Source organism: Burkholderia sp. E168m22 (genome assembly GCF_001319805.1).
Lineage (GTDB): Bacteria > Pseudomonadota > Gammaproteobacteria > Burkholderiales > Burkholderiaceae > Burkholderia > Burkholderia orbicola.
This window is the reverse complement of record NZ_BBSK01000091.1, coordinates 1-52,800: the sequence shown is the minus strand read 5'-3', so window position 1 is coordinate 52,800 and position 52,800 is coordinate 1. Positions and strand designations below refer to the sequence as shown.

The window sequence follows — 52,800 nt, the reverse complement described above, 5'->3', positions numbered from 1 at the left end:
GTGCGGGCGGCGGGGAATCGCATGTCTGCCGGCCGGCACCGCAACTCGTGATTGCGGCCGTGCGTTCCGTTGCGAGGGGGGGTCGCGGGGAGCGTGCCGGGCAGCAGGCATGGAGAAAATGTATCAAGCGGCCCGGTTAAAAGGCTTCCTGTTTTCCAGTGAAACGGCCCTGAAACCGGAATCCTGTTCAGATAGAATGCCGATTTTCAGTAGAAGATTCTTCTCGCCATGGCTACCCGTGAACGCACGCCCAAAACGCTCGACAATCAGGACCGCAAGATCCTGGGTGCATTGCAGAAAAATGCGCGTCTGTCGAACGCCGAACTGGCCGAACAGATCGGCATGTCGACCACCGCCTGCTGGAACCGCACGCGGCAACTCGAACTCGACGGCTACATCGACGGCTATGTCGCGCTGGTCAACCAGCGCAAGCTCGGCTACGCGGACATCGTGATCCTCGAAGTCACGCTCGATCGCCATGAAGACGACGCACTGGCGCGCTTCGGCGCCGAACTGGCGGCGCTGCCGGAGGTGCTCGAGGCGTATCTGGTGTCGGGCGAGTACGACTACTGGATCAAGGTCGCGGTGGACGGCACGGCCGGCTACGAACGCTTCCTGCGCGAAAAGCTGTACCGGATCTCGAGCATCCGCCACAGCCGTTCGATGTTCGCGCTGCGGTGCATGAAGGATGTGCCTTCGATTCAGGTGTGACGGGGAGAGACGAGGAGCGCGGCCGGCGTTGAAACGGCAGTGCGTGCGATGTGGCGCGGGTGCGGAGGCAACCGGTGAACGGCCGGCACGGAAGGCTCGCCAGGGAAACGGCCCGCGGGCACACAAAAACGGATGAATCTTCCGTCGGCGATGGCCGGGCGTAATCGCGCGCTGGCCGGAAATGGCTGCATGCCCAGACAACCTGACTGATAGCCATCCGCGCCAATACGCATGAATTGGCGCCAGTATCGGCCTGAAACACGGCGTCGAGACGATCTTGAAACGCTCGCCACGCAGCGAGGGTATTCGGCCGGGACGAGCCCGGCTTCTTGCTCTCTGACCGGCGCGACCGCCCGGTGCCCGGCGCAATAGCCGCTGTCGGCGCGCGTCAGGACAAGGGGATCAGGCGGCCGGCAGTCCGCTCAGCGCGGCAGGCGCGCGTGTGCTTCAGCGATGACTTCGCAGTTCTCGAGGTGCAGTGCCCAGGCTTCCGCCAGCAGCTCGCCAACACGTGCGAGCCAGCCAGTGGATTGGGTGGAACGATCGGAGAAATTAGACGTTTGCATGACGAAGCCCCATAGAGGTGGCGAGTTAGGGATAACCCTAATCATAGCGAAACGACCTCGCCTTGTGAAATGCGATTTCGTTATATGAGAATTACTGACAATTTATGTTGCTGCTGCGCAACATGAATATTGGTCGCCCGGGCGGGTCGGATAGACGTGACGAGGCCGTGCCGGCGCGGCCTCGCGGGCAGAAAGAAAGGGATTCGAACGTACGTTGGGGAAAAGGGCGCGATTAGCGGCCGATCCACCCGAAGCGCCACGACAGCCGCCGCGTCGCGGCCCGCAGCGTCTGCGCCAGCTCGCTGTCGGGCCCGCGCGGGAAGCCGCGCGACGAACCGATGATCGCGATCACGAGCCGGATGCTGCCGGTGTGATCGAACACGGGCGCGGCAATCGTCCCGATGCCGGGCACCGGCGCGTCGAACGCGAAATCGAGCTCGTCCGCGCGGATCGCCGCGAGCCGTGAGCGGAAGGCCGCGTCGTCCGGTGCGACGGGCGCGCCGGCGAGGCGCACCGGCTCGTTGGCGAGCAAGTCGGCCAGCACGTCGTCGGACATGCCGGACGCGAAAATCCGGCCGATCGCCGTATTGACGAGCGACATCACGGTGCCGACCTGCAGGCTCACGTGCTGCGGCCGCGCCGATTCCTCGAGCCGGATCACGGTCGGCCCGAGCGGGCCGAGCGTCGCGGCGGCCACGCTCATGTCGGTCGCGCCGGCGAGCGCGACGATCTCGGCTTCCGCGTCGCGCGTCGGCGACACGCGCTGCATCGCGATCAGGCCGAGCGCCTGCGCGAGCGGCCCGCCGTCGAAGCAGCCGGCGTCGTCGCGGCTCAGCAGGCCGATCTTCTGCAGGCTGACCAGATGCGGAAACGCCTTCGCGGCGGGCATGCCGGCCGCCGTCGCGAGATCGCGCAGCGGCAGCGCGCGGCCCGCCGACACCAGCGCGAGCAGCAGGTCGCCGGTGCTGTCGAGTGCATTGATGCCGCGCTGCGTTTTCGCGTCGTCGGCCAGCGCGGGTGGTACGCGCGCGACGCCCGGCGCCACCGCCGGCGCGGGCGCCGGTTCCGCATGCGCCGTGCCGAGCGACGCGGTGGCCTGCCGCGCCGCGCCGCGCAATGCCGCCGCGATCGGGCCGTCCCAGTCGACATCGATCGATCCCGTCGAACCGATCACCGTCAACGCGAGCTGCAGGCGCCCGTGCGGATCGAGCACGGGCACGCACATCCCGCTGACGCCCGGGCTCGGCCGGTCGATGCTGCGTTCGATGCCGCGTGCGCGGATCGCATCGAGTTCGACGGGTTGCGCATCGGCGTCCGGCGCGGCCGGCTCGCTTTCGGCGCCGGCAAGCGTCTCGCCCGCACCCGCCTGGCTGGCCGCCATCGCATCGAGTTGCGCGGCGTCGCCGAACGCCCGGAACACGCGGCCGGTCGCCGTGGTGTCGAGCGACATCACCGACCCGACGTGCAGGTTCACGTGCAACGGATAGCCGCCGTGTTCGATGCGCACGATCGTCGGGCCGAGCACGCCCGGCACCGACAGCGCGACGCTCAGCCCGACCGTTTCCGCGAGCCGCACCGCATGCGGCAGCGTCGCCCGGTAGGCCGGCTGGCGCTCGATCGACATCAGCCCGAGCCGCAGCGACAGCGGGCCCGGCTCGTAGTTGCCGGTGAGCGCGTCGCGCTTCACGAGCGCGAGCCGCGTCAGGCTCACGAGATAGGTGTGCGCCTGCGCGGTGGAGAGATCGGCCGCCGCGGCCAGCTCCGACAGCCCGAGCGGCTTGCGCCGGCGCGCGAGCGCGTCGAGCAGCCGGCCGCCGACCTCGACACTCTGGATGCCGCGCTGCGCCTTGGGCGGCGCATCGTCCGCGCTGACTTCGTGGTTCTGCACGCGATGATTCTTCCGTTGACGAAACCCCGCATGGTATCCGACGCCATTTTCAGCGCCAGCCCACAGGTTTACCCGTATTGGACAATAGCAAGCGCATTTGTCATTGACAAATATTCGACGCAGGCCGATGATCCGCTCACTCCCCCTCAACACATGGCTCGCAGCCACGGAACGCACAATGGCCAAAGCATTCGCCTCCCAAGCCGATCTGGAAGAGAAGAAAGTCACCTGGACGAAGCTGTCCGAGAACGCGTACGCGTACACAGCCGAAGGCGACCCGAACTCGGGCGTGATCATCGGCGACGACAGCGTGCTGATCGTCGACACGACCGCGACGCCCGCGATGGCGCAGGACCTGATCGCGAAGATCCGCAGCGTCACCGACAAGCCGATCAAGCACGTGGTGCTGTCGCACTATCACGCGGTGCGCGTGCTCGGCGCGTCCGCGTACTTCGACGAAGGCGCGCAGCACGTGATCGCGAGCCGCGGCACCTACGAGATGATCGTCGAGCGCGGTGAGGCCGACATGAAGTCGGAGATCGAGCGCTTCCCGCGCCTGTTCGCCGGCGTCGAGACGGTGCCTGGCCTGACCTGGCCGACGCTCGTGTTCGAGCGCGAGATCACGCTGTTCCTCGGCAAGCTCGAAGTGAAGATCATGCATGTCGGCTCGGGCCATACGAAGGGCGACACGATCGTGTGGCTGCCGTCGCAGAAGGTGCTGTTCTCGGGCGACCTCGTCGAATACGACGCCGCGTGCTATTGCGGCGACGCGCAGCTCGAACAGTGGCCGGCCACGCTCGAGGCGTTGCGCGCGCTCGGCGCCGAGAAGCTCGTGCCGGGCCGCGGCCCCGCGCTGCTGAATCCTGCCGAAGTGAACAAGGGCCTCGACTACACGAAGGATTTCGTCACGACGCTGCTCGCGCAGGGCCGCAAGGCCGTCGAGCGCAATCTCGACCTGAAGGCCGCGATGGCGCTCACGCGCGAAGCGATGGACCCGAAGTTCGGCCACGTGTTCATCTACGAGCACTGCTTGCCGTTCGACGTGTCGCGCGCGTTCGACGAAGCGAGCGGCATCGCGCATCCGCGCATCTGGACCGCGCAGCGCGACAAGGACATGTGGGCCGCGCTGCAGGACTGAGCGGCCCACGGCGGCGGGGCGGCGCTTACATGATCGCCTTGCCGTTTCCCTGAGGGTCGCGGCATTCGCGGCGGCATCGCGCCGCGGTGCCGGCGACCGTATCCGGTCTCACAAGAAAGCAGGGCGCATGCACGCCCTCGGAGACTGCCGCGCGCTCGACATCGCGCGGCCCGTTTGGAGAGAGACATGCCCCAATCGCTTCCCGCCGAAGCGACGCTTGCGCACGCGAGCGCGTCGGCGCCGACTTCCGCATCCGCATTCAGCGACGCGCTGCTGTTCCGCAAGATCGCGTGGCGGATCGTCCCGTTCCTGTTCCTCTGCTACGTCGTGTCGTTCCTCGACCGCATCAACATCGGCTTCGCGCAGTTGCAGATGAAGCACGATCTCGGCTTCAGCGATGCGATGTACGGCCTCGGCGCCGCGGTGTTCTACGTCGGCTACGTGTGCTGCGAAGTGCCGAGCAACATGCTGCTCGCGCGGTTCGGCGCACGCCGCACGTTCACGCGGATCATGCTGCTGTGGGGCCTCGCGTCGACCGGGATGACGTTCGTGTCGCAGCCGTCGCATTTCTACGTGCTGCGCTTCCTGCTCGGCGTGTTCGAGGCCGGCTTCTTCCCCGGCATCGTGCTGTACCTGACCTACTGGTTCCCCGCGAACCGGCGCGCGGCGGCGATCTCGGTGTTCTTCGCGGGCGTCGCGGTGGCCGGTGTGCTCGGCGGCTTGTTGTCCGGCTGGATCATGCGCGACATGAGCGGCGTGCTCGGGCTGCACGGCTGGCAGTGGATGTTCGCGATCGAAGGGGCGCCGGCGATTCTGCTCGCGTTCGCCGCGTTCTCGTTCCTCGTCGACCGGCCGCAGGACGCCGCGTGGCTCACGTCCGACGAAAAGGCGCGCGTCGCCGCGCTGTGCGCCGACGGCCGCGCACCCGGCAATGCGCATGACGGACGCAGCGTGATGGCCGCGCTCGCGAACCCGCGCGTGTACCTGTTCGCGTTCATCTATTTCTCGCTGACTTGCGCGTCGCTGACGCTGAACTTCTGGATGCCGCTGATGATCCGCGACTTCGGCGTGACCGACGTCGTCGCCGTGAGCCTCTACACGGTCGTGCCGAATGCGGTGGGCGCGGTGGGGCTGGTGCTGATCGCACGCCGCTCGGACCGCACCGGCGAGCGCCGCAAGCACTTCGCGTGCTGCACGATCGGCGGCGGGCTTGCGCTCGCGGCGCTGACGCTGCACCTGCACAGCTTCGCGGCGATGCTCGCGTGCCTGTCGATAGCGGCGACGCTGATCTTCGCGGCGCTGCCGATCTTCTGGGCCGTGCCGACCCGCTACCTGTCCGGCAACGCGGCCGCGGCCGGGATCGCGTTGATCAGCAGCATCGGGATCACGAGCGGCATCGTCAGCCCGTGGGTGATCGGGATGATCCGCACGCGCACGGGCAGCATGGATCTCGCCGTCTATCTGCTCGCCGCGCTGCTGGTGGCGAGCGGGGTGGCGCTGATGGTCGGCGTGAAGGGCGAAGGCGCGCGGCGCGGCGCGGCCTCCGCCGGCAACTAGCGCGCCGTGGTGTAGCGCGGTGCCGGCGTATTGGCCGACAAATGCGGCGCCATCGTGCGGCGCGCGGCCTCGTATGCCTCCCATTCGTCGCCCGCGTGCAGCGACGGGATCGTCACGAGCTCGCCGCGCTCGAACCCGACCAGCGCCGCATCGACCATGTCCGGCGCCGTCATCACGATTTCCTTCGGCAGGTGCTCGAGCGGCAGGCCGCCCGTCTGCCAGAACTCGGTGGCCGTCGCGCCGGGCAGCACGGCCTGCACCTGCACGCCCTTGTCGGCGAGCTCGTGATGCAGCGACTGGCTGAACGCGAGCACGAACGCCTTGCTGCCGCCGTACACGCCGTTCAGCGTTTCCGGCGAGATCGCGACGATCGACGCAATGTTGATCACCGCGCCGCGGCCGCGTGCGACGAAGCCGGGCACGGCCGCATAGGTCAGGCGCGTGAGCGCGGTCACGTTCAGCTCGATCATCCGCGTCATCGCGTCGACGTCGCTGTCGAGCAGCGGCGCATGCGTGCCGATGCCCGCGTTGTTCACGAGCAGCGTGATGCTCGCGTCCTGTTTCAGCTTGGCTTCGACGGCGGCGAGCGCCGCGCGGTCGTTGAGGTCCGCGTCGACGATCTCGACGCTGCGCTGCGTGTCGTTCGTGATGCGCTCGGCGAGGGCGCTCAGCCGGTCGCGATTGCGTGCGACCAGGATCAGGTCGTAGCCGCGGCGCGCGAGGCGGTCCGCGTAGACGGCGCCGATGCCCGACGATGCGCCGGTAATGAGGGCGGTACCGCGATGTGCTTGCGTCATGATGTGCTCCGTTTCGATGAGGATGGCCGGATGGCGTGAAGGCATTCTGGCCTCGAAGCGCGGCGACAGAAATGACGTAGATGGGTATGATTCCGGACATCGGGCCCATCGGCCCAATCGGCACGGAAGCGGAGAACGCACATGCACCGAATCGGCTTTCTGATCAGCGATGGCTTCCAGATCATGGCGCTCGCCGCGCAGTCGGTGTTCGAGTACGCGAACATGGGGATGGACGCGCCGTTCTACGCGATGGACAACTATTCGGTCGACGGCGGCGACGTGCGCTCGTCGCTCGGGCTGCCGGTCGCCACGCGCGCGCTGCGCGGCCGCCTCGGCGTCGACACGTGGATCGTCGCGGGCGTCAACGATCCGCTCGCCGCGCCGGCGCCGGCCGGCGTGGTCGCCTACCTGCGCCGCGCGAACGGGCGGGCGCGGCGGATCGCCGGCATCTGCACGGGCGCGTTCGTGCTGGCCGAGGCCGGGCTGCTCGCGCAGCGTCGCGCGACCACGCACTGGGCGTTCGGCCGCGACATGCAGCGGCACTACCCGGAGATTCGCGTCGAGGACGACCGGATCTTCATCGTCGACGGCCCGATCTGGACGTCGGCCGGCATGACGGCCGGCCTCGATCTCGCGCTCGCGATGGTGGAAAAGGATCTCGGCGCCGACGTCGCGCGGTCGGTCGCGCGCAAGCTGGTGATGCACCAGCGCCGCGCCGGCGGCCAGTCGCAGCATTCGGAAATGCTCGATCTCGCGCCGAAATCCGACCGGATTCAGAACGCGCTCAATTACGCGCGGCAGCATCTCGGCCGCGCGCTGACCGTCGAGGCGCTGGCCGAGGCCGTGCACCTGAGCCCGCGCCAGTTCAGCCGCGTGTTTACGCTCGAAACCGGGCAGTCGCCGGCGAAGGCGATCGAGCGGCTGCGGCTCGAAGCGGCGCGGCTGATGATCGAACAGAGCCGCCATCCGCTCGACGTGATCGCAAGGGAGAACGGTTTTCGCGATCGCCGGCACATGCGCGAGGCGTTCGTGCGCGGGTTCGGCGTGCCGCCGCAGGCGTTGCGGCGCGACGCACGGACGGAAGCTGACGCGCGCGAAACGGGCTGACGCGCGCGACCGCCTGCCGCCAGCGCGGGGCGGAAAAATCGCGCAGAATCTCGTCGACATGTTTCGCGAGGAGACACGATGCACGCCGAACCGTTCGACATTGCGATATCCGATCAAGCGCTCGACGATTTGCGGCGGCGCGTGCGCGACACCCGCCCGCCCAACCTGACACCCGCCGAGCCGTGGCAGCAGGGCGTCGACGGCGCGTGGCTGCGCGAACTGGCCGCGTACTGGGCCGGCGGCTTCGATTGGCGCGCGGCGGAACGTGCGCTGAACCGGCTGCCGCAGTTCATCGCGGACGTCGGCGGCCGGCGCGTGCATTTCGTGCATCGGCGCGGCACCGGCCCGAAACCCTATCCGCTCGTCGTCACGCACGGCTGGCCGGGTTCCGCATTCGAATTCCATGCACTGATCGATCGCCTGTGCGATCCGGCCGCGTTCGGCGGCGATCCGGACGACGCCTTCGACATCGTCGCGCCGTCGCTGCCCGGCTTCCTGTTTTCTCCCGCGCCGGCGGCGCCCGGCACGTCGGCGCTTCAGGTCGCCGACTGCTGGGCGGCATTGATGGCCGGCCTGGGCTACCCGCGGTTCGGCGCACAGGGCGGCGATCTGGGCGCGGGCGTGTCGGTCGCGCTCGGCGCTCGGCATGAGGGCGTGGTCGACGGCATCCATCTGAACTACCTGCCCGGTAGCTACGACCCGCCGATCGACGCGGCGCGGCCGCTGACCGACGACGAGCAGGCGTTCCTGAAGCAGCGCGGCGAGTGGGCGGCGCTCGAAGGCGGGTACGCGTACGTCCACATGACGAAGCCGCAGACGCTGGCCATCGCGCTCAACGATTCGCCGCTCGGGCTGGCCGCGTGGATCGGCGAGAAATTCCGTGCGTGGAGCGATTGCGACGGCGACGTCGCGCGCCGTTTTTCGCACGACACGCTGCTGACGGGCATCTCGCTCTACTGGTTTACCGGCTGCATCGGCTCGTCGATGCAGATGTACTGGGAGAACCGGCTGCAGCCGATGCGGTTTGCGCCCGGGCAACGCCTGGCGGTGCCCGTCGGCTTCGCGCGCTTTCCGAAGGAAATCAGCCGCCCGCCGTGCAGTTGGCTCGAACGCGTATTCGACGTGGTGCAGTGGACTGACATGCCGAGCGGCGGCCATTTCGCGGCGATGGAGGAGCCGGACTTGCTGGCCGACGATATTCGGCGGTTTTTCAGGCGTTTCCGATAACCGGCGGGCAAGCCTGGCGGCGGAAACGAATACTGGAGGACGCTCGCGCGTGACGGGATGGACGGGCGCGGCACGATGCGCGTCGCGTCGCCTGTCTTGCCGCGTAGTTACCGCGTAACGAACGCCGTGGCCGCATCCGGCGCCGTACGCGCATGCTTGCGCTGGCGCAGCAGCGCGACGCGGCAGTTCTCGCGCGCCGTTTCGCGGCCGTCGTCGTCGAGCAGCACGAGGTCGCCGCGCATCACGTTCAGCGTGATCACATCCTCGCCCGGCGCGCCGAGCGTTTCCGGCGTATGTACCGAGCCGGCCGGTTCGAGCACCGTCGAACCGGCGTGCGCGACCCAGTCGTATTCGCGGTAGCGCCACGCACCCTGCAGCGTATGGACGAATACCTCGCCATCGTGACGATGGCGCGGCAGCATGCCGCCGGCCGGCATCTTCAGCAGCGCGGTCAGCGTGTCCTCGGCCGCGTTGATGTGCAGGTACTTGATCGCGAGCCCCGGCAGGTCGGCGCTCATCGGCAGCCACGGCAGCGCGTCGCCGGGCAGGCACGAGATCGGCGGCAGGTCGATGGAGAGCGGGGCGGACGGCTGCGTCATGGCGGAAGGCGGTGCGGAAACGGGAAGCCCGCATTATCGCAGAGCCGGAATGCGCGGCCGAACGGGGCGCGGCGTCGTGCCGAAAGCACACGTGGCCGCCCGATCCTTACACGATGAAATATACAGTCAAACTGTACAGTTTGACTGTCGATGTGCTATCTTGGATTCATGAACTCGCCATCGTCTTCCCCCGACACCCTCCCGCTGGCCGGTCTCGCCGGCGAACTCCGCATCTCGGTCGGCAAGCTGATGCGGCGGATGCGGGAGCAGACCCATCCGAACGACCTCACGTCCTCGCAGAAATCGGTGCTGCTGCGGCTCGATCGCGACGGTCCGGCGACCGTGTCGGCGCTGGCGCGCGCCGAAAGCGTGCGCCCGCAGTCGATGCGGGTGACGGTCGCCACGCTCGAGGCGCTCGGCGCGGTCGCCGGCGCGCCCGATCCCACCGATGGCCGGCAGACGCTGATCGCGCTCACGCCCGGTTTCCGCAAGGTGCTGCAAGCCAATCGCGCGGCCAAGGACGACTGGCTCTTTCGCGCGCTGCACGCGCAACTGTCGGCGGCGGAGCAGGCCGAGCTCGCGGCGGCCGTGAAGCTGCTGCAGCGGCTCGCCGAATTCGAGGACCCGGCGCGTTCGTGAACCGCTCCGGCCCGCTAGCCAAAAGGACAACCCGCAAATGAACCTCCTGCACCTCGTGTCGTACTTCTTCGGCGGCGCGTTTCTCGCGAACGCCGTGCCGCATCTCGTCAGCGGGCTGCGTGGCGAGCCGTTCCAGACGCCGTTCGCGAATCCGCCCGGCCGCGGGTTGTCGTCGTCCACCGTGAACGTGCTGTGGGGCGTCGTGAATCTCGTGATTGCCTATGCGCTCATGCGCCGGGCCGGCGATTTCGACCTGAAGGTCACGGCCGACGCGGCGGCGTTCGGCCTCGGCATCCTCGCGCTCGGCCTGTTCCTCGCGCGGCATTTCGGCGCACTGCACGGCGGCAACGAGCCCGACCGGGAGCGGCCGTGAGCGTGCCGGCAGCGGGCGTGTTCCGCTCGCTTCGCAGCTTCAACTACCGCGTATGGGCGATCGGCTCGCTGGTGTCGAACATCGGTACGTGGATCCAGCGCACCGCGCAGGACTGGCTCGTCCTGACGCAGCTCACGCATCACGACGCATCGGCCGTCGGCACGGTGATGGCGCTGCAGTTCGGGCCGCAACTGCTGCTGTTGCCGTGGACCGGCTACGCGGCCGACCGCTTCGACCAGCGCAAGCTGCTGATGGCGACGCAGGCGCTGATGGGGGCGCTGGCGCTCGTGCTCGGCGTGCTGACGGTCACCGGTGCGGTGCGGCTCGAGCACGTGTATGTATTCGCGTTCCTGTTCGGCTGCGCGTCGGCGTTCGACGCGCCGGTGCGGCAGACTTTCGTCGCGGAACTGGTCGGCGACCGCGAACTCGCGAACGCAGTCGCGCTCAACTCGACGTCGTTCAATGCCGCGCGGATGGTCGGCCCGGCGGCGGCCGGCTTCCTGATCGCATCGGTCGGCACCGGCTGGGCGTTTCTCGCGAACGGTCTCAGCTTCTTCGCGGTGCTGGCGTCGCTGTCGCGGCTTCGGGAGGACGAACTGCGCACCAATGTGCGGGCAAGCCGCTCGCGCGGCAGCCTGCTCGACGGATTCCGTTACGTGTGGCGCCGGCCGGACCTCACAGCCATCCTCGTGATGCTGTTCCTGATCGGCACGTTCGGGCTGAATTTCCAGTTGTTCATTTCGACGATGGCCGCCAGCGTGTTTCACGTCGATGCGCGTGGGTTCGGTTTCCTGTCGTCGATGATGGCGGTCGGCACGATCTCGGGCGCGCTGCTCGCCGCGCGCCGCGAGCAGCCGCGTTTCCGTCATCTGTGGATCGGCGCGGCGCTGTTCGGGCTCGGCTGCACGTTCGCCGCGCTGGCGCCCGGCTACTGGTCGTTCGCCGCCGCGCTGGTGCTGACCGGCGTCGCCGCGATCACCTTCATGAACTCGACCAACAGCCTGATGCAGCTTTCCACCGAGCCGGCGATGCGCGGCCGCGTGATGGCGCTGCGTCTCGCGGTCGCATTGGGCGGCACGCCGATCGGCGCGCCGGTGGCCGGCTGGGTCGCGAACCATCTCGGCCCGCGCTGGGCGCTCGGCCTCGGCGCGGCGTCCGGCTTTGCCGCGGCGCTCGTCGCGACCCATTTCGTCACGCGCAAGCGAGCGCAGCCCCGCGCATCCGACGACGGGGCCTGAACGAACCCGAACCGGAAGCCGCCGCTATGCCGCCGGCAGCGCCCCCGCATGCGCGGCTTCGAGGCACGACTGGAACAGCAGCGCGGCCCGCGACGGGCGCGGCGAGCGCCGCAGCAGGCTCACGAACCGGCACCGGTAATTGAACCGGTGCGGTGCGATCGGCTGCATCAGCCCCTTGTTTTCGAAACTCTCCGCGTAGTGATCGGGCAGGAAGCCGAGATAGCGGCCCGACAGAATCAGCGTCGCGATCGATTCCTGGTCCGACGCGGTCGCGCTGCGCGTGAGCTTCGCGCGATGGCTCAGCTCCATGTTCGGCGAATGGAAGCCGAGCCCGGCGAACGCGTGGTTGCGGACCGTCGTCCACGTGAGCTTGCCGTGCGGCGCGTCGAACAGCGGATGCTGGCGGCCGCAGTAGAGCAGCATCCGTTCGTCGAACAGCGCCGAATACACGAGGCTGCCCGAGTTGCGGTGCGCGGGAATGATCCCGACCTGGTAGCTGCCGTCGATCACGCCGCGCTCGACCTCGTTGATCGACGCGACGTGCAGGTTCAGCGCGACGGCGGGCGCTTCGTCCGCGAATTGGCGGATCGCGTCGCCCAGGCGCGCATGCGGGTTGGTGGCCGTCTTGTCGAATACGGCGATGTGAAGTTCTCCGCCCATCGTGTCGTGAATGCCGTCGATCCTGCTGCGAAATGCTTCCATCGACGCGAGCAGTCGCAGCGTCTCCTCGTACACCGTCTGCCCCTCGGGCGTCAGCGTGAAGCCCGCGCGGCCGCGCCGGCACAGCACGAGGCCAAGTCGCGTTTCGAGATCCTTCACGTGCCGGCTGATCGTCGAGATGCCGATATTCAGTTCCAGTTCGGCCGCCGCCATCCCGCCGCACTGCACGACGCCCTTGAAGACCCGCAGCAGGCGCAGATCCATGTCGCTGAGCTGCCCGAGCAGCGCGCGGCTCTTCGGTTTCTTTGCTTGCATATTTGAGCAAGTGAACATTGATATTGCGATATTCAAAAGACTAATTGGCGTCCCGACAATGCGCAACATCAACCCGAGGAGGAGGGGCGCGCCGCGCCGACCGACATGACCGACATCACCACCGCCCAGCACGACGACACGAACCTCCGCACCGACGCCGCATGGCTCGATGCGCACTGGATGCCGTTCACCGCCAACCGCCAGTTCAAGGCCGATCCGCGGCTGATCGTGTCCGGCAAGGGCGCGTACTACACCGACGCCGAAGGCCGCAAGATCTTCGACGGCCTGTCGGGCCTCTGGTGCACGGGCCTCGGTCACGGCCGCACGGAAATCGTCGAAGCCGTGAGCCGCCAGGTCGCGCAGCTCGACTACGCGCCGGCGTTCCAGTTCGGCCATCCGAAATCGTTCGAGCTCGCCAACAAGATCAAGGAACTGACGCCGGCCGGCCTCGACTACGTGTTCTTCACGGGCTCGGGCTCGGAAGCGGCCGACACGTCGCTGAAGCTGGCCCGTGCGTACTGGCGCGCGAAAGGCAAGGGCACCAAGACGCGCCTGATCGGCCGCGAGAAGGGGTATCACGGCGTGAACTTCGGCGGCATCTCGGTCGGCGGGATCGGGCCGAACCGCAAGCTGTTCGGGCAGGGCCTCGACGCCGATTTCCTGCCGCATACGCAACTGGCCGAGAACAAGTTCTCGCGCGGCATGCCCGAGCACGGCGCCGAGCTGGCCGACCGCCTGCTGGAACTGATCGCGCTGCACGACGCGTCGAACATCGCAGCCGTGATCGTCGAGCCGTTCTCCGGCTCGGCGGGCGTCGTCGTGCCGCCGAAGGGCTACCTGAAGCGCCTGCGCGACATCTGTACCGCGCACGACATCCTGCTGATCTTCGACGAGGTCATCACGGGCTTCGGCCGGGCCGGCGCGATGACGGGCGCCGACGCATTCGGCGTGGTGCCGGACATCATGAACTTCGCGAAGCAGGTGACGAACGGCGTGCAGCCGCTCGGCGGCGTGATCGCGACGAAGGAGATCTACGACACGTTCATGGCCGCGGGCGGCCCCGAGTACATGCTCGAGTTCCCGCACGGCTACACGTATTCGGCGCATCCGGTCGCGTGCGCGGCCGGCGTCGCGGCGCTCGACCTGCTGGTGAAGGAAGACGCGGTGGCCCGCGTGCGCGATCTCGCGCCGCATTTCGAAGCGGCCGTGCACGGGCTGAAGGGGCAGCGCCACGTCGCGGACATCCGCAACTACGGGCTGGCGGCCGGCCTGACGATCGCCGCCTTGCCGGGCGAGCCGGCACGGCGCCCGTACGAGATCGCGATGCGCTGCTGGGCGAAGGGCTTCTACGTGCGCTACGGCGGCGATACGATCCAGCTCGCGCCGCCGTTCATCGCCGAGAAGCGCGAGATCGACAACCTGGTCAACGCGCTCTCCGACGCACTGAACGAAGTGGATTGAGCGATCGCTCGTCCTCACGCGACAACCGAATTCAGGAAAGAGCCCCAGACATGAAACACGACAGCAATGTGACCTCCACCGTCGGCCACCTGATCGACGGCAAGCGCGTCGACGGCGGCAGCCGCGTCCAGCCGGTGTTCGACCCGGCGACGGGCGAATCGCGCAAGAGCGTGGCGCTCGCCGACAAGCTGACCGTCGAAGCCGCGATCGCATTCGCGCAAGCCGCGTTTCCGGCATGGCGCAACACGCCGCCGCTGAAGCGCGCCCGCGTGATGAGCCGCTTCAAGACGCTGCTGGAAGAGCACGCCGACGAGCTGTGCGCGCTGATCACCGCCGAGCACGGCAAGGTGCTCGCCGATGCGATGGGCGAACTGCAGCGCGGGATCGAGAACGTCGAATACGCGACCTACGTGCCCGAGTTGCTGAAAGGCGAGCACAGCAAGAACGTCGGCCCTGCGATCGATTCGTGGAGCGAGTTCCAGGCGCTCGGCGTCGCGGCCGGCATCACGCCGTTCAACTTCCCGGTGATGGTGCCGCTGTGGATGTGGCCGATGGCCGTCGCGTGCGGCAACACGTTCGTGCTGAAGCCATCCGAGCGCACGCCGTCGTCGACGCTGCGCATGGCCGAACTCGCGCTCGAGGCCGGCCTGCCGCCGGGCGTGCTGAACGTCGTGAACGGCGACAAGGAAGCGGTCGACACGATCCTCACCGATCCGCGCGTGAAGGCCGTGAGCTTCGTCGGCTCGACGCCGATCGCCGAATACATCTACTCGACCGGCTGCGCGCACGGCAAGCGCGTGCAGGCGCTCGGCGGCGCGAAGAACTTCGCGGTCGTGATGCCGGATGCCGATATCCCCAACGCGGTGAACGCGCTGATGGGCGCCGCATACGGCTCCTGCGGCGAGCGCTGCATGGCGATTCCGCTGGTCGTCGCGATCGGTGACGAAACGGGCGACCAGGTCGTCGCGGGGCTGAAGGCCGAGATCGAGAAGATGAAGGTCGGCCCGGGCAACGGCGCGGGCGTCGACATGGGCCCGCTCGTCACGCAGCAGCATTTCGAGAAGGTGACGGGTTTCGTCGAAGCGGGCGTGGCAGCGGGCGCGACGCTCGTCGTCGACGGTCGCGGCGTGAAGGTCGACGGCCACGACGGCGGTTACTACCTCGGGCCGTGCCTGTTCGACAACGTGAAGCCCGGCATGCCGATCTACCAGCACGAGATCTTCGGGCCGGTGCTCGGCGTGATTCGCCTGAAATCGCTCGACGAGGCGATGGCGCTGATCGATGCGCACGAATACGGCAACGGCACCTGCCTGTTCACGCGCGACGGCGAGGCCGCGCGCTACTTCAGCGACAACATCCAGATCGGCATGGTCGGCATCAACGTGCCGCTGCCGGTGCCGGTCGCGTACCACTCGTTCGGCGGCTGGAAGCGTTCGCTGTTCGGCGACCTGCACGCATACGGCCCGGACGCCGTGCGGTTCTACACGAAGCGCAAGACGATCACGCAGCGCTGGCCGTCGGCCGGTGTGCGCGAAGGGACGGTGTTCAGCTTCCCGTCGAACCGCTGAGTGGAAGCGCGCACCGGCTGCATACGGCCGGTGCGACGTGCGGAACTGCCGAGGCCCGCCCCGATCAATGATCGGGGCGGGCTTTTTACGTGCTGGCGAAATGCACGGAACGCGGCGAAAGCAGGCTTACGGGGCGACCACGTGCCACACGTTCTTGAAGTTGTCGCCGTTGCGCTCGCCCTGTTTCATGTCCTTCGAGAAGAAGTACAGCGGCTTGCCCTTGTACGCCCATTGCGGGCTGCCGTCGTCGCGCTTGACGATCGTGTAGGGCCCGACCGGTACGTCGGTCGCGCTGGCCTTGTACGGTGGCCAGAGGGTTTCGCATGGGCCTGTGCAGGCGCTGGTGCCGGCGTTGGGCTTGTCCTTGTCGAATGCGTAGACGGTCATGCCGTTGGCGGCGACGAGCGCGCCGTTCTCGACTTTCGTGATCGAACCTTGGGCCGAGGCCGAGGCGGACGCCATGGCGAGCAGGACGGAGCTGACGAGCAGCGCAGCTTTCATGTGTGCCTCCTGGTAGTCGGTGGGCGGGCGCGATCGCGTGCACGGGCGAGCGTGCGCGACGACCGCGGTGAATGGCGCCGGAACGCAAGGCCGTTGCCGCGGCGGGCGACGCACGGTCGAACGGCGGCAAACGGGGGCGCTTCATTCACGATAGGCGGTTTTTGGCGGGGCTGCGAGAAGATCGGGGGCGTATCGGCCCGACGTATGCAGCACGCAACGGCATGGCGGGCGCCTGCATCCGTATTCGGCATCCGTCCCCGAACGCGGCGCACGCCGACGCATCAGCGGTTCGCGCGATTGGTCAGTGCGACGCCCGCGATCACGAGTGCGCCGCCGGCCAGCATCGACGGCGACAGCGGCTCGCCGAGCAGCACGACCGACAGCAGCACGCCGAACACCGGCACCAGGTTGGTGAACACGGCCGCGCGGGCCGGCCCGAGGAGGCGGATGCCCTGCGAATACCAGACGAACGCGATCACCGTGCCGACGGCGCCGAGATAGAGCATCGATGCGACGGCCTGCCACGTCAGCGGCGTGCCGCCAGTCGCCGTCGCGTCGAACAGGTGCGTGACGAGCAGCAGCGCGAGGCCCCAGAGCGCCGCGTACGTGGTGGCCGCGAGCGGCGACAGCCCGTCGAGCGCGCGCCGGCCGATCACGGTGTAGGCCGCCCAGCTCAGCACCGCGCACAGCATGAAGCGTTCGCCGGCGCCGAACGTATTGCCGAGATCGGTCAGCACGCGCAGCCAATCGCCGCGGCTGATCACGATCAGCGCGCCGCACAGCGCGACCGCGATGCCGGCCCAACGCGACAGCGACAGGCGTTCGCGCACGACGACCGACAGCAGCACGGCGGTGGCGACCGGATTCAGTGCGACGAACAGCGCGGTGCGCCCGGCCGGCATCCGCGCGAGCGCCGCGAAAAAACACACGTTGTACAGGAAGATGCCGGTCGCGCCGAGGCCGAACGTCGTCACGATCTGGCGTCCGCTGAGTGTCGGCAGCCCGCCTTCGACCTGCCAGGTCAGCACGACCAGCAGCAGCGCGGCGATCGCGAAGCGTCCGGTGGCCGCCGAGGTCGCGGACATCGTCGCGGCGAGGATCCGGCCTGCGATGAAGGTCCCGCCCCAGAACAGCGCGACGAGCGTGAGCTTCACGTAGATGGCCGCGTGCGGCCGGGGGGCGACGACGCTGGCGGGCGGGGCGGGAGCATTCATGTGGCGTGCAATCTCGAAAGGAAGCGTGTGCCGCGAGGCGTGCGTGGCCGCGCGCGGCTAAACGATGCCGAACCGCGCGATGGCCGGCCTGCGGGCCGATTCAGTGAAGGGGGCTGGGCGGGCGTCGTCAGCGGAACGCGGGCGCCGACGCGAGCGCGGTGAGCACGGCCGGCATCGCGAGCGCGGCGGCGATCGTCTGGAACGCGGTGATGCCGGCCATCAGCGGCGCGTCGCCGCCGAGCTGGCGCGCCATGATGTACGACGCCGACGAGGTCGGCAGCGCCTGGAACAGCAGCGCGACGGTCAGCGCCGCATCGCCGAGCCCGAACAGCCGGCCGGCCGCGAGCGTGATGAGCGGCATCGCCACGAACTTGAACGCCGATGCGACGCACACCGGCTGCCACCATGCGCGGGCCGCATCGAATGTCAGCGCCGCGCCCACGCACAGCAGGCCGAGCGGCATCGACGCGGCGCCGAGCGCCCGCACGGCCGGCTCGACGGCGGCCGGAAACGCCACGCCGCCGGCCTGCATCGCCATCCCGAGCGCGCAGGCGACGACGAGCGGATTCGACAGGATCTGCCGCACGAGCGCCGCCGCGCCGAGCCGCGTGTCGCCGTAGCGCGCGAAGACCAGCACGCACATCAGGTTGACGGTCGGCACGATCGCCGCGACGCAGACGGCCGCGAGTGCAATGCCCTTCGCACCGAACAGCCCGGCGGCGAGCGCGGTGCCGACATAGTTGTTGAAACGCACGGCGCCCTGGAACACCGACGTGAACCCGGCGCCGTCGACCCGCACGAACCGGCGGACCAGCAGAAGAAGCGCCGCGGCGAATGCGGTCGAACCGACCAGCGCCGCCGCGAGCGGTAAAACGGGCAACGATTGCAGCCGCGCATTCGCGAGGCCGTCCGCGAACAGCGCGGGCAGCAGCACGTAGTAGCAGAGCCGCTCGGCGTGCGGCCAGAACGCTGCGGCGATGAAGCCGGTGCGCCGCAGGCCATGACCGAACGCGACCAGCAGCGCGACCGGCGCGAGCGCGAGCAGGATCGGGCCGATCATCGGCGCGCCTTCATGCGGGTCGTGCCGGAGCGCCGGCGCGGCCGGCAGGCAACGCAGCGGAACGACGCGGGAATCCATCCGGCGGGCGACATGGCGACATGCAATCGAAAGAATGACGATGCCGCCAAGTTAACACGCGCAAGCAACGGGAATAATGGTGAATTATCGGGTGTTCAATGAGAAATTCTCATCGATGACGCGGTCACTTCGGCGGCCAGCGCGCGGGCGAAACGTTCGGCCGGACGCGACTGGTGTTCGAGCAGCACGACCGCGCGGCCCATCTGCGGCTGGCCGAACGGCAAGCGCGTGACCGGCGGCAGGCGCGCGAGCGTCGCGTCGGGGAGCGCGACGATCGCCGCACCGAGCCCGCGCGCCACCATGCGCGCGATCGTTTCCGCGCTGTCCAGCACCATCTCCTCGCGCACCCGCACGCCGATGCGGCGCAGCTCGGCGGCGATCATCCGGCCGGCCCACGCCTGCGCGTCGAAGCGGATGAACGGCAGCGCATCGAGCAGCGCGCCCGCGTCGCGTTCCGCATGACCGGGCGGCGCGAGCAGCCAGAAGCGATCCTCGTACAGCGTGGTCCACGTCAGTTCCGCCGGATGCGGGCGCACCGGGCGCGTCGTGATCGCCGCGTCGAGCTCGCCGGCCGCAACGCGGTTCGCGAGTTCCACCGACATGCCGGCCGACACGTGCACGCGCAACGACGGATGCGCGGCACGCAGCGCGAGCAGCGCGTCGGGCAGCGGGCCGGACAACGCGGTCTGGATCGCGCCGATCCGCAGCCGGCCGACCAGCTTCTTCTCGTCGCTGAGCGCATCGGGAATCTGGTCGACCATCGCGAGCACCTGCTTGGCCTGCGCGAGCAGGATGTTGCCGGCTTCGGTGAGCACCGGCTGCCGGCGCGAACGGTCGAACAACTGCACGTTGTATTCGCTTTCGAGCGTCTTGATCTGCAGGCTCACCGCCGATTGGGTGAGGCCGATGGCTTCGCCGGCGCGCGCGAAGGTCCGGTAGCGGGCGATGGCGACGAGCGTTCTGAAGGCGCGGAGTGACATGGGCTCGGTGAGATGGGCGAACGGGGCCGGCACGCGGATTGCTCGACGATGCCGGCGGCGCAGTGGCGGCATGCCGCTCGGGGTGTCGACGACCGCCGAAGCGGACGGCTGGCGCCGACACGCTGGCGGACATCATGCCCGTGCGTGCGGAAACGGGCAACCGACGCGCGCCCCGGTCTGCGCCGAAAGGCGCGGTGCGGGACGGCCGGATCGGCCGGTGCGTGCTTTCATGCATGGCGTCGTGCTGGACATGCACGTCTGTCCGCGCACGCGTGAGCGGCCGTGGCCGTGCGTGCCGCCCGCTTCCGTTTCATCGATGCGCCGGGGCGACGCGAGCCGTTGCGGTCACCCCGACCCTTCGCGGAGGTAACGACGATGCCAGACGATCCCGGTGAAGTCGCGCGTGCGAGCTATCGCGCGTATGTCGACAAGAACCGCGACGCGATCGAAGCGCTGATCGCGCCGGACTTCCATTTCACGAGCCCGCTCGACAACCGGCTCGACCGCGACGCGTATCTGGCGCGCTGCTGGCCGAACAGCGCGATGCTCGCAGGATTCGAGTTCGTCGACGTGGCGGTGCACGGCGAATACGTGTTCGTCGTGTACGAAGCCGTCACGACCGCCGGACGGCGGTTTCGCAACGCCGAGCGATTGCGCGTACGCGACGGCCGGATCGTCGAGGCCGAGGTGTATTTCGGCTGGTACGTGCCGCACCAGGCGCCCGATGGCGGGTTCATCGAGGCGGGCGGGTGAAGGCAGTCGCGTGCATCGGCGCACTCATCCCGCCGCGTCTTCCCCCAACGCCTGGATGAACCGCGAAAACAGCTCGGGCTGCGACGAAATCCCGAGCTTTGCGTACAAATGCCGCCGATGCACCTTCACCGTTTCCGGTGAAATCGCGAGCCGCTCGGCAATCGCCTTCGACGAATTGCCGCGCAGCACCATCCGCGCGATCGACATCTCGCGGTCGGTCAGCACGCCCGCGCCGAAGCGGGCGAGCGCCTGTTCGACGCGCGTACCGAGATCGGCGTCGGGCGCCGCACGTCCGGCGTCGCCCACCAGCCTCCAGTGCTGCCGAATCACCGCGAGCACCCACGGCATCGCGGCCGTCAGCTTGCCGAGCGGTTCGACGTCGAAGCGCGTCGACGCACCGAGCGACAGCGACAGCAGCGTGTCGGCATTCGGCCGCACGAGAATCTGGATCTCGTCGTCGCCGACCGCGTCGCGGAAATAGCTCAGGAAATACTCGCTCTGCCGGAACAGGTCGGGCGCGACTTCCTCGAGCCGGTAGCAGCCGTCGGCGAGCCCGTCGTGCGCGGCCTGCAGGAACGGATCGAGCAGATATAACCCATTCAGGTAAAGCGGCACGGGCGACGCGGCGTCGGTGCCGCCCGTGTCGTATTCGTCGAGCACGAGCGGTACGCCGTCGCTGCCGATCGCGGTCGCCAGCGCGTTGTCGAACGGCGCCATTTCATTGAGCAGCAGCACCAGGAATCGCCAGAAGCGCGGCTGGCCGAGATGATCGATTGCGCGGCCAAGCGCCTGGTGCATCGCGATTTCGGAAAAGAGACGATCCATACCACCACCGGAAGGGCGTAACACGAAGGGGGAATAGCGGTCCTGAAATTGGCTTCCTAGACTGCCACGCAATCAATCGGGCCCGAGTATGGGCGTTCAAAAACAGGTGGCATAGGAGCACAGGAGAACGAAATGGCGATGATGTCGGAATCGACGGGCAGCCTGCAAGCGGCGCCTGCAACGGAAGACGCGCCGCGCGCGCTGTCGCAGACGCTCAGCGTGCGCGATGCGGTGATGATCACCGTATCGGGCGTGACGCCGGCCAGCTCGATCTTCGTGATCGCGCCGTTCGCGATCCAGCAGGCCGGCAGCGGCGCCGTGCTGTCGTTCGTGCTCGGCGGCGTGCTCGCGCTGGCGTTCGCGCTCTGCTATGCGGAACTCAGCGCCGCGCATCGCAGCGCGGGCGGCGAATACGTGATGGCCAAGCGCGTGTTCGGCACGCTGCCCGGCTACCTGACCTTCATCACGGTGCTGTCGGTCAGCGTGTTCATCCCCGCCGTGCTCGCGAGCGGCGCCGCGCCGTACCTGAACAACGCGCTCGGCACGCACTTCAGCAACCAGTCGGTCGCGCTGACGATCGTGCTGCTCAGCTATCTGCTCGGCATGCTGAACATCAAGACGAACGCCTGGATCACCGGCGCGTTCCTGGTCGTCGAAATCGGCGTGTTGATGCTGATCGCGGGGCTCGGCTTCGGGTCGCCGCATCGCGGCGCCGAAGTGCTGATCGCCCCGGTCGTCGCAAGCGGCAATGCGCTCGTGCCGGCGACGCTCGCGGCCATCGTGCCCGCCATCGGCACCGCGATCTTCTGCTACAACGGCTTCGGCTCGGCCGCGTATCTCGCGGAAGACCTGTGCGGCGGCAACCGCAACGTCGCGAAGGCGGTGATCTATTCGCTGCTCGTGATCCTCGTCGTCGAACTGGTGCCGCTCACCGCGATCGTGCTGGGTGCGCCGTCGCTGACGGAGCTGACCAAAAGCGCCGATCCGATCGGCTATGTCGTGCGCTCGCTGAGCAATCCGGCCGTGTCGCGCGTGGTCAGCGGCGGGATCTTCCTGTCGGTGTTCAACGCGATCATCGCGATCGTGATCACGATGGGCCGCCTGCTGTACAGCAGCGGCCGGCATGCGCTCTGGTCGCGCACCTGCAACCGCGCGTTCTCGACGATCCACCCGCGCCTCGAATCGCCGTGGCTGGCGACGCTCGCGCTCGCGATACCGTCGGCCGGGCTCGTGTTCGTGTCGAGCCTCGACGAACTCACCGCGTTCACGGTCGACCTGCTGCTGCTGATTTATCTGGTCGTCGGGCTGGCCGCGCTCGCGAGCCGGTTCGTGCGCCGCGACGTCGAGCATCACTACCGGATGCCGCTGTGGCCCGTGACGCCGCTCGTCGCGGTGGCGGGCGCCGCGTACACGCTTTACACGACGCTGGCGACTGCGACGAAACCGACCGACCTGATCATCATCGCGGGGCTGCTGGTCGCGGCGCTCGTGATGTACGTGGCCTGGGCGCGCCACAGCGAAGCATTCCGCGCGCTCTGAGCGCCGGATCGATACAGTGCACCACCGACACACGAACCATCGAAAGACTGGAGGAATTGCATCATGCGCACGAGGGATCTCGGCATCCGCATCGGCCTCGGCACGCCGGGCCGCTTCAACGCGATCACGGACGTACCGGGCGTGCGGGTCGGGCACTGCACGCTGAACGTCGAGAACGGCGACGCATCGATCCGCACCGGCGTCACCGTGATCGAGCCGCGCGCGGGCGCCGCGCACGATTCGCCGTGCTTCGCGGGCGTGCACGTGCTGAACGGCAACGGCGACGCGACCGGGCTCGAATGGATTCGCGAAGCGGGCCTGCTGACGACGCCGATCGCCTATACGAACACCCACAGCGTCGGCGCGGTGCGCGACGCGCTCGTCGCGAACGAACGCGAAGCGGCGGCCGGCCGCGTGTACTGGTGCATGCCGGTCGTGATGGAAACCTACGACGGACTGCTGAACGACATCTGGGGGCAGCACGTGAGCGCCGCGCACGTGCAGCGCGCGCTGGCCGCCGCGCAGTCGGGGCCGGTTGCCGAAGGCGGCGTGGGCGGCGGCACCGGCATGATCTGCCACGAGTTCAAGGGCGGCATCGGCACCGCGTCGCGCGTGCTGGCGGACGATGCGGGCGGCTGGACCGTCGGCGCGCTCGTGCAGGCGAACTACGGTGTGCGCGAAATGCTGCGCGTGGCCGGCTACCCGGTCGGCGAAGTGCTGCGGCATGTGCATTCGCCGTTCCGCGAAGCCGACGCGAAAGGCGAAGCCGGCATGGGTTCGATCGTCGTCACGATCGCGACTGACGCACCGTTGCTGCCGCATCAATGCACGCGTCTCGCGCAGCGCGCGAGCGTCGGGCTGGCCCGCGTCGGCGGCGGCACCGAGGATTCGAGCGGCGACATCTTTCTCGCGTTCGCCACCGGCAACGCCGGCTTGCCGGCGGTGAACTACGGCAGCAAGGGCGCGCCGACCACCGGCGTGCAAATGGTCAACAACGACCATATTTCCGCGCTGTTCGTCGCGGCGGCGGAAGCGGTGGAGGAGGCGATCGTGAATGCGCTGGTCGCGGGCGGCGACGTCGCATCGCGCGGGGCGCGGGTCGAAGGGCTCGGGCAGGCGCGCTTGCTGGATGCGTTGCGCGAAGTGGGTTGGCGGCCGGGGCGCGGCGCCTGAAACGGCAAGCGCCGCTTCAATCGAAGCGGCGTGGGGCGGGGCGGCGATGCGGCGATCGGCCGGACCGCCGTCCGCCCGCGCCTGTCACGCGTGCGGTGCGGGCCGTGGGGGCCGTGGGGGCGATATGGGCCGGGCCGTGACGACGCGGCGTCATGCTCAGCTGCCGAAGTAGATGTTGCAGAAGCTGACGGGGCCGACGCAGGCGTTCGGGTCTTCCTGCTTCGATTGCGCACGATCGACGCGGCCGGCGGCCTGGATCGCTTCGGTGCGGTTCGCCTGTTGCGGTGCGGCGTCTGCCGGCGCCGGCTGCGCGTGAGCGACGGCAGCGGTGAGCGACAGGGCAACGAGGGCGAGGTGCAGCGGCTTCATTTTGTTTCTCCTGGGTGAGTGCCAGTCTCGCTGGCAGTGAGGAAACTATAGGCTCGCACTGCTTAAAGATTAATCACCGCGGCTGTAGAGCTTATTTCCATCCGGAACAACGATCCCGTAGCGCGCGCACACATTCTTCAATGGCGGTGCCGGTTGAACGGCGCGTCCTTGTCCAGCAGCGCGCTGCGCATGAAGTGCAGGCAGCCGACGATCCTTTGCATGCTGCGGCGCGCGTCGGGCACCGCGTACCACGCCTGCAGCGTGTGCTGTGCCGCGCGAATCGCGAGATTCACCGATTTCAGCGTACGCGCATGGCGACTGGGCGTCGGATCGTCGAAGAAGCGCGGCAGTTCGTTCAGCACCGCATCGATCGAACCGATCCAGCGCAGCGTCTGCGGCGGTTTCGACGCGCAGAACGCGTGCAGCTCGTCGCGCAGGTCGATGACCGCGTGGCCGACCTCGAGCGTCGACAGCATCCAGCGCAGTGCATCGCGATGCTGCCGCGTACGGCGCACCAGCAGCGTGCGCAGTTGCGCCATCAGGTCGTGCGTGCTCGACTGGAAGCGCTGCGCGAGGCCGTCCGGCGCGCCTTCGCATGCAAGCGTCACCTGGCGGCGCAAGTCGTGCGCGATCCGGCCGGTGAGCCAGGGCATGTGGGTCGGGAATACGACTGCGAACACGAGCGAGCACGCGAGCATCGCGACCACGACCGCCAGCCCGTTGTTGATCAGCACTTCAGGCGTATACGCGATCGTGTTGTCGGGGCCCGCAAGCAAGCAGAAGAACACCGCGAAGCCGATCCCGTAGCCGGACAGGCCCGGCCGCATCGCGAGGAACGCGCCGAGGCCGAGCACCGGCGCGAGCGCCGCGCACAGCAGCGGAAAACCGTCGATGTTCGGATAGACGTAGCACAGGAACAGGTAGCCGACGGCGGTCGCGAACGCCGCCCCGACGCCCATCTGCGCGACGAACTTCGGCGCGCGCGGCGACGTCGAGCTGAGTGCGCACGCGATCGCGGTGGCGATCACCGCGAGCGAGCCGCTCGGCCATTCCGACGCGATCCAGAATGCACTCATCGCGCCGACGGCGACCACCGTGCGCAGGAAGGCGAAACCGACGAAGAACGCATTGGTTTTCACCGCGTAATGCGTGACCGAGCGCTCGAACGCGTGATCGTCCTGGTCGAGCGACGCGTACGTGTCGACGTAGCCGAGATATTCGCCGATGAACCGGTACAGCAGCTCGATCGCGGTATCGAAGTCGAGCAGGCCGCCGGCCGCATGGTCCTCGAGGGTTCGCCGCGACGCGCGCGCGGTCTTCGGCAACGCACCGTGGAAGCGGCGCAGTTCGAGCAGCGCGCCGGTGGCCGGTGCGATGCCGCGCTGGCGTTCGTCGCGCAACGCGGCGAAGCGCTGGGCGAGCGCGTCGACGTGCGGCGCCAGCGCGTCGAGCACAGCGTCCGACTGGTTCGCACGCAGCCGTTTGACGAGTTGATGCAGCGCATGCAGCCGCGTGCACGCGTTCATGAACTCGCTGTTCAGCCGCGCGAGCCGACGGCTGCGCGCGCGAATGTGCGGGTCCTCGAACGATGCGAATGCACGATTGGCTTCGAAGCCGACGATGTCGTCGACGAAATCGGCGAAGCGCCGCTCGAAATCGCCGCGCGCGACGTCGCCCGCCAGCGCGCCGGCCGTGAACGCCGCGAACGTCGCGTGGCGCGCGCTCAATGAACGCATCAGCGCCTTCGCGGAACTCAACGGCAGGATCAACGCACTGACCGCGCCCGAGCACGCGATGCCGAGTGCGACTTCCGCGGCGCGCGTGAGCGCGGACTGGAACAGCGTCTGCGGTGTCATCACGGCCGGCAGGCCGATCAGCGCGGCCGTGTAGCCGGCGAGCACGAAGCCGTACCAGCGGAAGTGGCGGTTGCGCACCGCGAGCGCGATGCAGCCGCCGATCCACAGCGTGATGCCGGCCATGTACAGCTCCGGCTGCTGCGCGAACAACCCACCGAGCGCGAGCGCGCCGACGAGGCCGGCCGCCGTGCCGAGCACGCGGTAGAAGCTTTTCGCGAACACCATGCCCGACAGCGGCTGCATCAGCACGAACACGGTCGTCATCGCGGTGCGCGGCTGCGACATTTCCAGACGCATCGCGATGCCCATCGCCAGCAGCGCCGCGAGCACGGTTTTCGCGAGATGCAGCCAGATCAGCCCGTCGGTCGCGGCCCAGTCGCGCGCCGCGTTGCCGAGCGGATCGAGCCATGGCCTCCATCGTGCCGGTTCGATGGAAGGTCGCTCGATCGCAGGTTGTGGCTTCATGAAAAGAGGGCCCAGGGCCGACCGGGCGAAGCGCCGCGGTGCGTCCGAACGGGTCCGTTCGACTGGTGAGGCGCCGATTGTAGGAGTGCGGCGCCCGTGCATTAACGCAGTTGCGGGGAAACGATAGTTGCAGCCGACGTAACAATCTATCGCGCGCAGTGGAGGAAAATGGCGGCTCCGCTACAGGTTGCTCACAGGAATGGATACGCTACAAAACATGCGGGTGTTTTCGCGCGTCGTCGAGACGGGCAGTTTCACCGCCGCCGCGCAATCGCTGAATTCGACGACGGGCGCGATGTCGCGCGCGGTGTCGGAGCTCGAGGCGCGCCTGCGCACCCGTCTGATGAATCGCTCGACGCGCCGTCTCGCGCTCACGTCGGCCGGCGAAAGCTATCTGCGGCGCTGCCGCCAGATCCTCGCCGACGTCGACCGCGCGGAAGAAGAGGCGAGCTGCGCGCACGAGCGCCCGGCCGGCGTGCTGCGCATGCACAGCTTCGCGAGCGTCGGGCACCACTACGTATTACCCGCGCTGACGCGCTATCACGCGCAATTCCCGGACGTGTCGATCGAGCTGTCGCTGTCGCAGCGGATGCCTGACCTGTTCGACGGCACGAGCGACATGGCCGTCGTCACCGCATCGTCGCTGCCTGATTCGGAGCTCGTGTCGCACCTGCTCGGCTCGACGTTCAGCATTCTGTGCGCATCGCCCGACTACGTGAAACGGCATGGCGTGCCGGCCCGCCCGCAGGATCTCGCCGCGCACGCGTGCCTGACGCTATGTACGCCGGCGTTCCCGACGCACGAATGGGTGCTCGAAGGGCCCGACGGCGTCGAGCAGATCCATGTCGCCGGGCCGGTGCAGACCAATACGGCCGAATCGCTCGCCCTCGCGATCCGCGACGGCATCGGGATCGGCATGCTGCCGCTGTATTCGGCAATCGACGCGCTGCGCGACGGCACGCTCGTCCGTGTGCTGCCCGCGCATATCCTGCAGAAGATGAACGTGTATGCGCTGTACCCGTCGCGCCGCTTCGTCGATGCGAAGGTGCGGACCTGGGTCGAGATGCTGCGTGCGCAGGTGCCGACGATGATCGCGCGCGACGTCGAGATGCTGAACGCGATCGACCGCGAACCGCAGGCCGCCTGAACGCAGGCCGTCTGAAACCCGCTCGCGCATCGGCGCGCGGCGGGTTGCTTCATGCAAACACCCGATACGCATCGCTCGCCACGCATGCGTGATGCGAGCGACGCGCATCGTCACAGCGCGGGCCTGGCCGCCGCGCCCGATTCGGTGGCCGGCTCGCCGGCCGGGCCGTAGGCGGCCCGCGCCGCTTTTCGCTCGGCGAGACGTTTCGCCTGCAGCCGTTCCTGCGCCGCGAGGATGTCGTCCGGATAGTTGCCGATTTCACCGCGCGCCGGGTTGTAGCCGACCGATTCGAGATCGATCAGCTCCTGCAGCACCTGCGCGCGCGTGACGGGCGACTTCGCCTGCTGGGCGAACGACAGGACCGGTGCGGCGAGCAGGACGGCAGCGGCGGCGGTAACGACGAGCGATTTCACGTGGTTCTCCTGAATACGGGGTGGGTGGCCGGATCGACACGCCGCACGCGATGCGCGGCTCCGACCTTCGACGTCAGTCTACGCAGCAGGCCGATGCGCAAACACCCCGAATCCAGGAGGGCTGCCTTCCAGAAGCAACAACATTGGCGCGGTCGCCCGCACCGGGCGAAACCGTGAGCGCACACGGGCGCCGTGCATACGGGCGACGTCGCGCGCTGCCGGTCAGAACCGCGTGCGCATGCCGATCGTGCCGACGACCTGGTTCGCCGTGCTCGATGCGCCGCCCGACGTGTTGATGAACGCCTGGTAACCGCGGCCCGACGCGTGCTGAAACATCGCTTCCGCGTACAGGTCGGTGCGGCGCGACAGCTTGTACACGGCCTGCAGGTTCGCCTGATGCCATTTCGGGTCGGTGCCGTGCTTGCTGTCGGGATTCGACACGCTGGCGTCCGTGTACACATAGGCCGCGCCGACGCTGACGGCCGGCGTGACCGCATAGCGCACGTTCACGTCGTAGTTGTTGAACGCGATCTGGCCGCTCGAGCCGAACGCGCCCGTGTTGTCGTACTGCGAGCGCGTGTAGACGAAGCCGACGGTCGCCGGGCCGAACACGTAGCTGACGCCGCCGCCGTACGTGCGCATGCGGTCCGAGCCGATCGACCAGCCGCCCTGGTTCAGGCTCTTCGCTTCGGCCGAATCGGTCGCGCCGGGGCTCGCGCTCGTCGAACCCTTGGTACCGTTCATCTGCAGGTACGCACCGGCCAGCTTCAGCGGGCCGTTCGTGTAGCTCGCGGCCACGCTGTATGCGCGGTTCGCGCTGAAATTCGCCGAGTTGGAAAACGCGTACAGCGCGCCGACCTTGAAGCCCGCGATCGTGTCGCTCGTGTACTTGACCGCGTTGTTGATGCGCAGCGAGTGGTTCAGGTTGTCGTTGTCGAACGGATGCGCGAAGCCCGTATCGCCGAAATCGCCGGACGTCGCCGACAACGGCGCGACGAAGTCGACCATCGTGTCGTACTGGCGACCGAGCGTCAGCGTGCCGTAGCCGGCCCGGCTGAGGCCGACGTACGCGTGCCGGCCGAACAGCTTGCCGTCCTGGCCGAGCCCGCCGTTGTTCGCGTTGAAGCCGTTTTCGAGCACGAACAGCGCCTTCAGCCCGCCGCCGAGATCCTCGGTGCCGCGCAGGCCGAAGCGGCTGCCGTTGATCGTGCCGGTCGTCATGCGCCACTGCGACGCGCCGTTCACGTTGTTGGTATAGGCGATGCCGGCGTCGATCAGGCCGTACAGCGTGACCGAACTTTGCGCGTGGGCGAGCGGCGTGAGGAGTGCGGCGGCGCCTGCGCCGGCGATCAGGGTTTTTTTCATCGGAAAGCTCCTGCGGGTGGGACTGGAAACCAAAGTTCGGCGCAAGTATAGGAATGCGCGGCACGCGCACGGCCGTCCGGGCCGCGAGCGCACTGTTCCAGATCCGACAAGCATCCTTCACAAAACTGACACGACGCGGCGCGCACACCCTGGGCAGGCGATTCCTGCGTGGCGGGCGGCCCTCGGCTTCCGCCCGGTACAGCCTGGTTGTCGTGTCGATGCAACATGCGTGACACGTGCGCGCATCGCTGCTTTTCCTCCATACTGGCCGTTCGGACCACACGGCCGCCGACGCAGATCGCGCGATCGTGTCAATGCAGCACGACAAGAGGCCTCCCCATGAACCTGTTCAACGTACGTCTGCGCGGCCGCGACGGCCTGTTCACGATCGGCGTCGATGCCGGCAAGATCGCGCGGATCGATGCGCAAACCGCGCCGATCGCGTCGACGAACCCCGACCATATCGACGGCGGCGGCCGTCTCGCGATTGCGCCGCTCGTCGAGCCGCATATCCACCTCGATGCCGTGCTGACGGCCGGCGAACCCGCGTGGAACATGAGCGGCACGCTGTTCGAAGGCATCGAGCGCTGGGCCGAGCGCAAGGCGACGATCACGCACGAGGACACCAAAGCGCGCGCGCATGCGGCGATCGGCATGCTGCGCGACCACGGGATCCAGCACGTGCGCACGCACGTCGACGTGACCGATCCGACGTTGGCCGCGCTGAAGGCGATGCTGGAAGTGAAGGACGAGGCGCGCGGGCTGATCGATCTGCAGATCGTCGCGTTCCCGCAGGAGGGCATCGAATCGTTCGACGGCGGCCGCGCGCTGATGGAGCAGGCGATCGAGCTCGGCGCGGACGTCGTCGGCGGAATTCCGCATTTCGAGAACACGCGGGAGCAGGGCGTCAGCTCGATCCGCTTTCTGATGGATCTCGCGGAACGCACGGGCTGCCTCGTCGACGTGCACTGCGACGAAACCGACGATCCGCATTCGCGCTTTCTCGAAGTGCTCGCGGAAGAAGCGCGCGTGCGCGGCATGGGCGCGCGGGTCACCGCGAGCCACACGACCGCGATGGGTTCGTACGACAACGCGTACTGCTCGAAGCTGTTCCGGCTGCTGAAGCGGGCGGGACTGAACTTCATCTCGTGCCCGACCGAGAGCATTCACCTGCAAGGGCGCTTCGACACGTTTCCGAAGCGGCGCGGCGTCACGCGCGTCGCGGAACTCGACCGGGCCGGCATCAACGTGTGCTTCGGGCAGGATTCGATCAAGGACCCGTGGTATCCGCTCGGCAACGGCAACATCCTGCGCGTGCTCGATGCGGGCCTTCATATCTGTCACATGATGGGTTACCAGGACCTGCAGCGCTGCCTCGACTTCGTGACCGACCACAGCGCGACGACGATGCATCTCGGCGAGGGCTACGGCATCGAGATCGGGCGTCCGGCGAATCTCGTCGTGCTCGACGCGGACAGCGATTACGAAGCCGTACGCCGGCAGGCGAAGGCCACGCTGTCGATGCGCCACGGGAAGGTCATCATGCGGCGTGAGCCGGAGCGCATCACGTATCCGGATTGACGCGGAAGGCGGGTCATCGCGGCCCGCCGGCCCTCATGTATTCAACAAATGCATGAGTCGATTCGAAAAATACGTTTGTCTCATGAGAGGCGGGGGCCTACGATGCGGTCCTGATGACGGCATGCAGCGTGCGCGCCGCCTTTTCGATCCTCGTTCGCCGACCCCATGCGCCTCGATCTTCCATCCGCTCCCGCCGCTTCCTCGCCACCCGTCAGCCCGTTCGCGCGCATGGCTGTCGTCACGGTCCTGACCGGTATCGGCGCGGGTCTCGGCGGCATGCTCCTCGCGTTGCTGCTGCATGCGATCCAGCACCTCGCGTACGGCTACAGCATCGCGCACGTGATCGGGTCCGAGAGCTTCCTCAGTGGCGTGACCGGCGCCGAACCGCTGCGTCGGCTGGCGGTGCTGACCGTCTGCGGGATCGTCGCCGGCGGCGGCTGGTGGGCGCTTTACCGGTATGGCCGGCCGCTCGTCAGCATCCGTCGCGCGGTGCGCGCGGCCGATCCGCGGATGCCGTTCGTCAGTACGACGGTTCATGCGCTGCTGCAGATCGTCACCGTCGCGCTCGGCTCGCCACTCGGCCGCGAAGTCGCGCCGCGCGAGATCGGCTCGCTGCTCGCCGGGCGGTTCGCGCATGCGGCGCGACTCACGCCCGACGATTGCCGGCTGATGGTCGCGTGCGGCGCCGGCGCGGGGCTCGCGGCCGTCTACAACGTGCCGCTCGGCGGCGCGATCTTCGTGCTCGAGGTGCTGCTCGGCACGTTCGACATGCGTGCGCTGATCGTGGCGGTCGTGACGTCCGCGATCGCGGCGATCGTCGCGTGGCTCGGCCTCGGCAATGAGCACCAGTACACGGTGCCGGCGTTCGTGCTGAGCACACCGCTGGTCGCATGGTCGATCGTCTGCGGGCCGCTGTTCGGCTTCGCCGCGTACGGTTTCGTGCGGCTCACGACCCGCGCGCGGGCGAACGCGCCGAAGGACTGGCGGCTGCCGGTGTTCGCGCTGCTCAACTTCGCGGTGATCGGCGTGCTCTCGATGGGGTTTCCGCAATTGCTCGGCAACGGCAAGGGGCCGGCATCGCTGGGCTTCGACGGCACGCTGACGATCGGCCTCGCGGCGGTGCTGCTCGTGCTGAAGGTGCTGATCGAGGCCGGCAGCCTGCGGGCTGGCGCGGAAGGCGGGCTGCTGACGCCGGGCCTCGCGAACGGCGCGCTGCTCGGGGTCGTGCTCGGTGGACTGTGGAGCATCGTGTGGCCGGGTGCATCGCTCGGCGGATGCGCGCTGATCGGCGCGACCGCGTTTCTGGCCGCGTCGATGCAGATGCCGATCACGGCCGTCGTGCTGCTGCTCGAATTCACGCGCGCGAATCACGACTGCCTCGTGCCGATGCTGCTTGCCGTGGCAGGTTCGCTTGTGGCGTACCGGCTTGCGCAGAAGCTGGTGGAGCGGCGAGCGACAGCGATCGCAGCCGTCAGCACGCCGGAGGCGGTTGCTCGCTAGCGGGCTCACGCCAGGGCCCGTATACGCATCGATGCGCGCGGCGATCCATCCACGACATGGCGTATCTGGAAGGCGTCCAGTGGGCAGGGGAAGAGCGTGCATCGCTGACGCATCAATTCCGTTTTGAAGTGGATTATCCGCGAAAATATCAAAATAAGACACAATGTATGGGAATTAAAGTTCCTGCATGCATCTCTCCTGTAACTCTATAATATTGTGAGTTATGAGAGATATGGCGCGGGAAGACCCACTATGCTGGAATTAAATTTTCGCAAGCCCGATGAAATCGTCACACTGCTTTGCGCGAGGCTTCGCACGGAGCGGCTGGCGTTGCAATTGACGCAGAGCGACGTAGCCGCGCGTGCCGGCGTCGGTTCCAATACCGTGTCCAATCTGGAAGCCGGACGCAATGTGAGCCTCGAGACGGTAGTTCGTGTAGCCATGGTCCTGGGACGTAGCAAGGAACTCGAAGGATTGTTCCTGCCGAAGCTCGATAGCCTGGAAGACGTTCATCGGTATGAAAAAAGTGCCAAACGTCAGCGCGTCAAGAGGGGCAACCAGAAATGATCGAGCGGATCGATGTCTACTACGACGGCTGGGGGGAGCACTGGCTGTGGGGATCGATGGTTTCTACGACGGCGATCACGGGGCGCCCGTTGATCGTATTCGAATATAGCGATGACGCGCGCAAAAGGGGGCTGGAACTGTCGTCTTATGCGCTCCCATTGCATGGGGCGAGGCTGCGCAAGGACTTTCCGTCCCACCAGCTGGGATTGCCCGGCCCAGTCTATGACGCGCTGCCCGACGGATGGGGCATGTTGCTCATGGACCGCTTGTTCAAACGCCGCGGTCTCAACGCGGCACGCATCGGGCCGCTGGAGCGGTTGGCTTACATTGGCAACCACGCAATGGGCGCCATGTCGTTCGAGCCGGTCGCGGTCGAGATCCAGGCACCGCAGCCGGATATTCCTCTCGACCGGCTCGCGGCCGAGGTACAGGAAGTCCTCAACGGTGAGGGCGGCGAATTCCTTCATCAACTGCTGCAGGTGGGCGGCTCTCCGCAAGGTGCCAGGCCGAAGGCCCTGGTCTATCGTGATCCGCAGTCCGGCGTTTTTACCACGGCCGCGGTGGCGGGTTTTGACGCGTGGTTGGTCAAGTTCCCGGCTCGGCAAGAGCATCCCGAGGTGTGCGCGATCGAAATGGTCTACGCCGAGTGCTTGCGCATGTGCGGCATCGAGACCCCGGACACGCTGCATTTCAATTTGCCTGACGGGATGGCGGCATTTGCGTCCCGGCGTTTCGATCGACGGGACGGTCTGCGCGTGCCCATGCAAAGCGTTGCCGCGTTTACCGGTGCCGATTACAAAACGCCGGGGGCGCTGGACTACGTGAACTTCTTGCGTGCGACTCACATGTGCACCAACGACGTACGCGAGAAGGCGCGGGCGTTTGAACGGGCTGTCTTCAATGTCGCGTTCAACAATCGCGACGATCATCCGAAAAACTTCGCTTACGTCATGTCGCGATCCGGCCAGTGGAAACTCGCGCCGGCCTACGACGTGACATTCTGCGAGGGGCCGGGCGGTTACCACCAAATGGACGTCATGGGCGAGGCGCTGCGGATCGACCGGGCGGCATTGCTCGGACTGGCAAAGGAAGCAGAGCTTTCCGCAGCCGTTGCCAGCGACATGATCGACGGAATGTGCGGAGTAGCCAGCCAGTTCTCGGCCATTGCGAAGCGCCGCTACGAGGGGATCATCACAGAAGACACGCTGACGGACATTCAGCGTCGAATCGACGAGAACGTTGCGCTGCTGCGCTAGGGCTCGGCGTGCGCGACATCATGGGGTATTGCGTGACGACGCTGCTGTTCTCGGGCGTGGTGTTTGTCGCGGAGATGCATCTGTTCTGACAGAGCGAGGCGAGATGCGGCCGGGGCGAAACCCGCATCTCGCCAGCCTGAATCTCGTTGTCTTCAGCCGCGCGACCGCACGTCGGCGTGCTCGTGCCCGTGCCGCAACGCGAGGCTCGCGAACGCCGCGACGACGAGCGCGGCCGCCAGCAGCGTCAGCCCGTTCTTCGCATTGCCGGTCGCCTGTTCGATCGCGCCGACGACGGTCGGCCCGACGAAGCCGCCGAGCAACCCGCACGTATTCACGAGCCCGAGCCCGCCGGCCAGCGCGCTGCCGGCGAGCCGCGACGCCGGAAACGTGAACACGATCGACTGCACGACGAAGAACATCGATGCAGCGACGCACACGCAGAGCAGCCCCGCCAGCGGCGACGCATGCGCAGCGCCGACCATGCCGGCGGCCATGACCATCAGCCCCGCGCACAGCATCCGGCGCGAATGACGCGACTCGCGGGCGAAGCGGGGCAGCGTCCCGGCGCCCAGCGCGGCGGCGAGCCAGGGCAGCGACGTCAGCAACCCGACCGCGACCGGCGAGAGCCGCCCCGACGCGCCGATGATGCCCGGCAGGAAGAAGATCACCGTGTAGATGGTCAACTGGTGGCAGAAGTACACGAAGATCGCGAGCCAGATCTGCGGATCGCGCAGTGCGGCGCCGAACGCATGGCCGCCGTGCGCGGCGACGCCCGCGTCCTGTTCGGCGGCCAGCTTGCGCTCGAGCGCGCGGCCGGTTTCCGGGGCGAGCCACGGCGCGGCGCTCGGACGGTCCGGCAATCGCGTCCACACGACGAACGCGAGCAGGATCGCCGGGATGCCTTCGACGACGAACAGCCATTGCCAGCCGTGGAAGCCGAGCGTGCCGTCGAGCTCGATCAGCGCGCCGGCGAGCGGCCCGCCGACGATGTTGGCGATGCACACGCCGAGCAGGAAATAGCCGGTGGCGCGCGCACGTTCCTCGCGGCCGAACCAGTACGTCAGATACAGCATCACGCCGGGAAACAGGCCGGCTTCGGCCACGCCGAGCAGCAGGCGCATCACGTAGAACGACGTCTCGCCGCGGACGAACGCCATCGCGACCGACAGCGCGCCCCACGTGATCATGATCCGCGTGATCCAGAAGCGCGCGCCGACGCGATGCATGATCAGGTTGCTCGGGATCTCGAACAACGCGTAGGTGAGAAAGAACAGCCCCGCGCCGAGCCCGTACGCGGCCGATGAGATGCCGAGATCGATGCCCATCGAATGTTTGGCGAACGCGATGTTGGTGCGGTCGAGAAAGCTGATCACATAGGCGGCGATCAGCAGCGGCATGAGTTTGCGGAACAGCAGCCGGTTCAGCGACGCGTTCGCGTCGCCGGCGGCGGAAGACAATGCCTGAGCGTGATGAGTGGACATGCGGACGACTCCGGTAAGAGCGAACCGGCGCGCACAGCAAGCACGGCGCGCCGCGTTCGGCAAATGCCGCTGCGATGCAGGCAGCGGATGGGCAGTCGACGGAGCCGCGCCGGCGGCGCTCGAACGGAGCGGGGCGATCAAGGGCGTCCTGGCGCCGGCCGGCTCGGGCCGGCGCCTTGTCACTGCGCTTGCGGGTTCTGGTGTTGGGGTGCTACCCGGCGGTCAGAAATTCACCGCGTCGCCGCCCTTGAGTGCGAGCATCGCGCGCGCCTCGGCCGGCGTCGCGATCTCGAGCGACAGGCCTTCGAGCACCTGGCGCATTTTCAGGACTTGCGCGGCGCTCGATTCCGCGAGCTTGCCGGGCGCGATCCACAGCGAATCCTCGAGCCCGACGCGCACGTTCGCGCCTTGCGCGGCGCCGATCGTCGCGAGCGGAATCTGGTTGCGCCCGGCGCCGAGGATCGACCACACGTAATCGCTGCCGAACAGGCGGTCGGCCGTCCGGCGCATGTGCATCAGGTCCTCCGGGTGCGCGCCGATCCCGCCGAGCAGGCCGAACACGCTTTGCACGAAGAACGGCGGCTTCGCGAGCCCGCGATCGACGAAGTGCGCGAGGTTGTACAGGTGCGAGATGTCGTAGCACTCGAATTCGAACCGCGTGCCGTTCGCGCCGCAGCGCGTGAGGATCGTCTCGATGTCCGCGAACGTGTTCTTGAACACGAGATCGCGGCTTTTCTCGAGATGTTCGCGCTCCCACGGATGCTTCAGCTCGCGGAAGCGCTCGAGCATCGGGTACAGCCCGAAGTTCATCGAACCCATGTTCAAGGACGCGACTTCGGGCTGGAAATGCAGCGCCGGCTGCAGCCGTTCGTCGACCGTCATGTGCGGGCTGCCGCCCGACGTGAGGTTGATCACCGCGTCGGTCCGCGCCTTGATGCGCGGCAGGAACTCGGCGAACACGGCCGGGTCCTGCGTCGGCTTGCCGTCGGACGGGTTGCGTGCGTGCAGGTGCAGGATCGCCGCGCCGGCCTGCGCGGCCGCGACCGCGGCCGTTTCGATTTCGTGCGGCGTCACGGGCAGGTACGGCGACATCGACGGCGTATGGATCGCGCCGGTCGGCGCACAGGTGATGATGATTTTGCGAGCGTTTGCCACGGATGGATTCCTTTCGATGAACGATGCAGGAGGCGTCAGAGCACTTCGACGTTGCCGCAGACGGAGATCGCCTGCCCGGTGATTCCGTGCCCGCCCGGCGAGCACAGGAACAGCGCGGTCGCGGCGATCTCGGCCGGATCGGTCATGCGCCGCAGCGAGATCTTCTCGAGATAGCGCTGCTCCATTTCGTCGTAGCCGATGCCGAGCTGCTGCGCGCGCGCCTCGATCACGCGGCGCATCCGCGGGCCGCGCACGATGCCGGGCTGGATCGCGTTCACGCGGATGCCGAGCGGCCCGAGTTCGATCGCGAGACTTTTCACGAGGCCGACCACCGCCCATTTGGTGGCCGCATACGGCGTGCGGAACGCGTAGCCGAGCCGGCCGGCGACCGACGACAGCGCGATGATCGCGCCGCCGGGTTTCGACTCGCGCAGCAGCGGCACCGCGCGGCGCGCGAACTGGAATTGCGCGTTCAGGTTGATCGCGACGGTCTGCTCCCACTGCACGGGGTCGATTTCGTCGATGCCGCCGGTCGGGCCGGCGATGCCCGCGTTGTTGACCAGCACGTCGAGGCCGCCGAGCCGGGTCGACACGTCGGCGAACACGCGCTCGACGGCGGCCGGGTCGGACACGTCGGCCAGCGTCGCGCTGATCGCGCCGGTCGCGGCACGCGGCGGCCGGTCGGCGAGCGCCGCGATCGAGGCTTGCGACGCATCGCAAACGTGCACGCGCGCGCCGCATTCGGCGAACGCGTCGGCGATTTCGAGGCCGATGCCCGACGCGCCGCCGGTCACGAGGACGCGCAGGCCGTCATAGGGTTTCAGCAGGTCGGAAGCTGTCATGCCGGGTTGTCTCCATCTTTGGTGTTGTGGAATGACGGCCGCTCGCGTGTCGGGCGGCCGTGGCAGGCGGTCGCTACGGTTTCGCGTTCACGCTCCGCGGCGTCTGTTCGGCCCGCAGCGTCTCGGCGAGATCATGCGCGGCGCCGCCGATGTCGAGCGCGATGCCGGCCCGCACGCCCGCGCCGTCGCGCCGTTCGAGCGCATCGACGATCGCGCGGTGCGCATCCATCGAGCGCCGCATGTGCGGGATGTCGAGCGCGACCATGTTGAGGAACGGGCCGACGCGCATCCACAGGTTCTCCACGATCGCGAGCGTGTTTTCGCTGGCGCCGTGCGCGTAGATCGCACTGTGGAACGCGAAATTGCTTTGCAGGTAGGCGCGCGAGCGGCCGGCCTCGGCGTGTGCCTGCATCGTCTCGTAGGTCTTGCGCACGGCCGCGATCTGCGCGTCGGTCATCCGGGCGCACGCGCGTTCGGCGATGCAGCCTTCGAGCGCGATGCGCACGTCGCGGAGTTCGTCGAGCATGTCGAGCGTCATCGGCGGGACGACGAGCGCGCGATTCGGGCCGTCGACCAGCGCGCGTTCGGCGCGCAGCCGCGTAAGTGCGGCCCGCACGGGCATCGTCGACGAGCCGACCGCCTCGGCGACGCTGCGCAGGCTCAGCGCCTGGCCGGGCGCGAAACGGCCGCTCATCAGCGCTTCGCGCAGTTGCTGATAGACCTTGTCGGCCATCGTTTCCTGTTCGATGACTTTCAGTGCGGGCGGGACGATACGGGGCGGCAAGGCGGGGCTCCTGAGTTTGATCTGCGATCTGTGATCACACTGGCGATGTGCGAAGTTTTGTCGATCGGGGCGGCGGAGTCAAGGCGAACGGGATCGGGGAAAACGAGGGGTGAAGCAGAAGACGGATCGGAGTCCGACAAGCCGATGTCCTTACAAAAAACTTTCAAGCCGTGCATCATGACGCCCTGATTCGGTGGATTCGAAGGTTCTCGGTGCACATGAGCCGTCGCGAGTCTTCGATGCGCTTACCCTCGAGTCGAATTCATTTCAACAACAAGGAGCCAAAGTGAAACGACCATCATTTGCCGTTGCATGGGCGGCATCTCAGCGAATCTACGACCCGGCAAATTCCGGTGAGCGCGTTGCGAAAGTGATAGGTGGATACGTCGAGAAGAACGTCAACAATCCGAATCCGACAGAGCGATGGAGCAATACTTGCGCGGTGAGGATGAGTTATATCCTGGGTGAAGCTGGCATGGTGATACCGCGAATCCCCGAGCAAACGGTATCGGGCAGAGACAATCGGCAATACTTTTTCCGTGTCAGGGATTTGATTCGTTTTCTCGAGCAACGCTGGGGGAAGGCTGAGGGCGTCAAATACCCGCCGTCGAACGGAGGGCCACTTGCGGGTCGGCAGGGCGTCCTCCTGTTCGAGGTGTCGGGGTGGAGCGATGCACAGGGCCACGCCACGCTGTTTAACGGGCGGACGTGCTACGACCATTGTTACTTCAACGAACCGGGCGCGCGGTATCGTACCGATCGCGCAAATTTTTGGAGCCTGTCATGAGGGGAGTCCGGATCGCTGCCGCGTTGGCGTGCATCGCGTTTCAACCGACGATGGTCGTGGCGAAGGACGTCGCACAAACATCGCCCGAGGCCGGCTCACGAACTTACCTCCAGAACTTCAAGGACATGGCGTTCGCGGAGTGCCTGGCTGCCGCATACAAGCAGGCGCCCGGCGCGAGCAAGGACATCGGCAGCAGCATCAGCGCGTTGCGCGACTGGACCTACTACGACATGGAACGTGCGCCGGACGTCATTCATGCGCTGGTCGCGAAGTATCTGGCTCGCGACTATCGGAATCCGGTTGTCGAATCGGAAGTCGCGGATGTGAAGTTCGACTTCCTGAAGTGCATCGACCTGTATCACGGCAAGGAACTGGACGCTGCAGCGAAGCAGCTCGTATCGCGTCCGAACCGTACCTATCGAACCGAGCATCCGCCCAAGCCGCAGTAGCGATCGAACGCCGTTGCGCGATGCAACGGCGCGCCGTATGCCGTTTCGTCGACGCTATTCAAGCGTCCGGATCGAATTGCTGATCCCGCGCGCGCAGTCGATCACCGCCGGCGCGAGCTTGCGGCGCGCGTCGTCGAACGTCCAGCGGCTCGTCGGCGCGACCACGTGCACGGCCGCGACCGGCTGCCCCTGACTGCCGAGCACGGGCGCGGCAATCGACATGTCGCCGATGAACAGTTCTTCCTGGTTGGTCGCGTAGCCTTCGCGCCGCGCGCCATCGAGCAACGCGACGAGATCGTCCAGCGCCGTGACCGTGCGCGGCGTGTGCGGCGTACGCACCATGCCGTCGAGCCGTGCGCGTGCGTGATCCGGCGGCAACGCGCTCAGGAATGCGCGGCCGCTGCCGGTGCAGTACATCGGGATACGGCTGCCGATCGGCATGTGGATCGGCACGAACTTCGTCGACACGAAACGCGCGACGTACACCATTTCGTCCTCGTCCGGCTCGGTGAGGTTGGTGGTTTCGCCGGTCAGGTTCGTCAGCTCGGACAGGAACGGATTCGCGACGTCGATCAACGTATCGGCCGCGAGATAGTTGAAGCCGATCCGCATCACGTGCGGCGTGAGCTGATAACGCCGCGTGACCGGATGCTTGCGGATGTAGCCGAGCTTCTCGAGCGTATAGACCATCCGCTGCGCGGAGCTTTTCGTCATGCCCGCCGCGTCGGCCACTTCCGCCAGCGTCATCGTGCGCCGCTTCGCGCTGAACGCGCGCAGCACGTTGAGCCCTTTTTCCAGCGACTGGTTGAACAGCAGATCGTTTGCTTGGTCGGGCGACGTTTCCATGGCGAGGGGCGAGATCGATTCGATACCGCATCATATCGTATCGAATATCGATACGCAAAAATCTATTTGCGATGTTTTTGATTCGTTTTAAGATCAAGCCATCGTCGCAGTGTCGATCAGCGACCGGCCGGCGCACCGGATTATTCGAGAGGGAGTCACCATGGTTCCGTTCATCAAGCGGTTCGGCGCGCTGGCCGCCGGTTTCGTCACCTGTATCGCACTCTCCACGGCTTCGGCGAGCGCCGTTGCCGCCGAGCCCACGCTGAAGGTCGGCGCGACGGCCACCGGCGTGCCGTTCACGTTTCTCGACGTCAAGAGCAATTCGATCCAGGGGATGATGGTCGATGCGATCACCGCGGCCGGGAAGTCGGCCGGGTTTCGCGTCGACGTGCAGCAGACCGTGTTCTCCGCGCTGATCCCGTCGCTCACCACGCAGAAGATCGACATCATCTCGGCCGCGATGCTGAAGACGCCGGCGCGCCAGCAGGTCGTCGATTTCTCGGACACCGTCTACTCGTTCGGCGAAGGCCTGATCGTGAAGGCCGACGATCCGGGCCGCTATACGTCGATGGACGATTTCAAGGACCAGGTGGTCGGCGCGCAGGTCGGCACCGCATTCGTCGATGCGCTCAACAAGAAGGGCATCTTCAAGGAAGTCCGGACCTACGATTCGATCGCCGACATCATGCGCGACGTCGCGCTCGGCCGTATCAAGGCCGGCTTCGCCGACCAGCCGATCGTCGCGTACCAGATCGAGCACGGCGTCAATCGCCAGGTGCGGCTGGTGCCCGAATACCAGAGCGTCGTGAAGGGGCAGGTGTGCTTCATCGTGCGCAAGGGCGACAACGCGACGCTCGAGCAGCTCAACGGCGCGATCCGCAAGATGAAGAGCGACGGCACGCTGCAGCAGATCCTGCAGAAGTGGCACATGAGCTGAGCGTCGGCGCTCGCTTCCCGACCGGCAACGCCCGCGCGTCGCGGGCATCCCCAGCGGCGTGCCGTTCGGACGTCGCATAGGAGACCTCATGTTTTTCCAGAACGCGATCGATTTCCTGCCGATCCTGCTGAAGGGCGCGGTGGTCACGATCGAGATCACCGCATGCGCGTTCGTGCTCAGCTCGGTGCTCGGGCTGATCCTCGCGCTGCTGAAGGTGTCGCGCAATCGTGCCGTCGCGACGGCCGGCAGCACGATCATCAACGTGATCCGCGGGCTGCCGATCATCGTGCAGCTGTTCTACATGTATTTCGTGCTGCCCGATCTCGGCGTGCAACTGTCGGCGTTCCAGGCCGGCGTGCTCGGTCTCGGCATCGCGTATTCGGCGTATCAGGCCGAGAACTTCCGCGCCGGCATCGAGGCGATCGACCGCGGCCAGATCGAAGCCGCGCACGCGATCGGCATGCGCGGCCCGATGATCATGCGGCGCGTGGTGCTGCCGCAGGCGTTCCGCATCGCGCTGCCGCCGTACGGCAACACGCTGGTGATGCTGCTGAAGGATTCGTCGGTCGCGTCGACCATCACGGTCGCGGAAATCACGCGCGCCGGCCAGCTGATCGCATCGTCGACGTTCCAGAACATGAGTGTCTACACGCTCGTCGCGCTGCTGTATCTCGCGCTCGGCCTGCCGCTGATGTTCGCGGTGAACCGGCTCGGCAAGCGGCTCGCAGTGAGGAGGGGCGCATGATCCGGATCGATTCCATCCATAAACGGTTTCAGCAGCACGCGGTGCTGAAGGGCGTGAGCCTCGACGTACAGCAAGGTGAAGTCGTGTGCCTGATCGGGCCGTCCGGTTCCGGCAAGTCGACCGTGCTGCGCTGTATCAACGGCTTCGAGACCTACGACGAAGGGTCGATCACGATCGACGGCGTGAAGGTCGACGCGCATTCGAAGCGGATTCACGAATTGCGGATGCGGGTCGGCATGGTGTTCCAGCGCTTCAACCTGTTTGCCCACCGCACGGCGCTCGAGAACGTGATGGAAGGGCCGGTGCACGTGCGGCGCGTGCCGGCCGCGCAGGCGCGCGAACAGGCCCGCGCGCTGCTCGACAAGGTCGGCCTCGCGCACCGGATGAATGCGTATCCGTCCGAGCTGTCGGGCGGGCAGCAGCAGCGCGTCGCGATCGCACGTGCGCTTGCGATGGAGCCGCAGGCGATCCTGTTCGACGAGCCGACGTCGGCGCTCGACCCCGAACTCGTCGGCGAAGTGCTGGGCGTGATGCGCGGGCTGGCCCGCGACGGGATGACCATGGTGGTCGTCACGCACGAAATGGCATTCGCCCGCGAGGTGGCCGATCGCGTGTGCTTCCTGCACGACGGCACGATCTGCGAAAGCGGGCCGGCACGCGCGGTGCTGACGCAGCCGAGCCATCCCCGCACGCAGGAATTCCTGCGTCGCCTGCTGGCGTCGGACGGCGCCGACCACCCGGATCGAACATGAGCGCAACGACTGCGGCACCCGGACGGCCCGACGCACAGTGGCCGGATTCGCTGTGGGCGGCGACCGCCGCGCCGGCACCCGATACGCCCGCGCTCGACGCATCGGTGTCGTGCGACGTGGCGATCGTCGGCGCCGGCTTCACGGGCCTGTCGACCGCACTGCATCTGGCCGAACGTGGCGTGAACGTTCGCGTGATCGATGGCGCGCAGCCGGGCTGGGGCGCATCGGGCCGCAACGGCGGGCAAGTGATTCCCGGGCTGAAATACGACCCCGACGAACTGGTCCGCCGGTTCGGCGACGAGGCCGGCGAGCAGCTTGCCGGTATCGTCGGCGGTGCGGCCGATACCGTGTTCGACCTGATCGCGCGGCACGCGATCGACTGCGATGCGCGTCGCGAGGGGTGGATTCAACCCGCGCCGACCACAGCGATGCTCGACACGGTTGCACGCCGTGCGCAGCAATGGGCGGCGCGCGGCGCGCCGGTCGACGTGCTCGGCCGCGACGACGTCGCGCGACGGCTCGGTACGCCAGCGTATGCGGGCGGCTGGATCGATCGCCGTGCCGGCAGCGTGCAGCCGCTCAGCTATACGCGCGGTCTCGTGCGGGCAGCTCAGGCGAGCGGGGCGGTCGTGCACGGGTCGACCCGCGCCGTCGGGCTGACACGTGCCGACGGCCGCTGGCGGGTCGCGACGTCCGGCGGCGCGACGCTGTCGGCCGAGCGCGTCGTGATCGCGACCAACGGCTACACGGACGGGCTGTGGCCCGGCTTGCGCCAGTCGGTGATCGCCGCGAACAGTTTCATCGTCGCGACGGAGCCGCTCGCGCCGGCGCTCGGCCGCGACATCCTCGCCGGCGGCGAGGTCGCATCGGACGCGCGCCGTCTGCTGCTGTACTTTCGCCGTGACGCGGCCGGCCGCCTGCTGATGGGCGGCCGCGGCCCGTTCGCCGAACCGCGCGCGCCGAGCGACTGGCGCCATCTCGAACGCGCGACGACGCTGCTGTATCCGCAACTGAAGGGCGTCCGGTTCGAATACCGCTGGGCGGGGCGCGTCGCGATCACCGCGGATTTCCTGCCGCACGTGCACGAGCCCGCGCCGGGCGTGACGATCGCGCTCGGCTACAACGGCCGCGGCATCGCGATGGCGACGACGCTCGGCAAGCATCTGGCCGCGCATCTGTCGGGCGATGCGCAATTGCCGCTGCCGTTCCGCGTCACGCCGATCCGGCCCATTCCGTTGCACGGGCTGCAGCGCTTCTATATCGCGGCCGGGGTCGCCTGGTATCGGTTGCTCGACAGCCTGTCCTGACCTACCTGTGACGGCAGTCGCCATCCGTCGTCCGATCGGGCAGAATCGGCCTGCCCAGTTTCGACCGACGGATACCGCATGACCGACCCGAACGACCCGAACGAATCGCCCGGCCGCCGCGCTTACGCGAGCTTCGCGCAACGCTATGCGGACCTCGCGCCGACGAAGGCGCACAACGGGCTCTACGAGCGGCCGGCATCCATGGCGCTGCTCGGCGACGTAGCAGGCCTGACGGTGCTCGACGCCGGCTGCGGGCCCGGCATCTGCAGCGCGCATCTCGCCGGTCACGGCGCGACCGTGCATGCGTTCGACGTGACGCCGGAGATGGTTGCGCTCGCAAGGACGCGTTGCGCGGGCCTGCCGGTCGACGTCAGGGAAGGCGACCTGGAGGCGCCGCTCGCGTGGCTGCCCGACGCGTCGGTCGACAAGGTGCTGTGCTCGCTCGCGCTCGACTACGTGCGCGATCTCGCGCCGACGCTGCGCGAATTCCGGCGCGTCGCGCGGCCGGGCGGAACGCTCGTGTTCTCGATGGCGCATCCGGTGCGCGACTGGATGGACGAACGCACGCGCGGCGACGGTACGTATTTCGACACGTCCCGCTTCGGTTTCCACTGGTCGGGGTTCGGCGAGCCGAAGCCGTACGTCGAAGCGTGGCGGCGGCCGCTCGCCGACATCCTGAACGCGGTCGCCGACGGCGGCTGGCGGCTCGAGCGCTTCGTCGAACCGACGCCGCTGCCGGAAATGAAAGCCGTATCCGAACGGCTCCATGCGGAGCTGTCGCTGGCACCGGCCTTCCTGTGCATCCGCGCGCGCTGCTGACCCGGCGCGGCGCCCGGCCGGCGCTCAGTGCTGCGCCGGGGCGTCCGTCAGCGTGCCGAGGAACGCTTCGATATCCTTGATGTCCTGCGCCGTCATCGCGGGTTTGTCGCCCGGCTTGCGATCGAACGGCGCATCGGTCACGTCGACGTTCGCGCGATATTTCGGCGGAATGTCGTCGTATTCGTCGACCTTGCCGTCCGCGCCGCGCGAATAGAACTTCTGCGGCGAGATGCTGCGCTCGTTGTAGAACGCCATCACCTGGTCGAGCGTGTGGAATACGCCGTTGTGGAAGAACACGTGGCGTGTCGCCGAATTACGCAGCGTCGGCGTCAGGAACATCCCGCAATACTGTGTCTGGTCCTTCAGGTCGTCGCGGAACGGCCCGCACACGCCGAGATCGTAGAACGCCGGGTTGCGGTTCTGCGCGAGCGCCCGGTTGCGCGGCGCGCCGAGCGCCTCGTACTGGTAATCGGTAAACATCGGCGGCAAGCCGTCCTTGCCGGGTTTCGACAAGTGGCAGCCCGCGCAATTCGCCTTGTCCGGATCGTTGAACAGGCGCAGCCCGCGCAGTTCGGCCTGCGTGAGGCGCGCGCGGCCTTCGAGCCAGCGGTCGTACTTGCTGTCGTACGGATGGAACGACGGATCCTCGACCTGATAGCGCGCGATCGCGAACATCGCTTCCGACACCGCGAGCTGCGGCGTGGAGAACACGCGCGCGCCGAACAACTGCTCGAATTGCGCGCGATGCGACGACTGCGCGAGCTTGCGTGCGACGTCGTCGACGCTCGCATTCGCCATCTCGACCGGATTCAGCAGCGGGCCGAACGCCTGTTGCTGCAGCGTATCGGCGCGGCCGTCCCAGAACATCCCGCCTTGCGGCACGAGCTGCGGCGCGGCCGACGTACCGGCCACCTTCTGCGCCTTGACGACGCCGGCCGCCGCCGTGGCCTGCTGCGCGACGCTCGGCGCGGCGTCGTTTTCACCGGCGTCGGGGCCGATGCTGAAATTCGGCTGGCGGTACAGGTACATCAGCGACGGCGGCGGACGATAGCCCTGCTGCGTCATCGCGAGGCCGCCCGGTTGCACGTCGAGCGCATTCGGTGGGCCATACGCATGATCGGGACTATGGCACGACGCGCACGACTGCTTGCCCGATGCGGACAGCGACGGATCGTGGAACAGCGCGCGCCCGAGCTGCGCGACCGCCGACAGCGGCTGCGCGGCGGGCCGCTGCAGCACGACCGGATGCGGATTCGCGCCGGTCCAGTCGGCGACCACGGTGCCGATCGCCGCCGGCACCTGGGCGGGAAACGCGATCGCGAACGCGCCATAGCCGATCACGGCCGCGCCTAGCACGAACGCCACGCGGCGCAGCAGGCGGGAAGGGGCGCGCGGCGCGGGCGTGCCGGCGGCGTCGGGGGACGGAAAGGCGGGGCGAGCTGTCATGCTGTCGATCGAAAATCGGGCGTCGCACGAAGCGACGCGTTAAATGGAAACGGCCGGCGCGTGATGCGCCGGCCATGCGGTCATGCCGTGACGGTCAGATCGCCGGGGCCGCGCTCAACGCGGTGCCGAGCGTCGGGTCGAGATACAACGGCGTCGTGTTCGGCTTCGACGTGAAGTCGAACAGGTTGCGCAGGTCGCCCGCCGTCGCATCGAACGAGCCGCCGCCGATCCGCTGGCCGCCGAGCCAGTTGTCCTCGATGAAGCGCACGACGGACGACTGGTCGAGCATCGTGTGATCGACGTAGTTCTGCTTCGCATACGGCGAGATCACGACGAGCGGAATACGCACGCCCGGGCCGCAGCGGCCGTTCACGGTCGCGCCGCTCACGCCGGTGGTGCCGCCCGTGCCGCACTTGCCGGCGCCGTTGAGCTGGTCGACCGGGTCCGACGATGCGTGCGTCGGCGCCGTGTACACGTGGTCGTACCAGCCGTCCGAGTCGTCATAGGTGACGATCACGGCCGTGTTCTGCCAGTCCGGCTGCTGCTGCAGGAAGTTGACGACCTTCGTCACGAACGCCTGCTCGTCGAGCGGATCCGAATAGCCCGCATGCCCGTCCTGCGCGGCCGGCGCCTTCAGGTAGCTGACCGACGGGAAGTTGCCGGCCTTCACGGCGGCGAAGAAGTCGTCGGTGTCGTACTGGTGGTTCGCCGGTTCGGCCGTCTTGCCGTCGGTCTGGACGCTCGATCCGATCGCCGCGATCGAGCTCGGGCGCGTGTGTTGCGGGTTCGCGGTCGACGCGTAGTACTGGAACCAGTTGTGGTGCGGGATGTAGTCGGCCGTCGCGGCGTTCACGGCGGTAGCGACCGTGCTGCGCGCGCAGCCCGTCGTGCCGTTGCCGTTCGTCGTCGACAGGTTGAAGCCGCCCATGAAGCCACCCCACGTGATCTTCGCGGCATTCAGCAGGTCGCCGATGTTCTTGCCGGTCATCATCGCCTGGTCGGTCGTGCTCGAACACACGTCGAAGCCCGGATCGACGTCGTTGATCATCGTGAGGCCGCCCTGGCCGTCATTGATGTAGTACGAGCTGGCGGCGAGCGTCGACGGTTGCTTCGACGTCTTGACGATCTGCATCCCGTTGGTCTGCCCCGCGACGACGTTCAGCGCACCCGGCGTCGACGGCCCGTAGCCCGTCGTGAACGTGTTGTCGCTCATCGCGAAGCGCTGCGCGTAGTTCCACAGCGCGGTCACCGTGTTGCCGTCGAAGTAGCCCATCACCTGGCCCTTCGTGCCGAACGCGCCGGCGCCGCCGGACGAGCCCTTGCCCGTGTACTTCGGGAACAGGTCGGCGAGACCGTTGTCCTCGGCCTGCTGTTCGGCCGTGTACGCGTGGTTCTGGTCGGCGGTCGCGGCCTGCGTGCGGTCGAGTCGGAACGGGTTCGCCGCGTCGGTGCCGTTGGCCGTGTTTGTGAAGTTCGGGTTCGCGGTGAGCAGCGTGCCCGTCAGGCCGTTCGGCGTCGGCGTGCCGGATTTGGCGGTGAACGCCGGCTCGCCCGACGGGTTCGTCGCGTTCGGGTAGGTGCCGAAGTAGTGGTCGAACGAGATGTTTTCGCCGTAGATCACGACGACGTGCTTGATCGGCGTGGCGGTCTGCAGCGCATCCTGCGACGAGACGACGGGCGCCGGCGTGGAATCGTCGCTGCCGCCGCAGGCGAACAGCGCAAGCGTGGCGCCGGCGCAGGCGGTGACAAGCAAGGCTTGACGGAACATCGGAAAACTCCAGGGTAAGGCCTTCGATGGTGGAGAACGGCCCCGTCGCCGTGTCGGTTCGGCGCGGAGCTCGTGAGGGAGCACGCGCATTGGAACAGCCGCGTATGAAGATATGGGGACGGAGTGTTTTCGCGAGGGTTGCGCTCCGGTATCGGTTTCATTACGGCGCGGCGCGATGCGAAAGAGAACGGAAAGGGGCGGACCGCCGGCAACCTCCGCGTCACATGTCGCGGCGTGCGGGTCGCTTGCGGCGCAAGCGATGCCGGGCGGGCGGCGGGGAGCAACCGGCCCGATCTTTTACGGGGCGTCGTGCGTCGCTTTTTTGACAATTCGGTGACGCATTCATACGATGAACGCCCGCCGCGCACCGCGCGGCTTCCGACCGTCAGGGAGTATTGAGCGTGCCGATCCCCGTTCTGTTTGCCGTTCTGTGCGCGGCGTTCCTGCACGCGTCATGGAATGCGCTGGTGCGCAGCAGCGGCGACCGGCTGCGCTCGGCCACGGTGCTGCAGATCGCGATCGGGCTGTTCGCGCTGCTGTTCCTGCCGGCTGCCGCGCCGATCACGCCATCGAGCTGGCTCTGCGTCGTCGCGTCGGCCGTGCTCCACGTCGTCTATACGCTGCTGCTCGTCCGCGCGTACGAGCACGGCGACCTGAGCGTCGCGTACCCGGTCGCGCGCGGCACCGCGCCGCTGCTCGTCACGCTCGGCGCGGCCGCGTTCGCGGGCGAGCGCCTGAACGTCGGCGCGCAATGCGGGCTCGTGCTGATCTGCGCTGGCATCATGGCGATCGGGCTGGAGCGCGGGCGCGGCGCGAAACACCGGATGACGCAGGTGCTGCCGACCGCGTTCGCGACCGGCGTGTCGATCGCGGCCTATAGCGTGGTGGACGGGATCGGTGTGCGCGAGAGCGGCAGCACGGTCGGCTATACCGCATGGATGTTCGTGCTGACCGGCGCGCTGATGGCCGTGTACTACCGGTTGCGGGCGGGGCCGTTGCGGCTGACGCAGGAGGTCGGCGAGACGGCGAAGGCCGCCTGCGGCGGCGTGTTCGCGGCGCTTGCGTACGGCACCGTGATCTGGGCGATGGATCGCGCGCCGATGGGCCCGGTGTCGGCGCTGAGGGAGACGAGCGTGGTGTTCGCGGCGTTGATCGCGCGTGTGTATCTCGGCGAGCGGCTGACGCCGCGCCGGGCGGCCGGGTGCGCGGTGATTGCTTGCGGGGCGCTGTTGATCAGTGCGTTCGAGGCGGTGCGGTAAACGCATCAGCCCGGCGCGCCACATGGGTCAGCTTTCCACCGGCATCGCACTCGTACACTTGATCTCGTCGAGGCACACGCTCGAATGCACGCCGCTCACGCCGGGAATGCGCATCAGCGTTTCGAGCAGGAACGTCGACAACCCCTTCAGGTCGTGCGCGACGACTTTCAGCACGTAGTCGATATCGCCCGTCACCGAGAAGCATTCCTGGATCTGCGCGAGATCCGACACGAGTTTCTGGAACTTCGACAAATCGCGGATATGCCCGCGCTCCATCGTCACGTGCACGAATGCGGTGACGCCGAAGCCAAGCGTATCGGGGCACAGCCGCGTTTCGTAACGGCGGATCGCGCCGATCTCCTCCAGCCGCCGATGGCGCCGCAGCGTCTGCGCGGGCGACAGGCCGACGGCCTTCGCCAGGTCGAGATTCGACGCGCGGCCGTTCTCCTGCAACACCGACAGCAAGTGGCGATCGATGCGATCGAGAACCGGTTCAGGCATTTTTGTTTCCTCATCTGTCTCCTGGATGCAATCTTATCTCATAATGTAGGGTTTGCATGAGCGGGTTACGCAACCCGATTTCGCCGTCGCGACGCTAAACTGACGCCGGATTTTCGTGTGCGGCCGCAGCAATGCGGCGGGGGCAGACGAGTCGGCGGCCAATCAGGCCGGCACGCCGACGCGAATCGGTGCCGCCACCACGCGAAGATTGCAGTCCCCAACCCGGCGCCCCCACGAACGGCCGCCGGCACAGTAAAAACAGCGCCCGGCACACCGAGGCGCGCCGCACCCCGCCGCAGGCGGAGGCGGACAGAGTGGAGAAGACATGGTTTCTGGAAACGAGAGCGACGGCCTGAAGCGCGGGCTGAAGAACCGGCACATCCAGCTGATTGCGCTCGGCGGCGCGCTCGGCACGGGGCTGTTCCTCGGCATCGCGCAGACGATCAAGATGGCCGGCCCGTCCGTGCTGCTCGGCTATGCGGTGGCCGGCATCGTTGCGTTCTTCATCATGCGCCAGCTCGGCGAGATGGTCGTCGACGAGCCCGTCGCCGGCTCGTTCAGCTACTTCGCCGACAAATACGTCGGCCACTTCACCGGTTTCCTGTCCGGCTGGAACTACTGGGTGCTGTACATCCTCGTCAGCATGGCCGAACTGTCGGCCGTCGGGATCTACGTGCAGTACTGGTGGCCGGGCGTGCCGACCTGGGTGTCGGCGCTCGTGTTCTTCGTCGCGATCAACCTGCTGAACCTGGCGAGCGTGAAATCGTACGGCGAGACGGAATTCTGGTTCTCGATCATCAAGGTCGCCGCGATCGTCGGGATGATCGGCTTCGGCGGCTGGCTGCTCGCAAGTGGCCATGCAGGGCCTGAAGCGAGCATCGCGAACCTGTGGCAGCACGGCGGTTTCTTCCCGAACGGCGTGTCGGGGCTCGTGATGTCGATGGCCGCGATCATGTTCTCGTTCGGCGGGCTGGAGCTGATCGGCATCACCGCGGCCGAGGCCGACGATCCGAAGCGCAGCATTCCGCGTGCGACCAACCAGGTCATCTACCGCATCCTGATTTTCTACATCGGCGCGCTGGCCGTGCTGCTGTCGCTGTATCCGTGGGAGAAGGTCGTCACCGGCGGCAGCCCGTTCGTGCTGATCTTCCACGCGCTGAGCAGCAACCTGGTCGCGAACGTGCTGAACGTCGTCGTGCTGACGGCCGCGCTGTCGGTCTACAACAGCGGCGTGTACAGCAACAGCCGGATGCTGTTCGGCCTCGCGCAACAGGGCAACGCGCCGAAGGTGCTGTGCTCGGTGAACAAGCGCGGCATCCCGCTTGCCGCGCTCGGCGCGTCGGCGCTCGCGACCGGCGTGTGCGTGCTGGTCAACTACTTCATGCCGGGCAAGGCGTTCGAGGTGCTGATGGGCCTCGTCGTGTCGGCGCTGATCATCAACTGGGCGATGATCACCCTGATCCACCTGAAGTTCCGCCAGGCCAAGTGTGCTGCCGGGGAGGAGACTTCCTTCCGCAGTCTGGGCTATCCTTTCACGAATTACCTGTGCCTGGCATTCATGGCCGGCATTCTCGTCGTGATGTACCTGACGCCGGATCTCCGTCTGTCGGTGTACCTGATCCCGGTATGGCTCGCGGTGCTCGCGATCGGGTATCGCTTCCGTCAGAAGAATGCCGGCTTTGCGGTGCACGACGGCGCGTCCGCACGCTGACGCAGGCCACGACCGACCCTTCTTCCAAACGAGACCGACTCAAGCCATGTTCGAACACATCGACGCGTATCCGGGCGACCCGATCCTGACGCTCAACGAGAACTTCCAGAAAGATCCGCGCGACCAGAAGGTCAACCTGAGCATCGGGATCTATTTCGACGCCGAAGGCCGGATTCCGGTGATGGGCGCGGTGCGCGAAGCCGAAACCGCGCTGCAGCGCGACAGCGGTCCGAAACCGTACCTGCCGATGGTCGGCCTGGCCGCCTACCGCGACGCCGTGCAAGCGCTGGTGTTCGGCGCCGATCACCCGGCCCGCGCGGCCGGCCGCATCGCGACGCTGCAGACGCTCGGCGGCTCGGGCGCGCTGAAGGTCGGCGCCGATTTCCTGAAGCGCTATTTCCCGGATTCGCAGGTGTGGCTGAGCGATCCGAGCTGGGAAAACCATCGCTTCATCTTCGAGCGCGCCGGCTTCACGGTGAACACGTATCCGTACTACGACGCGGCGACGGGCGGCCTGAAGTTCGACGCGATGCTCGCGGCGATCGACGCGCTGCCGGCGCGCAGCATCGTGCTGCTGCACGCGTGCTGCCATAACCCGACCGGCGTCGATCTCGACGAAGGCCAGTGGGAGAAGCTGATCGACGTGATCGAGGCGCGCGGGCTGCTGCCGTTCGTCGACATGGCGTACCAGGGCTTCGGCGCGGGCCTCGACGCGGACGCGTTCG

50 protein-coding genes and 1 pseudogene are annotated in these 52,800 nt (G+C 67.5%); 29 read left to right on the top strand and 22 right to left on the bottom strand.

Annotated elements, in window-relative coordinates; translation table 11 throughout:
* Positions 1-228 precede the first annotated feature (228 nt).
* Complete coding sequence (locus AP428_RS20700; RefSeq protein WP_006479115.1) at positions 229-711, top strand: Lrp/AsnC family transcriptional regulator; 483 nt, start codon at positions 229-231, stop codon at positions 709-711.
* A 422-nt stretch (positions 712-1,133) separates the two neighbouring features.
* Here AP428_RS20700 and AP428_RS35595 read toward each other — a convergent pair whose 3' ends face one another.
* Both AP428_RS35595 and AP428_RS20695 read right to left on the bottom strand, forming a co-directional pair.
* Positions 1,134-1,277 carry a hypothetical protein gene (locus AP428_RS35595; protein WP_227746104.1) on the bottom strand — a complete coding sequence of 48 codons (144 nt, stop codon included), beginning with the start codon at positions 1,275-1,277 and terminating at the stop codon, positions 1,134-1,136.
* 232 nt (positions 1,278-1,509) lie between these two features.
* Positions 1,510-3,165: an IclR family transcriptional regulator gene (locus tag AP428_RS20695; protein ID WP_011547781.1), complete on the bottom strand. Its 1,656-nt coding sequence runs from the start codon at positions 3,163-3,165 to the stop codon at positions 1,510-1,512.
* Positions 3,166-3,343: 178 nt separating this feature from the next.
* On the opposite strand from AP428_RS20695, the gene AP428_RS20690 reads away from it, so the two are divergent.
* Together AP428_RS20690 and AP428_RS20685 are read left to right on the top strand one after the other, a co-directional pair.
* A complete protein-coding gene (locus AP428_RS20690) occupies positions 3,344-4,303 on the top strand; it encodes an MBL fold metallo-hydrolase (protein WP_006482658.1) in 960 nt (319 codons plus the stop codon).
* A gap of 186 nt (positions 4,304-4,489) precedes the next feature.
* Positions 4,490-5,860, top strand: coding sequence for an MFS transporter (locus AP428_RS20685; protein WP_054928357.1), 1,371 nt, complete (start codon positions 4,490-4,492; stop codon positions 5,858-5,860).
* On the opposite strand, the gene AP428_RS20680 is transcribed toward AP428_RS20685, so the two are convergent.
* Positions 5,857-6,657: an SDR family oxidoreductase gene (locus AP428_RS20680; RefSeq protein WP_041489484.1), complete on the bottom strand. Its 801-nt coding sequence runs from the start codon at positions 6,655-6,657 to the stop codon at positions 5,857-5,859. The genes AP428_RS20685 and AP428_RS20680 overlap by 4 nt on opposite strands.
* A gap of 141 nt (positions 6,658-6,798) precedes the next feature.
* Here AP428_RS20680 and AP428_RS20675 point away from each other — a divergent pair, with 141 nt between their 5' ends.
* Together AP428_RS20675 and AP428_RS20670 are read left to right on the top strand one after the other, a co-directional pair.
* A complete protein-coding gene (locus tag AP428_RS20675; protein WP_011547778.1) occupies positions 6,799-7,764 on the top strand; it encodes a GlxA family transcriptional regulator in 966 nt (321 codons plus the stop codon).
* A 78-nt stretch (positions 7,765-7,842) separates the two neighbouring features.
* Positions 7,843-8,991 (top strand): epoxide hydrolase family protein, encoded by a 1,149-nt coding sequence (locus AP428_RS20670; protein WP_011547777.1) that lies wholly within the window; start codon positions 7,843-7,845, stop codon positions 8,989-8,991.
* A gap of 107 nt (positions 8,992-9,098) precedes the next feature.
* Here AP428_RS20670 and AP428_RS20665 read toward each other — a convergent pair whose 3' ends face one another.
* Positions 9,099-9,590, bottom strand: a complete 492-nt coding sequence (locus AP428_RS20665) for a 2,4'-dihydroxyacetophenone dioxygenase family protein (protein ID WP_011547776.1) — start codon at positions 9,588-9,590, stop codon at positions 9,099-9,101.
* A gap of 150 nt (positions 9,591-9,740) precedes the next feature.
* Here AP428_RS20665 and AP428_RS20660 point away from each other — a divergent pair, with 150 nt between their 5' ends.
* From AP428_RS20660 to AP428_RS20650, 3 genes are read left to right on the top strand one after another with little or no spacing between them, the layout of a single operon-like run.
* Positions 9,741-10,229, top strand: a complete 489-nt coding sequence (locus AP428_RS20660) for a MarR family winged helix-turn-helix transcriptional regulator (protein ID WP_011694727.1) — start codon at positions 9,741-9,743, stop codon at positions 10,227-10,229.
* A gap of 37 nt (positions 10,230-10,266) precedes the next feature.
* Complete coding sequence (locus tag AP428_RS20655) at positions 10,267-10,602, top strand: hypothetical protein (protein ID WP_011547774.1); 336 nt, start codon at positions 10,267-10,269, stop codon at positions 10,600-10,602.
* Positions 10,599-11,840, top strand: a complete 1,242-nt coding sequence (locus AP428_RS20650) for an MFS transporter (RefSeq protein WP_011547773.1) — start codon at positions 10,599-10,601, stop codon at positions 11,838-11,840. The genes AP428_RS20655 and AP428_RS20650 overlap by 4 nt, the downstream gene beginning before the upstream one ends.
* Before the next feature lie 24 nt (positions 11,841-11,864).
* Here AP428_RS20650 and AP428_RS20645 read toward each other — a convergent pair whose 3' ends face one another.
* Entirely contained in the window at positions 11,865-12,815 is a 951-nt protein-coding gene (locus AP428_RS20645) for a LysR family transcriptional regulator (protein WP_011547772.1), read from the bottom strand.
* Positions 12,816-12,920: 105 nt separating this feature from the next.
* Between AP428_RS20645 and AP428_RS20640 the strand changes: the two genes are divergently transcribed.
* Both AP428_RS20640 and AP428_RS20635 read left to right on the top strand, forming a co-directional pair.
* Positions 12,921-14,276, top strand: a complete 1,356-nt coding sequence (locus AP428_RS20640) for an aspartate aminotransferase family protein (protein ID WP_011547771.1) — start codon at positions 12,921-12,923, stop codon at positions 14,274-14,276.
* Positions 14,277-14,326: 50 nt separating this feature from the next.
* Entirely contained in the window at positions 14,327-15,844 is a 1,518-nt protein-coding gene (locus AP428_RS20635; RefSeq protein ID WP_011694729.1) for a CoA-acylating methylmalonate-semialdehyde dehydrogenase, read from the top strand.
* A gap of 126 nt (positions 15,845-15,970) precedes the next feature.
* Here the strand turns inward: AP428_RS20635 and AP428_RS20630 are convergent, their stop codons facing one another.
* From AP428_RS20630 to AP428_RS20615, 4 genes are all read right to left on the bottom strand, one after another.
* A complete protein-coding gene (locus AP428_RS20630; protein WP_006479101.1) occupies positions 15,971-16,345 on the bottom strand; it encodes a hypothetical protein in 375 nt (124 codons plus the stop codon).
* Positions 16,346-16,626: 281 nt separating this feature from the next.
* Positions 16,627-17,559, bottom strand: coding sequence for a DMT family transporter (locus tag AP428_RS20625; protein WP_011694730.1), 933 nt, complete (start codon positions 17,557-17,559; stop codon positions 16,627-16,629).
* Between the two features lie 127 nt (positions 17,560-17,686).
* Complete coding sequence (locus AP428_RS20620; protein ID WP_196222401.1) at positions 17,687-18,619, bottom strand: AEC family transporter; 933 nt, start codon at positions 18,617-18,619, stop codon at positions 17,687-17,689.
* A gap of 173 nt (positions 18,620-18,792) precedes the next feature.
* A complete protein-coding gene (locus tag AP428_RS20615) occupies positions 18,793-19,677 on the bottom strand; it encodes a LysR family transcriptional regulator (protein ID WP_041489394.1) in 885 nt (294 codons plus the stop codon).
* 375 nt (positions 19,678-20,052) lie between these two features.
* On the opposite strand from AP428_RS20615, the gene AP428_RS20610 reads away from it, so the two are divergent.
* Complete coding sequence (locus tag AP428_RS20610) at positions 20,053-20,430, top strand: nuclear transport factor 2 family protein (protein WP_006482852.1); 378 nt, start codon at positions 20,053-20,055, stop codon at positions 20,428-20,430.
* Between the two features lie 24 nt (positions 20,431-20,454).
* Here AP428_RS20610 and AP428_RS20605 read toward each other — a convergent pair whose 3' ends face one another.
* Entirely contained in the window at positions 20,455-21,255 is an 801-nt protein-coding gene (locus tag AP428_RS20605) for a helix-turn-helix transcriptional regulator (protein ID WP_011547767.1), read from the bottom strand.
* Between the two features lie 132 nt (positions 21,256-21,387).
* Between AP428_RS20605 and AP428_RS20600 the strand changes: the two genes are divergently transcribed.
* Both AP428_RS20600 and AP428_RS20595 read left to right on the top strand, forming a co-directional pair.
* On the top strand, positions 21,388-22,794 hold the full coding sequence (locus AP428_RS20600) for an APC family permease (RefSeq protein ID WP_011547766.1): 1,407 nt from the start codon (positions 21,388-21,390) through the stop codon (positions 22,792-22,794).
* A gap of 63 nt (positions 22,795-22,857) precedes the next feature.
* Entirely contained in the window at positions 22,858-23,967 is a 1,110-nt protein-coding gene (locus AP428_RS20595) for a P1 family peptidase (RefSeq protein ID WP_011547765.1), read from the top strand.
* Positions 23,968-24,123: 156 nt separating this feature from the next.
* Here the strand turns inward: AP428_RS20595 and AP428_RS20590 are convergent, their stop codons facing one another.
* Positions 24,124-24,336 (bottom strand): hypothetical protein, encoded by a 213-nt coding sequence (locus AP428_RS20590; RefSeq protein WP_011547764.1) that lies wholly within the window; start codon positions 24,334-24,336, stop codon positions 24,124-24,126.
* 137 nt (positions 24,337-24,473) lie between these two features.
* Positions 24,474-26,657, bottom strand: a complete 2,184-nt coding sequence (locus AP428_RS20585) for an FUSC family protein (protein WP_011547763.1) — start codon at positions 26,655-26,657, stop codon at positions 24,474-24,476.
* 199 nt (positions 26,658-26,856) lie between these two features.
* Between AP428_RS20585 and AP428_RS20580 the strand changes: the two genes are divergently transcribed.
* On the top strand, positions 26,857-27,804 hold the full coding sequence (locus tag AP428_RS20580) for a LysR family transcriptional regulator (protein ID WP_006479092.1): 948 nt from the start codon (positions 26,857-26,859) through the stop codon (positions 27,802-27,804).
* Between the two features lie 110 nt (positions 27,805-27,914).
* Here the strand turns inward: AP428_RS20580 and AP428_RS20575 are convergent, their stop codons facing one another.
* Positions 27,915-28,217 (bottom strand): DUF4148 domain-containing protein, encoded by a 303-nt coding sequence (locus AP428_RS20575; protein ID WP_011547762.1) that lies wholly within the window; start codon positions 28,215-28,217, stop codon positions 27,915-27,917.
* A 222-nt stretch (positions 28,218-28,439) separates the two neighbouring features.
* Positions 28,440-29,582 carry a porin gene (locus tag AP428_RS20570; RefSeq protein WP_011694731.1) on the bottom strand — a complete coding sequence of 381 codons (1,143 nt, stop codon included), beginning with the start codon at positions 29,580-29,582 and terminating at the stop codon, positions 28,440-28,442.
* 339 nt (positions 29,583-29,921) lie between these two features.
* On the opposite strand from AP428_RS20570, the gene codA reads away from it, so the two are divergent.
* The 5 genes and pseudogenes from codA to AP428_RS35580 all read left to right on the top strand — a co-directional run.
* Positions 29,922-31,163 carry a cytosine deaminase gene (gene codA, locus AP428_RS20565; RefSeq protein WP_011547760.1) on the top strand — a complete coding sequence of 414 codons (1,242 nt, stop codon included), beginning with the start codon at positions 29,922-29,924 and terminating at the stop codon, positions 31,161-31,163.
* 165 nt (positions 31,164-31,328) lie between these two features.
* Complete coding sequence (locus AP428_RS20560) at positions 31,329-32,663, top strand: chloride channel protein (protein WP_011547759.1); 1,335 nt, start codon at positions 31,329-31,331, stop codon at positions 32,661-32,663.
* 252 nt (positions 32,664-32,915) lie between these two features.
* A complete protein-coding gene (locus AP428_RS35585) occupies positions 32,916-33,230 on the top strand; it encodes a helix-turn-helix domain-containing protein (RefSeq protein WP_011547758.1) in 315 nt (104 codons plus the stop codon).
* Positions 33,227-34,486, top strand: a complete 1,260-nt coding sequence (locus AP428_RS20550) for a type II toxin-antitoxin system HipA family toxin (RefSeq protein ID WP_006479086.1) — start codon at positions 33,227-33,229, stop codon at positions 34,484-34,486. The genes AP428_RS35585 and AP428_RS20550 overlap by 4 nt, the downstream gene beginning before the upstream one ends.
* A pseudogene (locus AP428_RS35580) lies at positions 34,477-34,575 on the top strand (TIGR00366 family protein); the annotation flags it as partial. The gene AP428_RS20550 and the pseudogene AP428_RS35580, both read left to right, overlap by 10 nt.
* A 63-nt stretch (positions 34,576-34,638) precedes the next feature.
* On the opposite strand, the gene AP428_RS20545 reads toward AP428_RS35580, so the two are convergent.
* From AP428_RS20545 to AP428_RS20530, 4 genes are all read right to left on the bottom strand, one after another.
* The gene (locus tag AP428_RS20545) at positions 34,639-35,967 is read right to left on the bottom strand and encodes an MFS transporter (protein ID WP_011547757.1); all 1,329 of its coding nucleotides are present in this window, start codon (positions 35,965-35,967) and stop codon (positions 34,639-34,641) included.
* A gap of 222 nt (positions 35,968-36,189) precedes the next feature.
* The gene (locus AP428_RS20540) at positions 36,190-37,122 is read right to left on the bottom strand and encodes a 3-keto-5-aminohexanoate cleavage protein (RefSeq protein ID WP_011547756.1); all 933 of its coding nucleotides are present in this window, start codon (positions 37,120-37,122) and stop codon (positions 36,190-36,192) included.
* A 35-nt stretch (positions 37,123-37,157) separates the two neighbouring features.
* Positions 37,158-37,964, bottom strand: coding sequence for an SDR family oxidoreductase (locus AP428_RS20535; protein ID WP_011547755.1), 807 nt, complete (start codon positions 37,962-37,964; stop codon positions 37,158-37,160).
* Positions 37,965-38,037: 73 nt separating this feature from the next.
* Positions 38,038-38,748: a GntR family transcriptional regulator gene (locus AP428_RS20530; RefSeq protein ID WP_011547754.1), complete on the bottom strand. Its 711-nt coding sequence runs from the start codon at positions 38,746-38,748 to the stop codon at positions 38,038-38,040.
* A 286-nt stretch (positions 38,749-39,034) separates the two neighbouring features.
* Between AP428_RS20530 and AP428_RS35575 the strand changes: the two genes are divergently transcribed.
* Together AP428_RS35575 and AP428_RS20525 are read left to right on the top strand one after the other, a co-directional pair.
* The gene (locus AP428_RS35575; RefSeq protein ID WP_011547753.1) at positions 39,035-39,535 is read left to right on the top strand and encodes a type VI secretion system amidase effector protein Tae4; all 501 of its coding nucleotides are present in this window, start codon (positions 39,035-39,037) and stop codon (positions 39,533-39,535) included.
* Positions 39,532-39,984: a type VI secretion system amidase immunity protein Tai4 gene (locus AP428_RS20525; RefSeq protein WP_011547752.1), complete on the top strand. Its 453-nt coding sequence runs from the start codon at positions 39,532-39,534 to the stop codon at positions 39,982-39,984. The genes AP428_RS35575 and AP428_RS20525 overlap by 4 nt, the downstream gene beginning before the upstream one ends.
* A gap of 54 nt (positions 39,985-40,038) precedes the next feature.
* Here the strand turns inward: AP428_RS20525 and AP428_RS20520 are convergent, their stop codons facing one another.
* Positions 40,039-40,830: an IclR family transcriptional regulator gene (locus AP428_RS20520; protein WP_011547751.1), complete on the bottom strand. Its 792-nt coding sequence runs from the start codon at positions 40,828-40,830 to the stop codon at positions 40,039-40,041.
* 160 nt (positions 40,831-40,990) lie between these two features.
* Between AP428_RS20520 and AP428_RS20515 the strand changes: the two genes are divergently transcribed.
* The 5 genes from AP428_RS20515 to AP428_RS20495 all read left to right on the top strand — a co-directional run bounded on the left by AP428_RS20515 (position 40,991) and on the right by AP428_RS20495 (position 45,390).
* Entirely contained in the window at positions 40,991-41,767 is a 777-nt protein-coding gene (locus AP428_RS20515) for an ABC transporter substrate-binding protein (protein ID WP_011547750.1), read from the top strand.
* A gap of 88 nt (positions 41,768-41,855) precedes the next feature.
* The gene (locus AP428_RS20510) at positions 41,856-42,512 is read left to right on the top strand and encodes an amino acid ABC transporter permease (RefSeq protein ID WP_011547749.1); all 657 of its coding nucleotides are present in this window, start codon (positions 41,856-41,858) and stop codon (positions 42,510-42,512) included.
* Positions 42,509-43,264 carry an amino acid ABC transporter ATP-binding protein gene (locus AP428_RS20505; RefSeq protein WP_006479077.1) on the top strand — a complete coding sequence of 252 codons (756 nt, stop codon included), beginning with the start codon at positions 42,509-42,511 and terminating at the stop codon, positions 43,262-43,264. The genes AP428_RS20510 and AP428_RS20505 overlap by 4 nt, the downstream gene beginning before the upstream one ends.
* Entirely contained in the window at positions 43,261-44,571 is a 1,311-nt protein-coding gene (locus tag AP428_RS20500; RefSeq protein ID WP_011547748.1) for an FAD-binding oxidoreductase, read from the top strand. Before AP428_RS20505 ends, AP428_RS20500 begins: the two co-directional genes overlap by 4 nt.
* Positions 44,572-44,649: 78 nt before the next feature.
* Complete coding sequence (locus AP428_RS20495) at positions 44,650-45,390, top strand: class I SAM-dependent methyltransferase (RefSeq protein WP_011694732.1); 741 nt, start codon at positions 44,650-44,652, stop codon at positions 45,388-45,390.
* A gap of 24 nt (positions 45,391-45,414) precedes the next feature.
* Here AP428_RS20495 and AP428_RS20490 read toward each other — a convergent pair whose 3' ends face one another.
* Both AP428_RS20490 and AP428_RS20485 read right to left on the bottom strand, forming a co-directional pair.
* Positions 45,415-46,836, bottom strand: coding sequence for a cytochrome-c peroxidase (locus AP428_RS20490; protein WP_011547746.1), 1,422 nt, complete (start codon positions 46,834-46,836; stop codon positions 45,415-45,417).
* A 94-nt stretch (positions 46,837-46,930) separates the two neighbouring features.
* Positions 46,931-48,604, bottom strand: a complete 1,674-nt coding sequence (locus AP428_RS20485) for a phospholipase C (protein ID WP_011547745.1) — start codon at positions 48,602-48,604, stop codon at positions 46,931-46,933.
* 401 nt (positions 48,605-49,005) lie between these two features.
* On the opposite strand from AP428_RS20485, the gene AP428_RS20480 reads away from it, so the two are divergent.
* The gene (locus AP428_RS20480) at positions 49,006-49,863 is read left to right on the top strand and encodes an EamA family transporter (protein WP_011547744.1); all 858 of its coding nucleotides are present in this window, start codon (positions 49,006-49,008) and stop codon (positions 49,861-49,863) included.
* Positions 49,864-49,890: 27 nt separating this feature from the next.
* Here AP428_RS20480 and AP428_RS20475 read toward each other — a convergent pair whose 3' ends face one another.
* On the bottom strand, positions 49,891-50,364 hold the full coding sequence (locus tag AP428_RS20475; protein WP_006479071.1) for an Lrp/AsnC family transcriptional regulator: 474 nt from the start codon (positions 50,362-50,364) through the stop codon (positions 49,891-49,893).
* 325 nt (positions 50,365-50,689) lie between these two features.
* Here AP428_RS20475 and AP428_RS20470 point away from each other — a divergent pair, with 325 nt between their 5' ends.
* Together AP428_RS20470 and AP428_RS20465 are read left to right on the top strand one after the other, a co-directional pair.
* Entirely contained in the window at positions 50,690-52,075 is a 1,386-nt protein-coding gene (locus AP428_RS20470; protein WP_011547743.1) for an amino acid permease, read from the top strand.
* A 46-nt stretch (positions 52,076-52,121) separates the two neighbouring features.
* The coding region (locus AP428_RS20465) for an aminotransferase class I/II-fold pyridoxal phosphate-dependent enzyme (RefSeq protein ID WP_156349341.1) at positions 52,122-52,800 on the top strand (679 nt) is incomplete at its 3' end.

Coding starts and splice junctions, on each gene's coding strand:
- AP428_RS20600 (WP_011547766.1), top strand. CDS start 21,388: ATGGCGATGATGTCGGAATCGACGGGCAGCCTGCAAGCGGCGCCTGCA.
- AP428_RS20535 (WP_011547755.1), bottom strand. CDS start 37,964: ATGACAGCTTCCGACCTGCTGAAACCCTATGACGGCCTGCGCGTCCTC.
- AP428_RS20545 (WP_011547757.1), bottom strand. CDS start 35,967: ATGTCCACTCATCACGCTCAGGCATTGTCTTCCGCCGCCGGCGACGCG.
- AP428_RS20700 (WP_006479115.1), top strand. CDS start 229: ATGGCTACCCGTGAACGCACGCCCAAAACGCTCGACAATCAGGACCGC.
- AP428_RS20640 (WP_011547771.1), top strand. CDS start 12,921: ATGACCGACATCACCACCGCCCAGCACGACGACACGAACCTCCGCACC.
- AP428_RS20645 (WP_011547772.1), bottom strand. CDS start 12,815: ATGCAAGCAAAGAAACCGAAGAGCCGCGCGCTGCTCGGGCAGCTCAGC.
- AP428_RS20505 (WP_006479077.1), top strand. CDS start 42,509: ATGATCCGGATCGATTCCATCCATAAACGGTTTCAGCAGCACGCGGTG.
- AP428_RS20515 (WP_011547750.1), top strand. CDS start 40,991: ATGGTTCCGTTCATCAAGCGGTTCGGCGCGCTGGCCGCCGGTTTCGTC.
- AP428_RS20485 (WP_011547745.1), bottom strand. CDS start 48,604: ATGTTCCGTCAAGCCTTGCTTGTCACCGCCTGCGCCGGCGCCACGCTT.
- AP428_RS20690 (WP_006482658.1), top strand. CDS start 3,344: ATGGCCAAAGCATTCGCCTCCCAAGCCGATCTGGAAGAGAAGAAAGTC.
- AP428_RS20655 (WP_011547774.1), top strand. CDS start 10,267: ATGAACCTCCTGCACCTCGTGTCGTACTTCTTCGGCGGCGCGTTTCTC.
- AP428_RS20610 (WP_006482852.1), top strand. CDS start 20,053: ATGCCAGACGATCCCGGTGAAGTCGCGCGTGCGAGCTATCGCGCGTAT.
- AP428_RS20595 (WP_011547765.1), top strand. CDS start 22,858: ATGCGCACGAGGGATCTCGGCATCCGCATCGGCCTCGGCACGCCGGGC.
- AP428_RS20660 (WP_011694727.1), top strand. CDS start 9,741: ATGTGCTATCTTGGATTCATGAACTCGCCATCGTCTTCCCCCGACACC.
- AP428_RS20625 (WP_011694730.1), bottom strand. CDS start 17,559: ATGAATGCTCCCGCCCCGCCCGCCAGCGTCGTCGCCCCCCGGCCGCAC.
- AP428_RS20520 (WP_011547751.1), bottom strand. CDS start 40,830: ATGGAAACGTCGCCCGACCAAGCAAACGATCTGCTGTTCAACCAGTCG.
- AP428_RS20675 (WP_011547778.1), top strand. CDS start 6,799: ATGCACCGAATCGGCTTTCTGATCAGCGATGGCTTCCAGATCATGGCG.
- AP428_RS20475 (WP_006479071.1), bottom strand. CDS start 50,364: ATGCCTGAACCGGTTCTCGATCGCATCGATCGCCACTTGCTGTCGGTG.
- AP428_RS20500 (WP_011547748.1), top strand. CDS start 43,261: ATGAGCGCAACGACTGCGGCACCCGGACGGCCCGACGCACAGTGGCCG.
- AP428_RS20635 (WP_011694729.1), top strand. CDS start 14,327: ATGAAACACGACAGCAATGTGACCTCCACCGTCGGCCACCTGATCGAC.
- AP428_RS35595 (WP_227746104.1), bottom strand. CDS start 1,277: ATGCAAACGTCTAATTTCTCCGATCGTTCCACCCAATCCACTGGCTGG.
- AP428_RS20685 (WP_054928357.1), top strand. CDS start 4,490: ATGCCCCAATCGCTTCCCGCCGAAGCGACGCTTGCGCACGCGAGCGCG.
- AP428_RS20605 (WP_011547767.1), bottom strand. CDS start 21,255: ATGGATCGTCTCTTTTCCGAAATCGCGATGCACCAGGCGCTTGGCCGC.
- AP428_RS20620 (WP_196222401.1), bottom strand. CDS start 18,619: ATGATCGGCCCGATCCTGCTCGCGCTCGCGCCGGTCGCGCTGCTGGTC.
- AP428_RS20630 (WP_006479101.1), bottom strand. CDS start 16,345: ATGAAAGCTGCGCTGCTCGTCAGCTCCGTCCTGCTCGCCATGGCGTCC.
- AP428_RS20510 (WP_011547749.1), top strand. CDS start 41,856: ATGTTTTTCCAGAACGCGATCGATTTCCTGCCGATCCTGCTGAAGGGC.
- AP428_RS20570 (WP_011694731.1), bottom strand. CDS start 29,582: ATGAAAAAAACCCTGATCGCCGGCGCAGGCGCCGCCGCACTCCTCACG.
- AP428_RS20470 (WP_011547743.1), top strand. CDS start 50,690: ATGGTTTCTGGAAACGAGAGCGACGGCCTGAAGCGCGGGCTGAAGAAC.
- AP428_RS20580 (WP_006479092.1), top strand. CDS start 26,857: ATGGATACGCTACAAAACATGCGGGTGTTTTCGCGCGTCGTCGAGACG.
- AP428_RS20585 (WP_011547763.1), bottom strand. CDS start 26,657: ATGAAGCCACAACCTGCGATCGAGCGACCTTCCATCGAACCGGCACGA.
- AP428_RS20680 (WP_041489484.1), bottom strand. CDS start 6,657: ATGACGCAAGCACATCGCGGTACCGCCCTCATTACCGGCGCATCGTCG.
- AP428_RS20665 (WP_011547776.1), bottom strand. CDS start 9,590: ATGACGCAGCCGTCCGCCCCGCTCTCCATCGACCTGCCGCCGATCTCG.
- AP428_RS20495 (WP_011694732.1), top strand. CDS start 44,650: ATGACCGACCCGAACGACCCGAACGAATCGCCCGGCCGCCGCGCTTAC.
- AP428_RS20560 (WP_011547759.1), top strand. CDS start 31,329: ATGCGCCTCGATCTTCCATCCGCTCCCGCCGCTTCCTCGCCACCCGTC.
- AP428_RS20590 (WP_011547764.1), bottom strand. CDS start 24,336: ATGAAGCCGCTGCACCTCGCCCTCGTTGCCCTGTCGCTCACCGCTGCC.
- AP428_RS20490 (WP_011547746.1), bottom strand. CDS start 46,836: ATGACAGCTCGCCCCGCCTTTCCGTCCCCCGACGCCGCCGGCACGCCC.
- AP428_RS20670 (WP_011547777.1), top strand. CDS start 7,843: ATGCACGCCGAACCGTTCGACATTGCGATATCCGATCAAGCGCTCGAC.
- AP428_RS20550 (WP_006479086.1), top strand. CDS start 33,227: ATGATCGAGCGGATCGATGTCTACTACGACGGCTGGGGGGAGCACTGG.
- AP428_RS20615 (WP_041489394.1), bottom strand. CDS start 19,677: ATGTCACTCCGCGCCTTCAGAACGCTCGTCGCCATCGCCCGCTACCGG.
- AP428_RS20525 (WP_011547752.1), top strand. CDS start 39,532: ATGAGGGGAGTCCGGATCGCTGCCGCGTTGGCGTGCATCGCGTTTCAA.
- AP428_RS35585 (WP_011547758.1), top strand. CDS start 32,916: ATGCTGGAATTAAATTTTCGCAAGCCCGATGAAATCGTCACACTGCTT.
- codA (WP_011547760.1), top strand. CDS start 29,922: ATGAACCTGTTCAACGTACGTCTGCGCGGCCGCGACGGCCTGTTCACG.